Raw genomic sequence first — 51,216 nt, 5'->3', positions numbered from 1 at the left:
CCCCGCCCGCTGGGGGGGGGGGGGCGCGGGGCCCCGTGCCCTGCCCACAATCCCCCCCCCCCCCCCCCCCCCCCCCCCCCCCCCCCGGGCCCCGCGTTTCTGTATAGATACCCCTGCAGCGATGAGGCCATCAAGGGCACTGCATCTACTTGCCGGGCACCAGGGTCAGGCGCTTGCTGCCATACACCCGCTCATAGTTCTGCCCCTGCAACGGCACGCTCTGGTATTGCCCGCGGAACCAGGCATCCAGTCCGTTGGCGAACTGCGGGCTGGCCGGGTTGCCGGACTGGCCGCTGCTGCTCAGCACCTGCAACGGCTCGACCTGGCCGAAATCCACCACCATGCGCTGTGCCGGTGCGAGTCTGGTCTTGAAGTCCTGGCCCCAGGCGAACGGCGAGGCGCTCAAGGTGCTGTGGTCGCCACCACTGGCCTGGGCGCGGCGATCGTGCTTGTCGCCGATACCGAACAGATTGGCCACCGGCCACTGGTACTGGTGCAGCCGCCCCCATTGCCAGCTGCGCCGATCCGCCCCCATTTCCTTCTCGCCCGCACTGATGGCTGCCGCCAGGCTGCGGGCAAGGATGGTCGGCTTGTCTTCCACCGCCGGCGTCGTACGGTCGTCCCAGAACGGGCTGTCGTCACGCCCCAGCAGGTGGTCGGCCTGGGCCGAATAGGACAGCCGCGCATTGGCGACGAACGCCTGCCACGCCGGGCTGGATTCCGGACCCAGTTCGTCGAGGAAGGTCAGGCGCGTGCTTTCCTGCAGGAACAGCTCGTAGATCGCCGCGTCCGCCGAGGTCTGGCTCAGGCGGCCGTCGAAGGCCATCAGCCGGGTGTAGGCTTCGCGGGCCTTGGCCTTCTGCTCGATCGGCAGGGCGTCGATGGCTTTCTTCAGGGCCTGGGCCATGCCCGGGGCCTCGAACATCGCCTTGAGCTTGGCGGCGAACAGGGTGGTCTGGTCATTCTGCATCGCGATCAGGCTGCGCGCGTCGTGCTTGCCATTCCCGGCCAGTTGCGCCAGGCGTTCGGCGCGTTCCGGGTAGGACCAGCTGTTGGACAACTGCATGCCGTAGCCACGCGGCGCGCTGCGCTGGGCGGCGTTGCCCAGCCAGCCTTGCGCCGGGTCCTGGTCGTAGGGGTGGAGCATGGCGTCGGCGAAACCGTCCCAGTCGTAGCGGCTTTCCCAGCCCGGCGACGGCACCAGGCCCTGGCCTTCGCGGCGGTTCGGGTAGCGTCCGGTCAGTTGCCAGCCGACGTTGCTGGCATCGGCGAAGACCATGTTCAGCGGTACCGCGCCGATTTCCCGGGCGGCATCGAAGGCGCGCTCGACGTTGCGTGCCCGCGACAGGTCGAAGAACGCATCCAGGCTCTTGTCGCCCTTGAGGTCAGGCATCTTCAGCGCCAGGCCGAGACCGCCCTGGACGCCGGTGAGCAGGGCGCCGTGGCCGGTTTCGTAGATCACTTCGCGCTGGGCGCCACGGCCCTTGATGAAATAGGTTTCGTTGCGCACCCGCGCGTTCTGCCAGCGGCCGTCCACCTCGTACTGCACCTGGCTGCCCTGGCGGCGCAGTTTCTCCAGGTACAGGTCCTGGTTGTCGCCCATGGCGGTGCTGCCGCTCCAGGCCAGGGCGCCGTTGAATCCGGAGAGGATCATCGGCAGGCCAGGCAGGCTGAAGCCGGCGGCCTGGTACTTGCTGGTGCGGATCTGCACCGGGCTGAGCGCCCACGCGCCCTGGTTGTCGCTGGCCAGCAGGCTCTTGCCGCTGCGGCTGCGTTGCGGGGCGATGGCCCAGCTGGCCGAATTGGCGCTGCCCAGCACATTGAACGCCGCCAGCTGTTCGCTGACCGCCGCCACCGGCGCCAGGCCGGCGAGCTGGTTGAGCGCGACGCCCTTGAGCTTGGCCGCCTCGGCCTCGTTCAGGGGTTCGTCCGGGTAGTTCGGCAGCAGCCAGGCGAGCTTGTCGGCACCGACTTTCTGCGCCAGGGTCAGGGCGGCGATCTCTTCTTGCAGGTTGACCGACTGGCTGAAGCTGTACAGGGCGAAGACCAGCGCCGAGTCCTCGGCCTTCCAGTATTCCGGACGGTAGCCGGCCACCGGCGACGGCAGCTTTTCGCGGTAACGGAACAGGTAGGCGTTGACCCCGCGGGCGTACACCTCGAAGAAGCGCTTCAGGCGCGGCGACGCGTCCGCGTAGAGCTGGTTGGCGCTCTGCCGCAGGTTGCTGGCGCGCATGAACCGGTCGATTTCCAGGGCGTCGGCGCCGGCCATCTCGGACAGGCGACCCTGGGCCAGCAGGCGCATGCCGAGCATCTGCCCGATACGGTCCGAGGCATGCACGTAGCCGAGGGTGAACAGGGCGTCATGGAAGGAGCTGCTTTCGATCAGCGGCAGGCCCTGGGCGCTGCGCCGTACCGAAACGTTCTGCGCCAGGCCCTTGAGCGGCTGCACCCCGACGGTGGGCGGCACGCTGTCGGCAAGGTTGCCGGTCTGGCAACCGGCCAGGCCGAGCGCGGCCGCGGCGACGCCGAGGCGAAGACGGGAAAGGGAAAAGGCTGGCGAGGCCATGGCAAGGCTCCTGCAAGGGGGTGTCGGCGAAAGGCGCTACGTTAGTGAGCGCTCGCGCGGGGTGCAAGCAGGGGCGGGCGCTTTATTTTCAAAGCGCCGCGCCGGCCGTCGGGCTTATTTCTGCGGCGGGTTGATGCTGTCGACCAGGGCGTAGGCGCGCTGGGTCGCCGGACGCGCCTGAATTCGCTCGAACCAGGCCTTCACGTGGGGGAAGTCGTTCAGGTCCTGCTGCTGGAAGGTGTGCGGCACGATCCATGGATAGATGGCCATGTCGGCGATGCTGTAGGCCTCGCCGGCGACGAACGGTCGGTCGGCCAGGCGCTTGTTCAGCACCCCGTAAAGGCGCGCGGTCTCGTCGACGTAGCGCTTGATCGCGTAGGGCACCTTTTCCGGGGCGAAACGCACGAAGTGGTGGTTCTGCCCGGCCATCGGGCCGAGGCCACCCATCTGCCAGAACAGCCATTGCAGGGCTTCCTGGCGGCCACGCAGGTCCTGTGGAATGAACTGGCCGGTCTTCTCGGCGAGGTAGAGCAGGATCGCGCCGGACTCGAACAGCGACAGCGGCTGGCCGTCGGCCGTGTCGTTGTCGACGATGGCCGGGATGCGGTTGTTGGGGGCGATCTTCAGGAAGTCGGCGGCGAACTGTTCGCCCTTGCCGATATTGATGGGGTGGATCCGGTAGGGAAGGCCGGTCTCCTCAAGGAACAGCGTGATCTTGTGGCCGTTGGGGGTGGTCCAGTAATACAGATCGATCATGAGGCGCTCCGTCAGGAGACGGCAGCGGGGGAGGCGCTGCCGTCGGTCTGCCGCGCTGGCGCGCAGCGGTCGGCGTAATGGATATCACAAAGCCAGACCGCTGTTACAGGGCGACACACTCAGGCGCCGTGGCACTTCTTGAATTTCTTCTCGCTGCCGCAGGGGCAAGGATCGTTGCGGCCGACGTCCTTCAGGGCGTTGCGCACCGGCTCCTGGTGACCGTGGTTGCAGTGCGGGCCATGCACGTGGCCGTGGTCATGGTCGTGGTGATGATGGTCGTGGTCGTGGTTGCAGTCAGGACCGTGGACGTGGGGTTGCTGGGTCATTGCGGGTTACTCCGGGACAAAATCGCCGGGGATTATCTCACCACTGCGCGACAAGTGCAGGTCGTGGGTGAAGATAATCCGCGGTTCAGTTCGCTACGTAGCTCGAACAGCACTTCTTGAATTTCTGTCCGCTGGCGCAGGGGCAGGCATCGTTGCGCCCGGCCTTGAGGCCGACGGTGGGGTCGATGAAGTACCAGCGACCCTGGTTCTGCACGAAGGCCGAGCGCTCGCGGTGGCTGTGCTCGCCGTCGAGGTCGTGCCAGCGCGCGGTGAAGGTGACGAAGGCATGCTCGGGCTGGCCGCCGAACACCTCCGCCGACTCCACCTCCAGGCCTAGCCAGGTGCTCTGCGCGCTCCAGGCGGCGATGCCCTGGCGGTCGAGTCCGGCCTGTTGCACTGGCAGGGTGGTGGCCACCAGGTAGTCCACCAGGCCCAGCACGTAGGCGCTGTAGCGCGAACGCATCAGGGCCTGGGCATCCGGGGCCGGCTGGCCGGCGTGATAATGCCCGCAGCAGGCGTCCAGCAGGTTGCCGCTGCCGCAGGGACAAACCGAAACACTCATCGCGTCACCACCAGTACTTGCCGAAGTTTTGCGGATTGGCCCAGAACTTGGCGTTGAGCCAGTCCGGGACCTGCTTGTAGTCGCGCAGATCGTAGGTGTACAGGCCGAGCACCTGGTCCTCGCGCTGGAAGCGTTCGTTGGCCTGCAGGGCCAGGGCATAGAAGTCGGTGTCGCCCCAGCCGCTGGCGGCCAGGTCGGCGAGCACGGCAATCCGGCTGGCATTCAGGTTGCGGATGCCGCCGATCAGCTCCAGGCCGTTGCGCTTGGGCAGATGCTCCAGGCAGTCCACCAGCAGGGCAAGGTCGTAGCGCTTGCCGGCCAGGTCCGCCGGTAGCGGGCCAGGGGCGGCGACGTCGATGCTGGCCTGCGGATGCGCCGTGGCGAAGGCGTCGAGGGCGGGGAAACGCGTGCCTACCAGCAGCAGGCGCTGCGGGGCATGGTGTTCGAGCAGCGCCGCCAGGGCCTGTTGCGGCGTGCGCGAAGAAAAGCTTTCGGTCATCGAAGTTCCTCATCTGATCCCGCCAAGACTAGCGGGCAACAACGCCAAGGCAAAGAGGCGTCATGGCTTATTGCTGGCGGAGATGGATTCAGCCGTCTTTACTGCCAATGATCGGTTTCGTACCGAATTCCCCCCATGGAGAAGCAACAGATGAGCATAGTTCGCACAGCTTTACCTCTGGTTCTGCTGACCAGCGTATTGACTGGTTGTGCAGGTTTGCAAAAAACCGACTGGCCGAAGTGTGCAGCCGTCGGGGGCGTCGGCGGTGCCGCGCTGGGCGCGATCGAGAGCAGCAGTTGGGCCGGTTGGGGCGCATTGATCGGTGGTGGCCTGGCGGCTGGTTACTGCTGGGCCCACGGCGATGGCGACGAAGACGGCGATGGCGTGCCGGACAGCCGCGACAAGTGCCCTGGCACCCCGCGTGGCGTGCAGGTCGATGCCAACGGGTGCCCGCCTGAACCGGTAGCGCCACCGGTGGTGGAAGAAGTGGTGGTCGTGAAGGAAGAAACCATTGTCATCCGTGACGTGCACTTTGCTTTCGACTCCGACAAGCTCACCGCCAACGACAAGCAGCGTCTGAACGTGATTGCCGAACGCCTGCGCAAGGAATCGGCGAGCGCCCGCCTGACCGTGACCGGCCACACCGACAGCGTTGGCTCGGACACCTACAACCAGCGTCTGTCCGACAAGCGTGCGCACTCGGTGGTCCGTTACCTGGTCGAGAGTGGTGTGCCGCAAGCCAGCTTCGTTTCGGTCAGCGGCGCAGGCGAAAGCCAGCCCGTAGCCGACAACAAGACGGCAGACGGCCGTGCGCAGAACCGTCGTACCGAGATCAAGATCCAGCGTTGAAAACCTTGCGGCCCGTGGCTTGTGAAGTGCCACGGGCCGGTCTTTACTCCTGTGGGACTGGTATCAGCCGGTAACACAGGAGCATTTCCCCATGACCGTACTTACCAAGGTCGCGCTGCCCGTGCTGTTGGCGGCTGGCCTGCTCTCAGGATGTGCAACCCACAGCGACGGCGGTGCGCCGCTCAACCAGCACAACTGGCCGATCTGCAGCCTGCTCGGCGGGCTGGTCGGTGGCGGCCTCGGCGCCATCGAAAGCTCGGCCTGGGCGGGTGGCGGCGCGGCAGCCGGTGCCATTGCCGGTGGGTTGATCTGTTTTGCCCAGGATGGCGACGAGGACGGTGATGGGGTATTCGACCGCCGCGACCGCTGCCCGGATACGCCGAAGGGTACGCCGGTGGAGCACAACGGCTGCCCGACACCGCAGTATCCGCCGGCCCAGCCCGTGGCCGAGCCGCAGGCGACGCCTGCAGAAGTCATCACCCTCAGTGACCAGGGCAACGTACTGTTCGCCTTCGACTCCGCCGAGCTGACCGCCGCCGCGCAGCAACAGTTGCAGGGCTTGCTGGAGCGCCTGAACAATCCGCAGGTGCGCACCATCCGCGTGGTCGGGCATACCGACAGCAAGGGCACCGATGCCTATAACCAGGGGCTGTCCGAGCGTCGTGCGGCGAGTGTCGCCAAGTACCTGATCAACGCTGGCGTCTCGCCGCAGAAGGTCAGCAGCGAAGGTCGCGGTGAAATGGAGCCGGTGGCCGACAACGAAACCGACGAAGGGCGTGCGCAGAATCGCCGGGTCGAGCTGCACCTCAATTGATCGACGGGGCGTCAGCGGCTATGGTGGCGGTCTGTCTCCTGGCGGGCTGCCACGGCTGACGCGAACCATTGAAGAGGTGATGCCATGAAAGGCTTGCTGGGAATCTTCAAGGCCCTGACCGTGGTGTTCTGGTGGGTGGTGCTGGTCAATCTGCTGATACCCGCGGAACGACCCTTCCACCAGCTGATCAACCTGGCCGGGGCGGCGTTGCTGGGGCTGCATGTGCTCGAAGTGCTGTTCTACAACGGTCGCCTGCGCGAGCGCAGCCATCGCTGGTTCGACCGCCTGCAGATCCTGCTGGTGGGCATCTTCCATATTCTTTCCATCCCCGCACCCCGCAAGGAAGTACCGCATGCGTAAGCTGATGCTGTTGACCGCGTTGTTCAGCCCGCTGGTGCTGGCCGATTCCCTGAGCGTGGCACCCCATTCGGTGCTGCGCCTGGCGAACAAGGCCAGTGTCGTTCACCTGCAGCAGATCGACGTGGCGGACTCCGCCACCCTGGTGTTGCCCGCCAGCCTGGTGGAATTACGGGTCGATCAGTTGACGCTGGGACGTGATGCGCGGATTTCCGTGGTGTCGGCCGATGATCCGCTGCGCATCGAGGTGGCCCGGGCGCAACTGGCCGAGGGCAGCCTGATCACCGCTACCGGGGCGGCGGGCAACTATCAACGTGCGGCCCGACCGGGGCGCAGCCTGGACCTGCGCTTGCGCGCCCTGCAGGCACCGCTGCTGGCCATCGATGCCCGCGGTGGTGCGGGTGCACCTGGGTATGCCGGCCTGGATGGTGGCAACGGCGAGGCCGGTGGCTGCACCTGGGGCTCGGCCAGCCGCGGTGCCAATGGCGACGATGGCGGCAACGGGCATGACGGTGCGGCGGGCGGCCGCGTGCACCTGGCATTGCCGGCGGATTATCCGGCGGAGCAGATCAAGGTTCGTCTCGACGGCGGCGCGCCGGGTGTCGCGGGCGCGCCAGGCAAGGCGGGGCAGGGCGGTGCGAGCAAGGGCTGCCTGGTGTATCGCACCGAGGCCGGGGCGAATGGCCGGCCCGGGGTGGCCGGGCAGCCGGGGATGGCGGGGGCGGCTGGAGAGTTGAACGTTCAGCGCCTCTGATCTTCTCTATCCATCAAGGGGCTCATCGCCGGCGATGAGCCCCTTTAATCAAAACGACAACCTTGAAGCCGCCACCAGCACCACGGTAATCCCCAGCAGCAGGTTGATCCCCACCATCTTGCGGATTCGCCCCAGTGCCGCAGCTCCTGCCGCCCAGTCACCCGCCTCCACCGCTTTGCGCAACTCCGGCAGCAACAGGCTCTGGATCCGCATGAACAGCGCGAACATCGCGATCCCCCCACCGATCATCACCTGCACATGGCGCGGTGCCGTATCCAGTGTGCCGAAGTGCATGTGCAACATGCCGACACCACTTACTGCCAGGACCAGGATCGAGATCCACACCCAGCTGAAGAAACGCGGAAACACCTCCACCCACAACTGCAGGCGGGCCGGGCCTTCGAGCACCGTGGCGGCCGCCGGGCGCAGGACCATCCAGGCGAAGAACATGCCGCCGACCCAGACCAGGGCGGCCAGGACATGCAGGCTATAAGGAAGGGCAAAGGCGGTCATCGGGCACTCCAGTCAGCGCAAAGGGCAATTGGCGGGTATGATAGCCGGCTCACCGAAAACACTGAAAATATATCCAGCCCTCCACGGGCGCCCGAGACCATGATCAGCAACGAACTCAAGTCCCAGATTCAGGGCGCCTACTCGCGTTTTCTCGAAGCCAAGAGCCTCAAGCCACGCTATGGCCAGCGCCTGATGATCGCCGAAGTCGCCAAGGTGCTGGGCGACATCGACGTCGATGACGAAGGCCGGCGCAGCGGCGACCCGGCCGTGGTGGCGGTGGAGGCCGGCACCGGTACCGGCAAGACCGTGGCCTACAGCCTGGCCTCGATCCCCGCAGCCAAGGCTGCGGGCAAGCGCCTGGTGATCGCCACCGCCACCGTCGCCCTGCAGGAACAGATCGTGTTCAAGGACCTGCCGGACCTGATGCGCAACAGCGGCCTGAACTTCAGCTTCGCCCTGGCCAAGGGGCGCGGCCGCTACCTGTGCCTGTCCAAGCTCGACCTGCTGCTGCAGGAAGGCCATGCACAGAGCGCCACCGCGCAGCTGTTCGAGGAAGAAGGCTTCAGGATCGAGGTGGACGAGGCCAGCCAGAAGCTGTTCAACAGCATGATCGAGAAGCTCGCCGGCAACCGTTGGGACGGCGACCGCGACAGCTGGCCCACCGCCCTGGAAGACCAGGACTGGGCGCGGGTGACCACCGACCACAGCCAGTGCACCGGCCGCCATTGCCCGAACTTCGGCCAGTGCACCTTCTACAAGGCCCGCGAAGGCATGGGCAAGGTCGACGTGATCGTCACCAACCACGACATGGTCCTCGCCGACCTGGCCCTGGGCGGCGGCGCCGTGCTGCCGGACCCGCGCGACACCATGTACGTGTTCGACGAAGGCCACCACCTGCCGGACAAGGCCATCGGCCACTTCGCCCACTACAGCCGCCTGCGCTCCACCGCTGACTGGCTGGAGCAGACCGCCAAGAACCTCACCAAGCTGCTGGCCCAGCACCCGTTGCCGGGCGACCTGGGCAAGTACATCGAGCAGGTGCCGGAGTTGGCCCGCGAGATCAAGAACCACCAGCAGTTCATGTTCGCCGCCTGCGAGCAGGTGGCCGACTTCCGTCCCGGCGAGGACGCCGAAGGTCGCGAGCGCCCGCGCTACCGCTTCGTTGGCGGGGTGGTGCCGGAGCACATCCGCGAGATCGGCATCGAACTGAAGAAAGGCTTCGCCCGTCTCAACGACCTGTTCACCCGCCTGGCCGACCTGCTCAAGGAAGGCATGGATGGCGAGGTCAACATCGGCATCGCCAGCCACCAGGCCGAGGAGTGGTACCCGCTGTTCGGCACCCTGCTGACCCGCGCCCAGGGCAACTGGGAGCTGTGGACCGCCTTCACCGCCGAAGACCCGGAAGACAGCCCGCCCATGGCGCGCTGGCTGACCCTGGCCGAGAGCGGGGCGCTGTTCGACATCGAGGTCAACGCCAGCCCGATCCTTGCCGCCGAGATGCTCCGGCGCAACCTGTGGAACGTCGCCCACGGCGCTCTGGTGACCTCGGCGACCCTGACCGCGCTGGGCACCTTCGACCGTTTCCGCATGCGCTCCGGCCTGCCCAAGGCAGCGGTCACCGCCGTGGTGCCGAGCCCGTTCCACCATACCGATGCCGGCGTGCTGCGGGTGCCCGACCTGCGCGCCGACCCCCGGGACGCCGCCGCCCACACCGCGGCGATCATCCGCGACCTGCCGGAGCTGGTGGAAGGCTCGCGAGGCTCGCTGGTGCTGTTTTCCTCGCGCAAGCAGATGCAGGACGTGTTCGACGGCCTTGACCGCGACTGGCGCAAGCAGGTGTTCATCCAGGGCAACCTGTCCAAGCAGGAGACCCTCAACAAGCACAAGGCGCGGGTCGATGGTGGCGATTCCAGCGTGCTGTTCGGCCTCGCCAGCTTCGCCGAAGGTGTCGACCTGCCAGGGGCCTACTGCGAGCACGTGGTGATCGCCAAGATCCCCTTCGCCGTGCCGGATGACCCGGTGGAAGCGGCGCTGGCCGAGTGGATCGAGGCCCGTGGCGGCAACCCGTTCATGGAGATCGCCGTGCCGGATGCCTCGCTCAAGCTGATCCAGGCCTGCGGGCGCTTGCTGCGTACCGAGGAAGACCGCGGCATCATCACCCTGCTGGACCGCCGGGTGGTCACCCAGCGCTATGGCAAGGCTATCCTCAACGCGTTGCCGCCTTTCCGTCGGGAGATTTCCTGAGGCCCGATCGCTGGCAAGCCAGCTCCTCCAGGTACCGCAATCCCTGTGGGAGCTGGCCCGCCAGCGATGAGGCCCTCGACAACACAAAAAATCTTTTGCCCCGAATGCTGTCAATTCACCGGAATCAAGGTCTTAACCAGACCCTCAAGGAGAATCACACCCCCATGCTGCGCCGTACCCTTCCCGCCGCCCTCGCCCTGTTGATCAGCCAACCCCTGCTGGCCGGGCAACAGACGCTGTTCAACTTCGTGCGCCCGACCTCGGTGGTCAGCGTGGCGACCGGGGATGCCAGCCTGCCGCAGTACAACGCGGAGCAGACGGCCGAAGGCGAGGTGCTGCGCCGCGTGGTATTCAACCCGGCGCAGCGTCCCAACCTGCGGATGAGCCCGCAGGCCGGCGTGTGGGACTGGTCGGCGCAGAGGGCCCTGACCCTGCGCTTGCAGAGCGGTATGGACTGGGCCCTGACGGTCAACGTCAGCATCGAGAGCGCCGACGGCAAGACCCTCACCAGCCGCATCGACCTGCCCGCAGGCCCGGCGCAGACCGTGGTCATCCCGCTGCAGGCCAGTTCGCCGCTCAGCCAGGGCATGCGCGCCGGCCCGCCGATGCCCTGGACCTTTGAAGGCCAGCGCGTGCTGCTCACCAGCAGCAGCGGCGAGCTGGACCTGAGCCAGGTCACCGCCGTGACGCTGTCGATGAACCAGCCGAACGTGGCCCAGAGCGTGCTGGTCGAGAAGATCAACCTGCAGGACGATGACAATCTGCAGAAAGCCGCCTACACCGGGCTGATCGACGGCTACGGCCAGTCTGCCCGCGGCCGCTGGCCGGAAAAGGTCGGCAATGACGAACAACTGAAAAGCGCCGCCGCCAGGGAGCAGCAACAGCTCAAGAGCTGGCTGGCCGAGCGCCAGAAACAACCCCTGGATCGCTTCGGCGGCTGGACCGGCGGACAGACCTTCGATGCCAAGGGCTTCTTCCGCACGGTCAAGCGCGATGGCCGCTGGTACCTGGTGACGCCGGAAGGCCATCCTTTCTATTCCCTGGGCGTCAACGCGGTGAACGACGAACCCGGCCGCACCTACGTGGCCGGGCGCGAAAGCATGTTCAGCGAGCTGCCTGCCGCGGATTCGCCACTGGCGGCGTTCTATGGCGAGGGCAACAACAACGACGGCAACGCGTCGTCCAAGGGGCGTGGTTTCAACCAGGGCCGCTGGTTCGACTTCTATGCCGCCAACCTCGAACGCAGTTACGGCAAACCCTGTGTGAAATCCGCCGCAGAGCCGTGCCCGACGCCCACTATCGATGCCGGCCGCTGGCAGACCCACACCCTCGACCGCCTGCAGGCCTGGGGTTTCAACACCCTTGGCAACTGGAGTGAGCCGAGCCTGGAGAAAGCGCAGCGAGTGCCCTACACCCTGCCGCTGGCCATCGTCGGCGACTACGCCAGCATCAGCACCGGCATGGACTGGTGGGGCGCCATGCCCGACCCGTTCGATCCGCGCTTCGCCATGGCTACCGAGCGCGCCGTGGCCATCGCCGCTCGCGATCACCGTGACGACCCATGGCTGATTGGCTACTTCGCCGACAACGAGCTGGCCTGGGCCGCCCCTGGTGACGATCCCAAGTCGCGCTACGGCCTGGCCTACGGCACCCTGCGCCTGACCACCGACGTCCCGGCCAAGCGCGCCTTCCTCAAGCAGTTGCGCGACAAGTACCGCAACCAGGAAGGCCTGTCCAAGGCCTGGGGCATCCAGCTGAGCGCCTGGGAACTGATGGAAGACCCGGGCTTCGAGCCGCCGTTGCCGAGCCCCGAGCACCCCGAGATCGAGGAAGACTTCAAGCACTTCCAGCGCTCCTTCGCCGATGCCTACTTCAAGACCATCTCCGATGCGCTGAAATGGCACGCGCCGAACCACCTGTTGCTGGGCGGTCGCTTCGCCGTCACCACGCCGGAAGCGGTGGCGGCCTGCGCCCAGTACTGCGACGTGCTGAGCTTCAACTTCTATACGCCCAAACCCCAGGACGGCTACGACTTCGCCCAGTTGCGGGCGCTGGACAAGCCGATCCTGGTGTCCGAGTTCCACTTCGGCTCCCGCGACCGCGGGCCGTTCTGGCCGGGGCCGATGGAAGTTGCCCGCGAGGAAGATCGCGGTCCGGCCTACGGCGCATTCCTCAAGGCAGCCTTGGCTGAACCTGCCATCGTCGGCGCGCACTGGTTCCAGTTCTTCGACCAGCCGGCCAGCGGGCGCGTGCTCGATGGCGAGAATGGCCACTTCGGCCTGGTGGGCATCACCGACGTGCCGTACCAAGGCTTCATCGATCAGGTACGCAAGGCCAACCTGCAGGTGGAGAAGGAGATCGTCGGCACGGCGCACAAGCCGGAAGGCGAGGCGGCAAAGTGATTCGCTGAGCCGACGCGGCGCCTTGCAGGCGCTGGCTTGCCTTGATGAATAGTGGGCATTGTCCGACCCGCGTCTGTTCCCAAATCCCTCGCGGGCTGAAACAATGCCCGCCACTTTTCAGACAGGTTGTGCAGGAGTCGCCGGGTGCAGATTCAGGGTCATTTCGAGCTCAAGTTCGAAGCGGTGCGCGAGGCCTTCGCGGCCCTCTTCGATGATCCCCAGGAGCGCGGCGCGGCATTGTGCATCCAGGTTGGCGGCGAGACGGTGCTGGACCTCTGGGCCGGTACTGCCGACAAGGACGGCCAGGAGGCCTGGCACAGCGATACCATCGCCAACCTGTTCTCCTGCACCAAGCCGTTCGCCGCCGTCACCGCCCTGCAACTGGTGGGCGAGGGCAAGCTGCAACTGGACGCCCCGGTGGCCCGCTACTGGCCCGAGTTCGCCCAGGCCGGCAAGGAGGCAGTGACCCTCCGCCAGTTGCTGTGCCACCAGGCCGGCCTGCCGGCGATCCGCGAACTGCTGCCCGCTGAAGCGCTTTACGACTGGCAGGCCATGGTCGATGCGCTGGCCGCCGAGGCGCCGTGGTGGACGCCGGGCACGGCCCATGGCTACGCGGCGATCACCTACGGCTGGCTGGTCGGCGAACTGATTCGCCGTGTCGATGGCCGCGGCCCGGGCGAGTCCATCGTCGCCCGCACGGCCAGGCCGCTGGGCCTGGATTTCCACATCGGCCTGGACGACGCCGAGTTCCACCGCGTCGCCCATATCGCCCGCGGCAAGGGCAATCTCGGCGATGCCGCGGCGCAGCGCCTGCTCAAGGTCACCATGACCGAGCCCCAGGCCCTGTCGACCCGCGCCTTCACCAACCCGCCGGCGATCCTCACCAGCACCAACAAACCGGAGTGGCGGCGCATGCAGCAGCCCGCGGCGAATGGTCACGGCAATGCCCGCAGCCTCGCTGGCTTCTATGCCGGCCTGCTCGACGGCAGCCTGCTGGAGTCGGACCTGCTCGACGAACTGACCCGCGAACACAGCCTGGGCGAAGACAAGACCCTGCTCACCCAGACCCGTTTCGGCCTCGGCTGCATGCTCGACCAGCCGCAGGTGGCCAACGCCACCTTCGGCCTCGGCGCCCGTGCCTTCGGCCATCCGGGGGCGGGGGGCTCGGTCGGTTTCGCCGACCCGGAACATGACGTCGCTTTCGGTTTCGTCACCAACACCCTGGGCCCCTACATCCTCATGGACCCCCGTGCGCAAAAACTGGTGCGGGTCCTGGCGACCTGCCTTTGATCGGCTGGCCCTGTACTCAGGGCCGCCGTTGGCTATTCTGCAACCACTTCATTTGTATTTTTCTTTCATTTTCATGGTGTATCGCTGATGTCTTCACACAAAACCTTAGCTCTCGCCCTGTGCCTGGCCATCACCGGCTGCGCCCAGCATCCCCAGAACGACAGCGCCGACGGCGGTAGCAGCTGGTGGCCGTTCGGCTCGGACAAGGTGGCCGACAAGGAAGTGAAGGACGCCGTCAACGAGAAAGTCGCCAAGGCCGAGGCCAAGGCGGAAGCCAAGTCCGAGGGCGGTAGCTGGTGGTGGCCATTCGGCGGTAGCGACGACAAGGCCGCCGAGAAGAGCGCCGCCGTGCCGAAGATCGACACCAAGGCCACCCAGGCCTGGCTGGACAGCTACGAGCCGAAGCTGCGCGAAGCGATCAAGGACAGCAAGCTGGAACTGGAGCGCCGCGAAGACGTGCTGGTGGTGACCCTGCCGGTGGACAGTGGCTACAACCCGGACCGCCCGGCGATGCTCCTGCCGATCTCCCTTGCGCCTATCACCCGGGTCGCCAAGCTCGTCGAGACCGACACCAAGACCGCCGTGCTGATCCTCGGCCATGCCGACAGCAGCGGCGCCGCTGCCGCCAACCAGAAACTCAGCCTGGAGCGCGCGGCATCGGTCTCGGCAATCTTCCGTCTCAGCGGCCTGCAGCGTGACCGCCTGAACCTGCGTGGCATGGGCTCGGTGGCACCGCGCGCGGCCAACGACAGTGCGCAAGGCCGTTCGCTGAACCGCCGGGTGGAAATGATCCTGACCCCGCAGGCCACCATGGTTGCGCTGGTCGCCAAGTACCGCCAGCCAACCCCGAGCCCGGCCGAACTGGTTGCCGTGCAGGACGCCAAGCCGGCCGCTGCTGCCGCCAAGCCTGCGGCCAAAGCGGCAGCCAAGGCTCCGGCCAAGGCGGCTGCGGCGAAGAAAGCAGCCCCGGCGAAAACCGCTGCGGCCCCGAAAAAAGCGGCTCCAGCCAAACCGGCTGCGAAAAAAGCCGAGCCCGCGGCGAAGAAGGTCGCGGCCAACAACAGCCCTGCGAAGACCAACTGATCCTCTCAAGGAACGCTGTAGATGACTCAATCCCTGGCTGATATGCGCCGTGACTACACCCGCGATGGCCTGGCCGAGGCGCAGGCCCCGGCCGAGCCCTTTGCCCTGTTCCACCAGTGGTTCGCCGACGCGGTGAAAACCGAACAGGCGCCGGTGGAGGCCAACGCCATGACCCTGGCCACCGTCGACGAGCAGGGCCGGCCGCATTGCCGCGTCCTGCTGCTCAAGGGCCTGGACGAACACGGCTTCACCTTCTTCACCAACTACGAGAGCGCCAAGGGCCAGCACCTGAAGGTCAATCCGTTCGCGGCGATGACCTTCTTCTGGCCGGCGCTGGAGCGCCAGGTGCGCATCGAGGGCAAGGTGGTGAAAGTGTCGCCGGAGGAATCCGATGCCTATTACCAGGTGCGTCCACTGGGCAGCCGCCTGGGCGCCTGGGCGTCACCGCAGAGCCGGGTGATCGCCGATCGCGGCGAACTGGAAGACCTGCTCAAGGCCACCGAACAGCGTTTCAGCGACAGCCAGCCGCATTGCCCGGAACACTGGGGTGGCTATCGCCTGCTGCCGGAGCGCATCGAATTCTGGCAGGGTCGTGCGAGCCGCCTGCATGACCGTCTCAACTATCGCCTGGAAGCAGGCGCCTGGGTGCGCGAGCGCCTGGCGCCTTAAGCGTTGTATCCGGCGGCCTCGCGTTCCAGCCAGGCCGCCAGCTCTTTCCGTTTGACCTTCTGCGCCCTGGCGGCGTCCAACCTCTGCAGCATGAACGCACGCTTGTCCTGGTCCTTGCCGGCAAAGGACAAGGCCAGGTCGCGGTCGGTCCAGCGACGGATCCGCACATACAGCCAACCGTGGAAATACAGGCCGGCCACGGTGGTGATGGCGATGATGAAGTAATCCATGTCTATTCTTGTTTCCCAAGTCTTCTGAAGGTTCAGGGCCTGCTGCCTGTACTGAAGCTGAATGGAAGCAATTTTTCCCTGGGCGCATCGTGACAGTCGTCAATGCGCGCAGTCTAATGAGCACCTGTCTTTAAGGAGATGATCCTATGCGTAAATCTGTACTGCTGGTCGCATCGTTCACCACGATGTCGTTGCTGCTGGGCGGTTGTGCCTCCAACCTGTCCGGTGATTCCTATTCCCGGGACGAGGCGCGTCGCGTGCAGACCGTGCGCATGGGCACCATCGAATCCCTGCGTCCGGTGAAGATCGAAGGCACCAAGACCCCGATCGGCGGTGGCGCTGGTGCGGTCGTCGGTGGTGTCGCCGGTAGCGCCATCGGTGGCGGTCGCGGCAGTATCGTCGCGGCGGTGATCGGTGCGGTCGCTGGTGGCCTGGCGGGATCCGCCGCCGAAGAAGGCCTGACCCGTACCCAGGGCGTGGAAATCACCGTGCGTGAAGACGACGGCAGCATGCGCGCCTACGTGCAGCAGGTTCAGGAAAACGAGATTTTCCGGGTCGGTGAGCGCGTGCGCATCATGACCGTCAACGGCACCAGCCGCGTCAGCCACTGAACGCTGGCGGCAACAACGAAAAACCCCGAGCCGGCTTGCGCCGCTCGGGGTTTTTTCTTGCCAGCGATCAGTTGGCGGGCTGTTTCGGACTGGACGCTGCGGTGATGGCGTAGCCGACGATCGCCGCGATGATCGAGCCGGTGAGGATACCCATGCGGTCCATGCCGGCATAGTCGCTGACCCCGGGCTCGAAGGCCAGGGAGCCGACGAACAGGCTCATGGTGAAGCCAATGCCGCAAAGGATTGCCACGCCGAGGATCTGCCCCCAGTTGGCCCCGACGGGCAGGGCGGCGAGACCGAGCTTGATGGCGATCCAGGTCAGGCCGAACACCCCGATGGTCTTGCCCGCCAGCAGGCCTATGGCAATGCCCATGGGCACGGCATGGGTGAAGCTCTCCAGGGTGACCCCGGCCAGGGACACGCCGGCGTTGGCGAAGGCGAACAGCGGCAGGATGCCGTAGGCCACCCAGGGATGCAGCGCGTGTTCCAGACTCAACAGCGGCGAGGTCTCGGCGTTGCGCGTGCGCAGTGGAATGCACAGGGCCAGGGTGACGCCGGCAAGGGTGGCGTGGACACCGCTCTTCAGCACGCAGACCCAGAGGATCAGGCCGATCACCAGGTACGGTCCGAGCCTGACCACCCCCAGCCGGTTCATCGCCACCAGCGCCGTCAGGCACGCTGCCGCCAGCATCAGCGAGAGGGTGGAGAGGGCGCCGGAGTAGAACAGGGCGATGATGATGATGGCGCCGAGGTCGTCGATGATCGCCAGGGTCATCAGGAACAGCTTCAGCGATACCGGCACGCGCTTGCCGAGCAAGGCCAGCACGCCGAGGGCGAAGGCGATGTCGGTGGCGGTGGGGATGGCCCAGCCGGCAATGGCGGCGGGGTTGTCGCGGTTGAGGAACCAGTAGATCAGCGCCGGCACCAGCATGCCGCCGATGGCCGCCGCGCCGGGCAGGACCACCTGGGACGGCTTGGACAGGTGGCCTTCCACCAGCTCGCGCTTGACCTCCAGGCCGATGAGCAGGAAGAACAGGGCCATCAGGCCGTCGTTGATCCACAGCAGCAGCGGCTTGGCGATGCTCAGGGCCCCGATCTGCACGGCCACGGGCACTTCGAGCAGGCCGTTGTACAGCCACGACAGGGGTGAGTTGTTGACGATCAGGGCCAGGACCGCGGCGGCGATCAGCAGCAGGCCGCTGGCGGCTTCCAGTTGGAAGAATCGGGTGAAAGTGCTACGCAGAGGCAAGGTCGCTCCTCCATCGAATGGCAAAAAGGCTGACCACCCTAACGGGTTGTGTTATTCAATAAAATAAAAATTATATTCTTTTTTGTTATAAGCTATTTCAGTGTTTTCATGGCTATCGTGCTTTTCTGGCAAGCGCGTAGGAATTTGCTTGTATGGACGGTAGCTGCTTCTACAGTCTTTCGCTCCTGACGCCCGAGAACCGCCAATGAATCACCATCGCACCTGGGTCCGTGAAGCCATCCGCATCATCGAGGCCGATTTCCAGCGCAGCGCCGATACCCACCTGATTCCCCTGCCGATGGCCGGTTTCCCCGACGTCGACCTGTATTTCAAGGACGAGTCCAGCCATCCCACCGGCAGCCTCAAGCATCGCCTGGCCCGTTCCCTGTTCCTGTATGCGTTGTGCAACGGCTGGCTGCGGCCCGGCGCGCCGGTGATCGAGGCGTCCAGCGGTTCGACGGCGATTTCCGAGGCCTACTTCGCACGTCTGCTTGGCCTGCCCTTCATCGCGGTGATGCCGGCGACCACGTCGCGGGAAAAGATCGCCCAGATCGAGTTCTATGGCGGCCGGCCACACCTGGTGCAGGACCCGACGCAGATCTACGCCGAGTCCGAGCGCCTGGCGCGGGAGAGCGGCGGGCATTTCATGGACCAGTTCACCTACGCCGAACGCGCCACCGACTGGCGGGCGAACAACAACATCGCCGAGTCGATCTTCAGCCAGATGCACTTCGAGCGGCATGCCGAGCCGGCGTGGTTGATTTCCAGCCCGGGCACCGGCGGTACCACCGCGACCCTCGGACGTTACGTGCGCTATCGCCGGCATCCCACCCGGGTGCTGTGTGCCGATGCGGAGCGTTCGGTGTTCTTCGATTGCTATCGCACGGGGGATCGCTCGCTGCGTCTGGACTGCGGGTCGCGAATCGAAGGGATCGGGCGGCCGCGGGTCGAGGCGTCATTTTTGCCGGCGGTGATCGATGCCATGGTCAAGGTGCCTGACGCACTGTCCCTGGCGGCCATGCACTATCTGGCGCGGCGCCTGGGGCGGCGGGTCGGGGGATCGAGCGGGACCAACCTGGTCGGGGCGTTGCAGGCGGCGTTGCATATGCAATCGGCGGGGGAGTCCGGGTCGATCGTGGCGATTCTTTGTGACAGTGGGGAGCGCTATGCGACGACTTACTACGATGAGGAATGGCTGGGACAGCAGGGGCATGCGCTGGAGCCCCTGATCGAGGTGGTGGCGGGGTGCGTGGAGCAGGGCCGGGCGTTGCCGGAGACGGTGTTGCGCGAGGGAGTCTGAAGTCATGTGGTGTTGCTGACGGCCTCATCGCTGGCAAGCCCGCTCCCACAGGGTTCGCGGCGCACACAGAACCTGTGGGAGCCGGCTTGCCGGCGATGAGGCCCTGAAGCCCTACTCGGAAATCCCGAGCATGCTCTTGGCCACTGCTTCGGCGATGCGAATGCCATCGACCCCGGCCGAGAGAATTCCCCCGGCATAGCCCGCGCCTTCACCCGCCGGGAACAGTCCCTTCAGGTTCAGGCTTTGCAGCGTTTCATCACGGGTGATGCGCAGCGGCGACGAGGTGCGGGTCTCGATCCCGGTCAGAATCGCGTCGTGCAGGTTGTAGCCCTTGATCTGCCGGTCGAACGCCGGGATCGCTTCACGCAGGGCCTCGATGGCGAAGTCCGGCAGGCTCGGGGCCAGGTCGCCGAGGTTGATGCCCGGCTTGTAGGACGGCTCGACGCTACCCAGGGCGGTGGACGGACGTCCTGCAACGAAATCGCCTACCAACTGCGCCGGTGCCTGGTAGTTGCTGCCACCCAGGACATAGGCGAGCTCCTCCAGCCGCTCCTGCAACTCGATGCCGGCCAGCGGGCCGCCCGGGTAATCCTGCTCGGGGGTGATGCCGACCACGATGCCGGAGTTGGCGTTGCGCTCGTTGCGCGAGTACTGGCTCATGCCGTTGGTGACCACCCGGCCCGGTTCGCTGGTGGCGGCGACCACGGTACCGCCCGGGCACATGCAGAAGCTGTACACCGAACGGCCGTTCTTGGCGTGGTGCACCAGCTTGTAGTCGGCGGCGCCGAGTTTCGGGTGGCCGGCGTACTTGCCCAGGCGCGCCTTGTCGATCAGCGACTGCGGGTGCTCGATGCGGAAACCGATGGAGAACGGCTTGGCCTCCATGAACACGCCTTTGCCGTGGAGCATGCGGAAGGTGTCGCGGGCGCTGTGGCCGAGGGCCAGGACCACGTGACGCGAATGCAGCTCCTCGCCGTTGTGCAGGACCACGCCGTTGAGCTGGCCGTCCTCCATCAGCAGGTCGGTGACCTTGTGCTCGAAGCGCACTTCACCGCCCAGGGCGATGATTTCCTCGCGGATGTTCTCGACCATGCCGGTCAGGCGGAAGGTGCCGATATGCGGCTTGCTGACGTAGAGGATCTCGTCCGGCGCGCCGGCCTTGACGAACTCGTGCAGGACCTTGCGCCCGTAGTGCTTCGGGTCCTTGATCTGGCTGTACAGCTTGCCATCGGAGAAGGTCCCGGCGCCGCCTTCGCCGAACTGCACGTTGGACTCGGGATTGAGCACGCTCTTGCGCCACAGGCCCCAGGTGTCCTTGGTGCGCTGGCGTACTTCCTTGCCCCGTTCGAGGACGATCGGACGCAGGCCCGCCTGGGCCAGGATCAGGCCGGCGAAGATGCCGCAGGGGCCGAAGCCGACCACGATCGGCCGCTCGGCCAGGCCGCCTGCGGGCGCCACGCCCACCGGCTTGTAGCTGACATCCGGGGCGACGCCGACATTGTGGTCGTCGGCGAACCTGCGCAACACGGCGGCTTCGTCACGGACGGTGAGGTCGATGGCGTAGATGAACAGCAGTTCGGTGTTCTTCTTCCGCGCGTCGTAGCTGCGCTTGAAGATGGAGAAGTCGAGCAGCTCGGCGTCGTCGATACCCAGGCGTTGCACGATGGCCTCGCGCAGGGCCTCGTCGGGATGATCCAGCGGCAGCTTCAGTTCGGTGATTCGTAGCATGACAGGGTCCAGTATCCCGGCCATGGAAGGGCCGGCGGCTTTACACAAACCGCCAAGTATAAAGCTTTCGCCGGCCGGGCAGGCAGATTGAATATGCGCCGGTGGTCAGTCGTTGCGCGAGCCGCCGTAGTAACCGCAGCCCTGCAGGGTCTGGCCATCGATGCGCAGTTGCGCGGTCAGGTGGCTGACGCCGCCGGTGGCCACGTCGACGCAGCGTTGCGGGGCCAGCCACAGCTCGACCTTCTGGCCGTTGGCCTCGCTGCTGACGCTGATGCCCCCGCCGGGCATCTGCTCTTCCAGGTAGGGCAGGGCCAGTGGTGGCTGTTCGGGACGGTTGAGGACCATGCCCTGGCCGCTGACGTTCAGGTTCCAGAACGGCTCCTGGCCGAACGCGCGCAGGGTCAGGCGCTTGAAGTTGGGGTCGGTGCAGGCGCTGGACGAGTGTTCGACGCGATACAGCTGGTGCACGTTGAACTGGCCGTCGGCGCCTTTGTCCGCATTGGCGGACAGGGTTCCGCGCAGGTCGGCGAACAGCGTGCCGGGGGTGGCGGCGAGGGTGGCGGCTTCCTGGAGCAGGCCGGTGTTGCCAGCGTCGTTGACGACGAAGCGACGACTCTCGGTGCAGGGCTTGAACAGCAACTGGCCATTGGCTGCGCTGAGTTCGCCTTGCAGGCGGGTCATGCCAGCGGTGGAGACGGATTCCGGCTGGTCGGTGAGCAACTGGCAACCGGCGAACAGCGGCAGCAGGGCGGCGGCGAACAGGGAAGGGAGGATGCGCATTCGGGAAAACTCCGGATCTCGGCCAGAAAAGCTTTCAACGGTACGCAGGGTGGGGTGGGATCACAAGTGAAGTTGTGTCAGGGAAGTGTTCATGACCTGTAAGGGCCTATCGCTGGCAAGCCAGCTCCCACAGGGGCGGCGGTGTACGCGGTCACTGTAGGAGATGGCTTGCCAGCGATGAGGCCCGGGAGGTCAGCCGCCCAGGTAGGCGTCGCGCACCTTCGGATCAGTCAGCAGCGCTTCACCAGTCCCCTGCATCACCACCCGGCCGTTTTCCAGCACATAGGCACGGTCGGCGATCTTCAGCGCCTGGTTGGCGTTCTGCTCCACCAGGAACACGGTCACGCCATCGCGGCGCAGCTGTTCGATGATGTCGAAGATCTGCTGGATGATGATCGGCGCCAGGCCCAGGGACGGCTCGTCGAGCAGCAGCAGCTTGGGCTTGCTCATCAGCGCGCGGCCGATGGCGAGCATCTGCTGCTCGCCGCCGGACATGGTGCCGCCACGCTGGCTGTAGCGTTCCTTCAGGCGCGGGAACAGTTGCAGGACCTTGTCCAGCTGCTCCTGGTAATCGCCCTTGTCGGTGAAGAAACCGCCCATCGCCAGGTTTTCCTCGACGGTCAGGCGCGAGAACACACGGCGGCCCTCAGGGACCACGGCGATGCTCTTGCGCATGATGTGCGAGGACGGCTGGCCAACCAGCTCTTCGCCCAGGTAGCGGATGCTGCCGCTGTGGGCCTGCGGCGAACCGCAGAGGGTCATCAGCAGGGTCGACTTGCCGGCACCGTTGGCGCCGATCAGGGTGACGATCTCGCCCTGATTGATTTCCACATTGACCGAGTGCAGCGCCTGGATCTTGCCATAGAAGGTGGAAACGTTTTCGAACTGCAGCATTTACGCTTCCCCCAGGTAGGCTTTGATCACATCAGGGTTGTCACGGATCTGTTCCGGCGTGCCATCGGCCAGCGGCGTGCCCTGGTTGATCACGACGATATGGTCGGAAATGCTCATGACCAGCTTCATGTCGTGTTCGATCAGCAGCACGGTGACGTCATGGGACTCGCGCAGGTAGGCGATCAGTGCCTTGAGATCCTCGGTTTCCTTGGGGTTGAGGCCGGCTGCGGGCTCGTCGAGCATGATGATCCGCGGCTGGGTCATCATGCAGCGGGCGATTTCCAGGCGGCGCTGCTGACCATAGGCCAGGGTCCCGGCGGTACGGTTGGCGAACTCGGTCAGGTTGACCTTGTCCAGCCAGTACAGCGCACGCTCCATCGCTTCCTTCTCGCTGCGGCGGAAGGACGGGGTCTTGAACAGACCGGCGAAGAAGTTGGTGTTGAGGTGACGGTGCTGGGCAATCAACAGGTTTTCCAGCGCGGTCATTTCCTTGAACAGACGCACGTTCTGGAAGGTCCGCACCACGCCCTTGCGGGCGATCTGATGGCCGGCAAGGCCCTGGATCGGCTGGCCATCGAGGAGGATGGTGCCGCCGCTGGGTTTGTAGAAGCCGGTCAGGCAGTTGAACACCGTGGTCTTGCCGGCGCCGTTCGGGCCGATCAGGGCAACCACCTGTTTTTCCTTGACGGTCAGGGCCACGCCGTTGACCGCCAACAAGCCGCCGAAGCGCATGCTCAGGCCGCTGACTTTCAGAATTTCGCGGCTCATCGACGCAGCTCCATGTGTGGACGTTGCATAGGCAGCAGGCCCTGCGGACGCCAGATCATCATCAACACCATCAGGGCGCCGAACATCAGCATGCGGTACTCGCTGAAGTCACGCATCAGCTCGGGCAGCAGGATCATCACGATGGCCGCGAGGATCACGCCCAGCTGGGAGCCCATGCCGCCGAGGACGACGATGGCGAGGATGATCGCCGATTCGATGAAGGTGAAGGATTCCGGGGTCACCAGGCCCTGGCGGGCGGCGAAGAAGCTACCGGCGAAACCGGCGAAGCAGGCACCCAGGGTGAACGCCGAGAGCTTGATCACGGTGGGGTTCAGGCCCAGCGCGCGGCAGGCGATCTCGTCTTCACGCAGCGCTTCCCAGGCACGCCCGATCGGCATGCGCAGCAGGCGGTTGATGACGAACAGGGCCAGCAGGGCGAGGAGCAGGGCGACCAGGTAGAGGAAGATGACCTTGTTGATCGAGTTGTATTCGAGGCCGAAGAACTCGTGGAAGGTCTGCATCCCCTCGGCGGCCTTGCGTTCGAAGGTCAGGCCGAAGAAGGTCGGTTTCTCGATGTTGCTGATGCCGTTCGGACCACCGGTCCATTCGGTCAGGTTGCGCAGGAACAGGCGGATGATCTCGCCGAAGCCGAGGGTCACGATCGCCAGGTAGTCACCACGCAGGCGCAGCACCGGGAAGCCCAGCAGGAAGCCGAAGGTGGCCGCCATCAGGCCGGCGATCGGCAGGCATACCCAGAAGCTCAGGCCGAAGTAGTGCGAGAGCATCGCGTAGCTGTAGGCGCCGACGGCGTAGAAGCCGACGTAACCCAGGTCGAGCAGGCCCGCCAGGCCGACCACGATGTTCAGGCCGAGGCCGAGCAGGACGTAGATCAGGATCAGGGTGGCGATGTCGACCGCGCCGCGCGAGCCGAAGAACGGCCAGACCAGGGCGACCACGATGAGGCCGAGGATGATGTAGCGCTGGGTCTTCGGCAGGGTCAGCCAGTTGCTCACCTTCGGCGGCACCAGCGGACCACGGTCGCGGGAACGCATCACCGCGCTCCACTGCTTGTCGAACAGCACGCGCAGGAACATCAGCACCGAACACAGGGCAATGACGCCGAGGGTGAAGGGGCCCTGGCCGTGCACTTCCAGGTTGATGCCGACGATGCTGAGTTTCAGGCCGAGTACCGGGAAGGCCACGGCCCAGACCAGCAGGGCGCTGAAGAACGCCGCTTTGAGATGTCTGTTCATACTTTCTCAACCTCCGGACGGCCGAGGATGCCGGTCGGACGGAACAACAGGACGAGAACCAGCAGGCCGAACGCAACGACGTCCTTGTACTGGTCACCGAAGATGTCAGCGCCGAAGGCTTCGGCCACACCCAGCACCAGGCCGCCGAGCATGGCGCCCGGGATGCTGCCGATGCCGCCGAGGACTGCCGCGGTGAAGGCCTTCAGGCCCACCAGGAAGCCGGCGTTGGGGTTGATCACGCCGTACTGCATGCTCAGCAGGACCGCGGCCACGGCGGCCAGGGCGGCACCGATGACGAAGGTCAGGGCGATGATGTTGTTGGTGTTGATGCCCAGCAGGTTGGCCATCTTGATGTCTTCGGCGCAGGCACGGCAGGCGCGGCCCAGGCGAGAACGGGAGATGAACAGGGTGAGGCCGGTCATGGCGATCAGGGTGACCACGAAGACCAGGATCTGCATGTAGGAAATCAGGACTTCCTCCGCGCCGCCCGGACCGAAGGAGATGCTCCCCGGGATCAGGTTGGGAATGGACTTGTCCTTGGAGTCCTGGGAAAGCAGCACGGTGTTCTGCAGGAAAATCGACATGCCGATGGCGGAAATCAGCGGGATCAGGCGGTTGCTGTTACGCAGCGGCCGGTAGGCGACCCGTTCGATACTGTAGCCGTAGGCACTGGTAACGACGATCGTCGCGATGAACGCGGCGGTCATCAGCAGCGGCAGTGAGTGGATGCCCATCATGGCCAGCCCGGCAAGGACGATGAAGGCCACGTAGGAACCAATCATGTACACCTCGCCATGGGCGAAGTTGATCATTCCAATGATGCCGTAAACCATTGTGTAGCCAATGGCTATCAAGGCATAGGTGCTGCCAATGGTCAGGCCATTAACCAGCTGTTGGAAGAAGTGATAGATCTCAGGCATTACAGCGCTCCTAAAAACCTGAATATGCATTTCGCTGGCGGGCTGTTGCCCGGCATGGCCTTGTGGTCTGGGGCCACTTCGACGCATGCATCGCCAGGGAACCGCTGGTGACGGTTTTAAGATTTTCAGGTGGACCCGATCCCGGATCGCGGGAAACGGGTCCATGAACCTCGTAAAACAAAGCCCACTGCTCGCACAGTGGGCTTTTCAGTCATGTATCAGATGGTGTTACTGAGGGGAGACTTCGGTTTTCGGCTTGCCGAAGTGCCATTCGTAGACCACGAACTTGAAGTCTTTCAGGTCGCCTTTGGCATCGTAGGACAGTTCGCCGGTAGGAGTCTTGAAGGTACCGCCGTGGATGGCCGCGGCCACCTTGTCGGTGTCTTCGCTCTTCGCGGCCTTGATGCCCTGGGCGATCAGCTCGACCGCAGAGTAGGCAGGGAACACGAACGGACCGCTAGGATCCTTGCCGTCGGCCTTGATGGCGTCGACGATCTTCTTGTTCTCCGGATCGGCGTCGAAGGACTTCGGCAGGGTTACCAGCAGGCCTTCGGAAGCGTCCTGGGCGATCTGCGAGATGGAGTCGTTGCCGACGCCTTCCGGACCCATGAACTTGGCGCTCAGGCCTTTCTCTTTCGCCTGGCGCAGGATCAGGCCCAGCTCAGGGTGGTAGCCGCCGTAGTAGACGAAGTCGACGTTGTTCTGCTTGAGCTTCTGGATGATGGACGAGAAGTCCTTGTCACCGGCGTTCAGGCCTTCGAAGACGGCAACCTTGGTGCCTTTGCCTTCCAGGGTCGACTTGACCGCGGTGGCGATGCCTTCACCGTACTGCTGCTTGTCGTGCAGGACCGCAACGACCTTCGGCTTGACGTGGTCGGCAATGTAGTTGCCGGCGGCCGGGCCCTGGGCGCTGTCCAGGCCGATGGTGCGGAAGATCAGCTTGTAGCCACGGGCGGTGATTTCCGGGCTGGTGGCAGCCGGGGTGATCATGATCACGCCTTCGTCTTCGTAGATGTCGGACGCTGGCTGGGTGGAGCTGGAGCACAGGTGACCGATGACGAACTTGACGCCGTCGTTGACCACCTTGTTGGCGACTGCCACGGCCTGTTTAGGGTCGCAGGCGTCGTCGTATTCCTTGGCTTCGAGCATCTTGCCATCGACACCGCCAGCAGCGTTGATGTCCTTGATGGCTTGCTTGGCACCGATGAACTGCATGTCACCGTATTGGGTCACCGGGCCGGTCTTCGGGCCGGCGATGCCGATCTTGATGGTATCGGCGGCGAAGGAATGGCTGGCGACGCCGGCCAGGACCATCGCGGCGAACAGCTTGGAAACTTTACTCATAGTGCTCCACTCATTCTGTTGTAATTTTTATCGTCCTTGCGCCAGGGCAGAGGACCCGACAGACCCGGTACGGCCACGCCGTATCGCAGCCTGACTTGCCGGTATCGCCCCCGGTGAATGCCCAGGCAACTGTACCGGTACAGTGTAGAGCGCCGCTTCATCGCTTGAAAAGCGGGCCCGCCGAGGCAAAAACCGAGGGTGTCGCGTGGTCGACATAAAGATACAAAAAAGCGTCTTCTGTTCATCCGGAAGTGTCCGGAAACGTTTGGCTTCGTTGATCCCGTCGACCAATTACTTATTTGAAACTGGGTTTTTCTGCAAAAATAGCGGCCTTCATTTGATCCGGATTATTTTTGGTGGAACCCATGACTGATGAACCAAGCACCCTCTATGCCAAATTGCTCGGTGAGACGGCGGTAATCGAGTGGAAGGCCCTGGAGCGTTTTTGGGCCAAGGGTGACCTGATTTGGGTCGACCCGACCCTGGACCTGATCGAAGTCGCACAGGCAATGGCCGAGAATCGCTCGGAAAGCGTGGCCCTGTGGCGTAATGCTGGCACTGTCGGGGCGGTCAGTTCAGAGCAGGCACTTGACCTGCAGAGCCGCGATCCAGAGATATGGGCGGTGGTGGTGTCGCCGTTCATCGTCATCCAGGAACGCAAATCCGTGTAAGCCGGATCTTATTTGGTGCGTAAAAACGCACAGCGGGTCCATTTTGGTGCGTGAGGTCGATCAGGCAGGGTGACGGTTGGTAACAATGCCCCTGAACCACCTGGGGGCGGTAACAGTTACCAGGCATGAAAATGACGCGGCCCCTGCAAAAGCTGGCAAGCCAGATCCTGCAGGGGCCGCGTCGTTCTTTCGTAAAGTGACTTAGTAGTCGACTTTCCCGGTATGGCTATTAAGGGAAATGACCTTGGTCTTGCCAATGCGGTGGCGATAAATCTCGCGCAAGTATTTCACCGCTTTCTTCACGCACTCCCGCGACAAGCGAATGTCGTTGATCGAGACGAACTTGCTCTTGTCGTTGATCAACTCGCGGTACTTCTTCTCATACATCGGCTTGATCGCATACCAGTTGGTATCGAGGATCTTCGCCGGGTTCTCGAACTCGCTGAGCAGATCGTCGATGCGTTCCTCCTCGAATTCCTCCTGGGTGATGAAGTCGAGGATGGCGTTGTCCAGGGTGTCATCGAAACGGTATGGCGCCTTGGCGAAGCAGCGCTTGATGAAAGCCACGATCAACGTCAGGAAGTCGTCCGACAGGCACGGGCTCTTGGCGATCAGGGTGGTCAGCGACAGGTTGGCCGAGGCGCCGATCACCAGGGCGTAGCGCTTCAGGGTGGTGTTGGGGAACAGGCTGTTGAGGTGGGTCTTGAGCCGGTTCAGGTCCATGTAGGACAGCTTGTAGTCCTTGGGCAGCGAGACGATCGACACCACCGACGAGCAGTTCTTGAAGAAATGCAGGTCATGCAGCGCCGCGGCGTCGCAGCCGGAGTTGCGGTATTGCTCCAGCGCCGCGCGGTAGCGCTTGGACTCGATCGGCAGCAGGCTGATGCCCTCGATGGCCTGGGTGTCCTTGTTGAAGTGCGGCAGGTCGATGGAGCGGAAGAACAGGTCGTCGATGTCCAGCCGCGGCGCTTCTTTCTCGAATACCTTGAAGCCTTTTTCCGAACTCTGCCCCGGGGTTTCCGGGACCACCGACTCGGCATAGGCGATCGCCACCGGGCCGGCCAGGCTCATGAACAGGTCGTTGGCGTCCAGGCGGATGGTCTCGCCGATGTCGATGCCGGCGCGGCGGAAGTAGTTCTGGTCGTAGTCGGTGGTCACCGCCTGGGCGGTGAGGATGTTGAAGATCTGCTGGGAGATGTACTGGTTGGCGTGCTTCTCCATGGCGTTGACGTCGATGTTCTGGATGTTGCCGTCATCGCTTTCTTCGGCGTAGCGCATGATGTCGTTGGAGATCAGCATCATCGCGTTCCACGGGCGGATACGCCCCATGACGCTGGCTTCGCTGCTGTCTTCGTTGTCGAAGTTGTAGGAGAAGTCCCATTCCTCGGACAGGTATTTGCACAGCAGGCGTCCGGCGTTGATATGCAGGGCTTCGGACATCTCGCTGCGATGATCGGAAATGTTCGGCAGCACGCAGATGCCACTGGTGAAGATCGGCTCGAACACGAACGAATGCCCCGCCTCGCCGTCCTGTTCGTCGGCCGGCTTGGTGTCGAAGGTCTTGTTCATGTACGAGAACTGCTGGGCCAGGCCGAACTCCGAGGCCATGCCCGAGCCGGTGCCGCCCCCGGCGCTGAAGATATAGAAGTACAGGCGCGACTGGTTGGCCTTGATCCCGCAGGAATCGATCAGGTACGAGTGGATCAGCTTCCAGTCGGCGCTGGAGAAACGGTGGGTTTCCTTGTTGAGGATGATCTTCGCCAGGTACTGGCCGAGGATCGGCGCGTTACCGGCGCCACCGGCATGCACCTCGGACAGGTCCATGATCTTCATCTTGCTGTAGTCGCGCAGGAAGCCGCTCTTCTCGCCCTTGCGCGAGAAACGGATGCGCCCGGCGATGTCCTTGTCCAGGTCGCCGAGCATCACCAGCGGCTCCACCAGGAACACCGGCTTGGCGCTCTTGGCCTGGACCAGGCGCAGGTTGTTGCGGATCCAGCGCGCCGGGTTGTAGCTCGGGTCGTTGCCCGCGCGGTCCTCGTTGTTGAACTCGTTGAGGTAGAAGGTCCGCGCGTTGTAGACCAGTTCGGCGACATCCAGGGCGATGTTCGAGCCGCAGCGGCCCAGGCCGATCAGGCACACCGAGGGGAACTGCTGGTCCAGGCGCAGCTGGGCATCATCCTCGACATGCAGGCTAGGCGGAAACACTAGGTCGCGCAGGCCGTCGAGGTTGTCGAGGATGCGCTGGGTATCGGGTTCGGTGAAATACAGGTATTGCTGGGGACTCAGCGTCGGCTGGCTGTAATAACTGCGGGACCCGTAGGAAGTGGGCGCGGTAGCTGAAAGCAGCTCGGAAATCACGGTGGCAGGAGTATTCTTGGAGGTCATTTTGCGCCATTTGCCTGGTGGGGAGGCCTTGAAACAGTCGATATCATTGAGCCATCCCTGGATAAGTGTCGCGACTGTATCAGCGCGTCTCTGGCACAAGCGATAGGGTTTTCCCTTATAAACCCTAAGGGTTTACCGCCCTGCCTGTTTCTGAATCGTCCAAACCGTCAACTTCTTTAATCTGCCTGGAGCTTTAGATGAGCCATTCACAGCCTTTGTCCCTGGGGTTCGCCGGTATCGGCCTGATGGGATTGCCCATGTGCCACCGACTGCTGGCGGCCGGTCATGAGCTGACCGTGTGGAACCGTTCGCCGGACAAGTGCGCGCCGCTGGTGGCCGCCGGCGCCCGCCAGGTCTCGACTCCGGGCGAGCTGTGCGAGGCGGCCGACGTGGTGATGCTGTGCCTGGCTGATACCGCGGTGGTGCGCGACGTGGTGTTCGGCGAGGCGGGTATCGCCAGCAAGGCCAGGGCCGGTCAGTTGCTGGTGGACTTTTCCAGCCTGGAGCCCACTGCGACCCGGGAGATGGCGGCCCGACTGAAATCGGAAACGGGCATGGGCTGGCTGGACACCCCGGTATCCGGTGGCACCCCCGGCGCCGAGGCGGGCACCCTGGCGATCATGGTCGGTGGCGAGGCGGCGGACCTTGCGCGGGTGCGCCCGGCATTGCTTTCACTCGGCCAGCGGGTCACCCATATGGGCGGGGTGGGTGCGGGGCAGGTGACCAAGGCGTGCAATCAGATGATCGTCGCCTGCAACGCGCTGGTGATCGCCGAAGTGGTCGCGCTGGCCGAGCAGTCCGGGGTCGATGCCAGCCTGATCGCCGAGGCCCTGGCCGGCGGTTTCGCCGACTCGAAGCCGTTGCAGATCCTCGCCCCGCAGATGGCCGAGAGCCGTTTCGAACCGGTGAAGTGGCATGTGCGGACCCTGCTCAAGGACCTCGACACCGCGGTGAAATTCTCCCGCGAGCAAGGCTCGGCGACGCCGGTCAGCGGCCTGGCCGCACAGTTGATGCGCCTGCATGGCAGTCAGGGTTATCTGGAAAAAGATCCAGCGACCCTGATCGATCTGTATCGCAACAAACCATGAGGCTTTCCTCGCGGTGGTTGAGCCGGTTCAGCACACCGCGCAGGTCTTCCAGCGGCACCGGGCGGCTGAGCAGGTAGCCCTGGATCGCATCGCAGCCCAACTGCTGGAGGAAGTCGTACTGCTCCTCGGTCTCCACGCCCTCGGTGATCACCTTCAGGTGCAGGGTGTGGGCCATGACCATGATCGCCTGGACGATATTGTTGTCCGCGCGTGAGTGGGGCACATCCTGGATGAACGAGCGGTCGATCTTCAGGGTGTCGAGGGGCAGGCGCTTGAGGTAGGCGAGGGAGGAATAGCCCGTGCCGAAGTCGTCGATGGACAGCGATACGCCCTGTCCGCGAATACCCCTCAGCAGCTCGATCGTGCTGTGGATGTTCGCCATCAGCGCGTTCTCTGTGACTTCCAGCTCAAGGCGCCAGGCCGCCAGGCCGGCATCGCGCAGGGCATCCTCGACTTCCTGGGCCAGTTCGTCGCGGCCCAGGGTCAGCGCCGAGCAGTTCACCGTCACCTTCAGGTCGCCGAAGCCGTGCTCGCTCAGTTCCGCCAGGTCGTGGCAGGCGCGGCGCAGCACCCACAGGTCGAGGTCGGCGATCAGGCCGTTGGTCTCGGCGATGCCGATAAACCTGTCCGGGCTGAGCAGGCCGTGCTGCGGATGCTGCCAGCGGATCAGGGCTTCGAGCTTGGCGACCTTGCCGCTGACCAGGTCGTAGATCGGCTGGTAATGCAGGCGCAGGCCCAGGTCCTGATGGAGGGCGACGCGCAGTTCCTCTTCCAGCTGCAGTTCGAGGGTGGCGCGGGCCTTGAGATTATCGCTGAAGAAGTTGGCCTTGTTGCGTCCGCTGCCCTTGGACTGGTACAGCGCCAGGTCGGCGTGCTTGAGCAGTTCGTCGCAGGTGCTGCCGTCGTTGGGGAACAGGCTGATGCCGATGCTGGTGGTCATGACCATGCGCCGCCCGGCCAGGTCGATCGGTTCGCGGACCTTGTTGAGGATGCGCTGGGCCAGGCCGCGGGCCTCTTCCGCGTGCTTGAGATAGAACAGGATGCAGAATTCGTCGCCTCCCAGTCGCGCCACCACGTCCTGGGCGCGGGTGGCGGTGCTGATCAGGTGGGCGATGGACTTGAGCAACTGGTCGCCGGCATCGTGGCCGAGGCTGTCGTTGATGCGCTTGAAGTGGTCGATGTCGAGGAACATCACCCCGAGCATGCCGCCGGCCTTCGCCCGCTCGGCCAGGCGCTCGGCGAAGATCTGGTTGAAGCCGCGGCGGTTGACCAGGTTGGTCAGGGCATCGTAGTGCGCCGCCTGTTGCAGCGAGACCCGGGCCTGGTCGAGCTGGCTGAGCAGGGTGTTGACCCGGCGCAGGTCCTGTTCCTTGCTTTGCAGCTTCTTGTCCGACAGCGCCGCGCTGATGCAACTGCCGCTGATCAGCAGGGTGATCACGGCGATGGTCAGGCTCAGTTGCAGGCTGTTGTCGGTGACCGGCAGCAGCGGCGTGGCGCCGCCGGGCAGGGTCAGGGTGAGGGCGCACATGCCGGTGTAGTGGGTGGCGATGATGCCGGCGGCCATGGTCGCTGCGGCACTGTACTTCAATAGTTGCGGCCGGCTGCTGCGACCCTGGCGCAGGTAGCGTGCCATCAGCATCGGCACGAGTGCCGCGACCAGCGCCACCAGGATCGATGCCACCACCAGGGTGGCGTCGTAGTGCTGCAGCGCGCGGGTGCGCATGGCGGCCATGCCGGTGTAGTGCATGACGCCGACCCCTGCCGCCACGCACAGTGCCGCCAGGCAGTAATGGCGGATGGACGGCAGCGACTGGCCGAGAAAGCTCATGGCCAACAGCGCGGCGAACAGCATGATCATCAGCGACACGCCGGTGAGGAACATGTCGTAGTGCACTTCCAGCGGTATCTCGAAGGCCAGCATGCCGATGTAGTGCATGGCCCATACGCTGCAGGCCAGGCAGCAGGCGCCGAGGACCTTCCAGCGTCGCCGCGCGCTGGCCTGTTCGGCGTCGCCGATGCGCTCGATGATGTCGAGGGTGGCGAAGCTGCCCGCGCAGATCACCAGGTAGGCGAGCAGGATCAGGTAGGGATTGTGGTGAGCCACGAGAGCGAGATGGCTCGCCGGGTGTTCGGCCAGCAGCCTGTGGAGCCATTCCATAGCGCGCCTCTCAGTTCAGTCGAGTTTGCACTCGTCCCCCAAACCGCCTGGAGACTCTTTTGGCTTTGAGTATAGAAAGACCGAGTGATGGCATCTGACTTAGTGGCAGATTGATTTCAATGATTGGACCAAGCCGTTATCGCCAGCGGTTCTAACAGTGCAAATGGTTACAATTGCCTGCCATCAACGCCATGGATGATGGAAGACAGTGCCGGGATTGCCCTCTAGATTTTCAGCGGCGTGCAGCGCACACCAATAAAAACGACGAGGGATCGAACGATGCACAGCCCCACCCAAGCGGCCAATGCCTGGCGCATTCTGTTCCTGCTGTTCCTGGCCAACCTGTTCAACTTCTTCGATCGCACCATTCCCGCAATCGTCATCGAGCCGATCCGCCTGGAGTGGCACCTGAGCGACATGCAGATCGGCCTGATCGGTACGGCGTTCACCCTGGTCTACGCCATCGCCGGCCTGCCGCTGGGGCGCCTGGCCGATACCGGTTCGCGGCGCAAGGTGATGGGCTGGGGCCTGACGGTGTGGAGCGGGCTGACCGCGGTCAACGGCATGGTCGGCAGTTTCTGGAGTTTCCTCCTGGTGCGCATGGGCGTGGGGATTGGCGAGGCCAGCTATGCGCCGGCGGCCAACTCCTTGATCGGCGACCTGTTTCCCGCCGAGCGCCGGGCCCGGGCCATGGGCATCTTCATGCTCGGCTTGCCCCTGGGACTGTTGCTGGCGTTCTTTACCATCGGTGCGATGGTCCAGTATTTCGGCAGCTGGCGTGCGCCGTTCTTCATCGCCGCGGTGCCGGGGCTGCTGCTGGCGGTGTTCATGTTCTTCATCCGCGAGCCGGCGCGTGGCGCGGCGGAGGTCGTGGCCTCGTCGCAGGTTCCGCTGGACCGGCCGTTGCGGCGGGTGCTGAGTATTCCTACCTTTGGCTGGCTGGTGCTGGCGGGGCTGGCCTACAACTTCGCCACCTACGCCTGCAACTCGTTCATGGTGCCGATGCTGCAACGCTTCTTCCAGTTGCCGTTGCAGCAGGCGGCCGTGGCCACCGGGGTGATCGTCGGGGTCACCGGGCTGATCGGCCTGACCCTGGGCGGCTGGGTCGCCGACAAGATCCACCAGCGCCTGCCGGGCGGGCGCCTGCTGTTCGGCGCGTTCAGCATGCTGGTGGCGACCGTGGGCACGGGCCTGGCGCTGTATCTGGGGCGGGTCGAGATCGGCGTGTTCGTCGCTCTGTTCGGGATTGGCTGGTTGTTCGCCTACAACTTCTACACCTGCGTCTACACCGCGATCCAGGACGTGGTGCAGCCGCGCCTGCGGGCGACGGCCATGGCCCTGTTCTTCGCCGGCTTGTATCTGCTGGGTGGTGGCCTGGGGCCGGTGGTGGTCGGGACGCTTTCCGATCATTACGCCCAGGTGGCGATGCTGGAGGCGGGCAGTGCCGAGATGACCGAGGTGTTCAAGGCCGTGGGGCTGCATAACGCGATGGGGCTGATACCGGTAGCCCTGCTGGCGACCCTGGTGTTTCTGCTGCTGGCGGCGCGGACCTTTGCGCGGGATGCGCAGAAGATGAAGGACGGGATGGTGGAGGAGGGCGTTGCTCAGGTTGGCAAGACAGCCGAAGCATCATAGGAGGGCGCGGGCCCTGAGGGAGCTGGCAAGCCAGCTCTCATGGAAAACCACATAACTCATTGATTCATTGGGAACTTGTGGGAGCGGGTTCACCGGGACGCCGGACCGCCGCGATTACGGTGGTGGCATCACCGGTGCAATCGCGGGTGAACCCGCTCCCACAAGGTCCGCGTCGCTCTTTAGACCTGTTCTCTACGCGACAGCGCAGCCTAAACGTCGGGGATCAGCCGGCTACCAGCACCCGAATCGCTTCCAGGCGCAGTGCCGCCTTGTCCAGCATCGCCAGCCCATCCTCGCGCAGCTTGCGCAGCGCCACGATCTCGCTGTCACGCACCGTCGGGTTGACCGCCTGCAGCGCTGTCAGGCGCGCCAGTTCTTCATCGGTCTCCGCCGCCAGGCGCCGTTGTGCCTCGGCCACGCGTTCGTCGTGACGTGGCAGGACCTTGGCTTCGCCCGCGTTGATCTTCGGCGCCAGCACATCGCGCTGGGCCTGGATGAACTTGTTGGCGCTGGCCTTGGGCACGCTTTCCAGCTGGTCGGTGAGGGTCTCGAAGGACACCCGCGCGGCCAGGTCGTTGCCGTTGGCGTCGAGCAGGCAGCGCAGTGCGGCCGGCGGCAGGTAGCGGCCCAGTTGTAGCGAACGCGGCGCAACCACTTCGCTGACATACAGCAGCTCCAGCAGCACGGTACCCGGCTTGAGCGCCTTGTTCTTGATCAGCGCCACCGCGGTGTTGCCCATCGAGCCACTCAGCACCAGGTCCATGCCGCCCTGCACCATCGGGTGCTCCCAGGTCAGGAACTGCATGTCCTCGCGGGACAGCGCCTGGTCGCGGTCGTAGGTGATGGTCACGCCTTCGTCGTCGCCCAGCGGGAAGCTGGCGTCGAGCATCTTCTCGCTCGGCTTGAGGATAAGGGCGTTTTCCGAATGGTCCTCGCTGTCGATGCCGAAGGCGTCGAACAGGGTTTCCATGTAGATCGGCAGGGCGAACTGGTCGTCCTGTTCGAGGATCGCCTCGACCAGCGCCTGGCCTTCCCCGGCTCCGCCGGAGTTGAGCTCCAGCAGGCGGTCACGGCCACTGTGCAGCTCGCTTTCGAGACGCTCGCGCTCGGCGCGTGCCTCGTCGATCAGGGCTTGCCACTGGCTGTCGTCGGTGTCTTCCAGCAGCGGCAGCAGGCGTGGGCCGAACTGGTGTTGCAGGGCGTTGCCGGTCGGGCAGGTAGCGAGGAAGGCGTTCAGGGCTTGGTCATACCACTGGAACAGGCGTTCCTGCGGGCTGTTCTGCAGGTGCGGCACGTGCAGTTCGATGGTGTGCTTCTGGCCGATCCGGTCCAGGCGACCGATACGCTGTTCAAGCAGGTCCGGGTGCGCCGGCAGATCGAACAGCACCAGGTGATGGGCGAACTGGAAGTTGCGGCCTTCGCTACCGATTTCAGAGCAGATCAGCACCTGGGCGCCGAACTCTTCATCAGCGAAATAGGCCGCCGCGCGGTCGCGTTCGAGGATGCTCATGCCTTCGTGGAACACCGTGGCCGGGATGCCGGAGCGGACGCGCAGGGCGTCTTCCAGGTCCATGGCCGTCTCGGCATGGGCACAGATCACCAGCACCTTGACCCGCTTGAGCATCTTCAGGGTGTCGATCAGCCAGTCGACCCGCGGGTCGAAGCGCCACCAGCGGTTTTCCTCGTCGGCGTCGCCCTGGGCCTGGAAGCTGACTTCCGGGTACAGCTCGGCGCGTTCGCCGACCGGCAGTTCCATGTATTGGTCAGGGCAGGGCAGCGGGTAGGCGTGCAGCTGACGCTGCGGGAAGCCCTGGACCGCGGCGCGGGTGTTGCGGAACAGCACGCGGCCGGTGCCGTGGCGGTCGAGCAGTTCGCGGATCAGGCGGGCACTGGCCTGGCTGTCGCCGTCGTTGACCGCCGCCAGCAGCGCTTCGCCTTCGGCACCGAGGAAGCCCTGGATGGTGGCGTGGGCCTTGGGCGACAGGCGGCCGTTGTCCAGCAGCTCCTGCACCGCTTCGGCCACCGGGCGATAGTGCTCGCTTTCGGCGCGGAAGGCGGCCAGGTCGTGGAAACGGTTCGGGTCGAGCAGGCGCAGGCGCGCGAAGTGGCTGTCCTGGCCCAGCTGTTCCGGGGTCGCGGTGAGCAACAGGACACCGGGGATGACTTCGGCGAGCTGTTCCACCAGCGCATATTCCGGGCTGACCTGGTCTTCGTGCCAGACCAGGTGGTGCGCCTCGTCAACCACCAGCAGGTCCCAGCCGGCCGCGAACAGCGCGTCCTGGGCCTTGTCGTCCTCGGTCAGCCATTCCAGGGCGACCAGCGCCAGCTGGGCATCTTCGAACGGATTGCTGGCGTCGCTTTCGATGAAGCGTTCGGCGTCGAACAGAGCCACCTGCAGGTTGAAGCGGCGGCGCATTTCGACCAGCCACTGGTGCTGGAGGTTTTCCGGGACCAGGATCAGCACGCGGCTGGCGCGGCCGGACAGCAGCTGGCGATGGATCACCAGGCCGGCCTCGATGGTCTTGCCCAGGCCCACTTCGTCCGCCAGCAGAACCCGCGGTGCGATACGGTCGGCCACTTCACGGGCGATGTGCAACTGGTGCGCGATCGGCTGCGCACGCACGCCACCCAGGCCCCACAGCGACGACTGCAGTTGGCGGCTGGTGTGTTCCAGGGTGTTGTAGCGCAGCGAGAACCACGACAACGGGTCGATCTGCCCGGCGAACAGGCGGTCGCTGGCCAGGCGGAACTGGATGAAGTTGGACAGCTGGGTTTCCGGCAGGGTACGCGCCTGGTTCTGCGCGTCGAGGCCGTGGTAGACCAGCAGGCCGCCGTCCACCGTCTCGACTTCGCGGACGGTCAGTTTCCAGCCTTCGAAATGGGTGATCTGGTCACCCGGCGAGAAGCGCACCCGGGTCAGCGGGGCGTTGCGCAGGGAATACTGGCGGGTGTCGCCAGTGGCTGGATAGAGCACGGTCAACAAGCGGCCATCCTGTGCCAGAACGGTACCCAGACCCAGCTCGGCTTCGCTGTCGCTGATCCAGCGTTGTCCCGGTTGATACTGCTGCGCCATACTGCCTGACTCCCGCCATGAAAAAGCTGGCTATCTTAACGGATAGCGGCATCCAGGCCAAAGATTACGGCCACCCGGCGAATGACCGGGCGTCGGTATCCGTCTGTCGATTCCCCGCAGCATCCTGCAATATTGCGCCGGTGTGCCGGTCCAAGCCTCAAGCATAGAGAGATCGAGCCGATAGAATGGGTGACAGGAGACCGAATCCCATGCTGCCACCGCTGATCCCGCTGAGCGCCGCCCCCATCACGCAGCAAATGGACCCGGTCAAGCCGACTCCGGATATCAAGCCCGTGGTCCCGGCCCAGCCGTCTTCCAATGAAAACGCCATCGACCTCAAGCACCGCGACCCGGAGCAGGCCGCCTTGCTGCTGCGCGAAGAACAGCGGCGCCGCCAGGGCCAGGGGCATGGCCAGCACGCCGACGAGCAGTTGGAAGACCCATACCAGCCCTTGCCCGGTGATGACCTCAATGCCGACAACACCGTGCCGGTCGCGCCCTTGATGGGCGGCGAGAACCGCCAGGGGTTGCTGGTGGACATCGAAGTCTAGTCATTCCTGGCGCTTGGCTTCATCATCAAGCCTTCGCTGTCCGCTGCCGAGTCCACCATGAGCCAAGACGACAACCTGATCGATTTCGGTGCCGAGCGCGCCCGTCGCATCCACGATCTCAACGACAAACGCCTGAACGAAGTGCGCAAGGCCTTCGAGCAGGCCATGCCCATCGGCACGGCGAAGAAGTCGAAGAAAAAGCCCAAGGGCAAACCCGGCAAGCGCTGAAAAACTTGATGCAGGTCAAGCCTGCACCCGCCTCCGGTGCCCGCTCAGGGCGCCATTGACTTCGGTCAATTTTCCCTCCCGGCACATTCGCTACTGTTCACTCATCGGACAGGCACAGGCAAATGGAGGCCGACATGTTCTTCGATAATGTGGTTGTCGCTGGCGTCGTCACGGTCGGATTGATGTTTGTTTTCTTCGCCGGTTTCGGACTTTTCATCTGGAAGGACTCGCAGAAGCGCAAAGACCGCTGATCCTTCCCGATACAACGAGCACGCAAGGCATTTAGGGCGACTTCGGTCGCCCATTTTTTTTGTCCGTGTTTTTTGGCCCCGGGGTCTGGTGCAAGCCGCAGGCTCCTGATCTTGAGGGCGCGACAAAACTATCTATCGTTAAGTCCATCACTCCCCTCAGGCCGTTCCCCGTGCCCATCACCCTGCAGGCCCTGTTCGCGCCCGACAAGCTTGCCCTGCAGTTCGCCATCAAGACCCTGCTCGGTGGCGGGTTGGCCCTGTGGCTGGCCTTGCGCTGGGGGCTGGAGCAACCGGCCTGGGCGCTGATGACTGCCTTTATCGTCGCCCAGCCGCTGTCCGGCATGGTCCTGCAGAAAGGCCTGGCGCGCCTGCTCGGTACCCTGGTCGGCACCGTGATGTCGGTGCTGTTCATCGCCGCCTTCGTCCAGACGCCCTGGCTGTTCCTGCTCTGCCTGGCCCTGTGGCTGGCGCTGTGCACTGCCTGCTCCACCCTGCTGCGCAGCGCCTGGGCCTACGCCTTCGTGCTGGCCGGCTACACCGTGGCGATCATCGCCTTGCCGGCGATCAACCATCCCTTGCAGGTCTTCGACCAGGCCGTGGCCCGTTGCACCGAGATCAGCCTCGGCATCGTCTGCGCCACCCTCAGCAGCGCCTTGCTGTGGCCGCTGCGGGTCGAGCAACAGTTGGCGGGACAGGCGCGCCAGGCCTGGCAGAGCGGTCTGCAGGCCGCCAGCGCGACCCTCGCGGGTGATGAAGAAGCGCGCAAGAGCCTGGTGGATATCCTCGCCCGCATCGTCGCCGTGGACGCGCAGCGCGAGCACGCCTGGTTCGAAGGCCCCCTCGGTCGCGAGCGCGCCCGGGCGGTGCGCGGGCTGAGCCACAAGCTGCTGATCCTGTTGCGCATCGCCCGATCGGTGCGCCGTCAGTGGCGGCAACTGGACGAGCACGAAGCTCGGCATCTGCAACCCTGGCTCGATGAGGTTCGTGAAGCCCTGGCCAGCCCGGATACCGAGCGCCTGGCGCGATTGCGCGAGCGGGTCTGGCAAGCCGCGCTGGACCTGCGCGACAGTTCCGCCGAGCACTACTGCCTGGCGCGCATGACCCTGCTGCTGGATAACGCCGGCCATGCCACTCGCGCCTTGCACGCGGTAGAGGAGGGCAAGGCCCCCGCCGACCTGCCCGACAGCCTGGCGGTGCACCGCGACCTGGCGCTGGGCCTGCTGTTCGGTTCGCGCAGTGCCCTGGCCTTTCTGGCCATGGCGGCGTTCTGGCTGGCCACGGCCTGGAGCGCGGCGCCGGGCGGGCTGGTGCTGACCTGCGTGGTCTGCAGCCTGTTCGCCAGCCGCGAGAATGGCGCGCAGATCGGCCTGAGCTTCCTGCGCGGGATCTTCCTTGCGTTGCCGCTGGCCTTCGTCGTCGGGCAGATCCTGTTGCCGCAGTGGAGTGGTTTTGCGCTGTTGTGCCTGGGGCTCGGCGTGCCGCTGTTCTTCGGCGCGCTGGGCATGGCCAACCCGCAGATCGGCGCCACTGCAACTTCCTATTGCCTGCATTTCATCGTGCTGGTGGCGCCGCTGAATGCCATGGTGTTCAGCGTGGAAACCTTCCTCAACAGTGCCCAGGCCATGGTCATGGGCGTCGGCGCTGCGGTACTGGCGTTCAAGCTGTTGGTCCTGCGGCACCCGGCCTGGCAGGGTCGGCGCCTGCGCGCCGCGACCCAGGCTGACCTGGTACGCCTGACCCGGCGCGACCTGCGCGATGCGGAAACCTGGTTCGGTGGGCGCATGGCCGATCGCCTGCTGCAACTGGCACGGCATGCCAGCAGCTTGCCGGCGGAGCAGCGTGGGCGCTGGGACGATGGCCTGCACGGCCTGGACATTGGTGACGAACTGCTGCACTTGCGCATGTGCCTGGCGGTGGCACAGGTGCCACTGGAGCCGGCCCGGCGCGACTTCCTGCAGCAGGTGCAGGACGTGCTGGCGAAAGGTCCGGGCCCGGGCCGTGAACATCAACTGGATGCTGCCAGCGAACGTTTCATCGCCACCTTGCGGGAACAGCCGGCCAACGATGCCTTGCGCCTGGCGATCGGCGCCGTCCTGCAACTGCAAAAGAGCTGGGGCCGCTGGTGCCGACGCCAGGAGGACCTGCATGGGCTTGCGTGAATGGGCGCTGGGCGGCGTGCTGCTCAGCCCGTTTCTGCTCTACGTGTTGCTGGCGCTGCTGCTCACCGGGCTGCTGCGCCTGCTGTTGCGCATGACCCCGCTGGGTCGCTGGATCTGGCATGAAGCGCTGTTCGACTGTGCCCTGTTCGTCTGCGTGCTGACCTTGGTCACGCTGTACCTGGGATCTTATTGAGGAGCTTGTCCATGCGGAGCGTCGTGCGCATCGCCCTGACCCTGTGCCTGGTGGCGCTGGCGATTTTTGCCGGTTGGCGCTTGTGGCAGTACTACATGCTCACCCCCTGGACCCGCGACGCGCGGATCCGCGCCGACGTGGTGATCATTGCCCCGGACGTGTCCGGCTGGGTACGCGAGCTGAAGGTCAGGGACAATCAGGAGGTCAAGGCCGGCGACCTGCTGATGGCCATCGACCGCGACCGTTTCGAAGCGGCGCTGGACAAGGCCAATGCGGTCGCCGAAACCCGCCAGCAGCAACTGCGCCTGCGCGAGCACGAAGCCTCGCGGCGCGCGGCATTGGGACCACAGGCGATCAGCGAGGAACTGCGGGAGAACGCCCAGATCGGTGCCGCCGTGGCGCGCGGTGAACTGCGCCAGGCCCAGGCCGATGCCAGGCTGGCGGCCATCAACCTGGCGCGCAGCGAGGTCAAGGCGCCACGCAGCGGGCATATCACCAACCTGCGCCTGGCCGAAGGCAATTTCGTCAATTCCGGGCAAGCGGTGATGGCCCTGGTGGACGATTCGACCTTCTACGTCCAGGCCTATTTCGAGGAAACCAAGCTGCCGCGGATCAAGGTCGGCGCGCGGGTGAAGGTCTGGCTGATGAGTGCCGGCGAGCCGATGAAGGGACGGGTGCAGAGCATCAGCCGAGGCATCACCGATCGCAACGCCACGCCGGACAGCCAGTTGCTCGCCGAGGTCGAGCCGACCTTCAACTGGGTGCGCCTGGCCCAGCGCATCCCGGTACGGATAAGCCTCGACGAGATACCACAGGGGGTGAACCTGAGCGCCGGCATGACTGCCAGCGTCCAGGTCGAGGAACAGCCCTGATCAGGGCTGCTGGCGGGTAGCAGCCAGGACGATCTCGCGGATGCACACATACTGCGGCTGCTGGTAGGCATAGGCGATGGCATTGGCGACGTCCTCGGCCGCCAGGACCTGGCCACCCATGTCTTGCTCCCTCCATTGCTGGTAACCCTGCTTGATGCCCTCGTCGGTGGTATGGCCGAGCAGTTCGGTTTCCACCGCGCCGGGGGCGATGGTCACCACCCGCACGTCGTGCGGCGACAGCTCTTCGCGCAGGTTCTCGGAAATCCCGTGTACGGCGAACTTGGTGCCGACATAGGCCACATGGTTGGGGAAGGTCTTGCGCCCGGCCACCGAGCTGACGTTGATCAGGGTGCCGTGGCGACGTTCGATCATGCCGCCCACCAGCAGGTGGATGCCGTTGAGCAGGCCCTTCACGTTGATGTCGAGCATGCGCTCCCATTGTTCCGGGTCTTGCTCGTGCATATGGCCGAGCAGCATGACCCCTGCGTTGTTGATCAGCGCGTCGGCCGGCCCATGGGCGGCCTCGGCTTCGGCCACGGCGGCGGCGAAGGATTGGCGGTCGCGAATGTCCACCGCACGGCACAGGGTATTGGGCAGGTTCAGCGCCTGCATGCGCTCCAGGCGTCGGGCCAGCAGCAGGAGCGGGTGCCCGGCGGCAGCGAACAGACGGGCGCAGGCTTCGCCGATACCGGAACTGGCACCGGTGATGATGATCAGGGGCTTGAGCATGATGACCTCCAAGGCATAATCGATTTGAATGACTAAATTCTATTGAGCACGGAAAGCCTTGAGAAACGGCTTATTCCGCTAGCTGGCATCGGAAAAGACTATGGATATACGACACCTGAGGGCGTTCATCGCCGTCTTCGAGGAACGCAACATCACCGCTGCGGCCCAGCGCCTGCATGTGGCGCAGCCGTCGCTGTCGGTGACCATCCGGCAACTGGAAGAAGAACTGGGAGTGGAACTGTTCCTGCGCCAGGCCCGTGGCGTGGAGGTCAGCGAGCAGGCGCGGGTCCTGTATCCGCAGGCGCAGCGCATGGTGGCCGAGGCCGAGGCCTTGAGCGGGCAGTTCAGGGAGAGCCGGCGGCAGGTGGCGCTGCAACTGGGGATCGAGGCGGATATCGCCGCCGTGCAGGTGGAGTCCTTTATTCGCATGGCCAGTACGGCGTTGCCGCAGTTGCAGCTGACCTTGCTCGATGGCTGCGCAGGAGATGCGCGGCTGGGTGTGGAGACGCTGTGCTGCGAGGACGAGCTGTTCCTGCCGCTGTGGGAAGAGCCCTTTGTCCTGGCCTTGCCGGCGGTGGGTTCGGTGCAGCGCTGGATTACCTGCCCGCAGGATGCATCCCACCAGCGTCTGCTCGGTTTCTATGGTGACGCGACCCAGGACACTGCCGGGCAGGCGGCCACCTTGCAGCAGGCGGTCTACCTGGTGGCGGCCGGGCTGGGCCAGGCCCTGCTGCCGCAGTCGCTGGTGGAACACCATCCCGGCGTGCAATGGCGCCCGTGCCTGGGTGCCGCGCTGAATCGTCGGGTGGGTTTGTGCTACGCGGCCCAGGCCCTGCAACTGCCGGCGCTGGCGCAGTTGCAGGCGGCGCTGGGCGAGCCGGCGGCTCAGAGGAACATGCCGCCGGACACCTCGACGCGCTGACCGGTGACCCAGCCGGCGCCCTCGCTGGCGAGCATGGCGATGGCGGCACCAATGTCGTCCGGCAGGCCGACCCGGCCCAGGGCGGTATTGCTGGCGATGAAGGCATTGACCCCTTCGTTGTCGCGCACCACGCCGCCGCCGAAGTCGGTCTCGATCGCGCCGGGGGCGAGGATGTTCACCCGGATGCCGCGGGCACCCAGCTCCTTGGCCTGGTAGCGGGTGAGTACCTCCATGGCGCCTTTCATCGCCGCGTAGGCGGCATAGCCGGGCAGGGCGAAGCGGGTCAGGCCGGTGGAGATGTTGATCACCCGGCCGCCGTCGGCGATCAACGGCAGCAGGCGCTGGGTGAGGAAGAACGGGCCCTTGAGCTGGATGTTCAGCAACTGGTCGAACTGCGCCTCGCTGGTTTCGGCAAATGGCACGTTGATGCCGATGCCGGCGTTGTTCACCAGCACATCCAGGTGTTCGCGGCCGAACTCGCGCTTCAGGGTTTCCTGCAAGGCTGTGGCGAAGGCGTCGAAGCTGGCGCTGTCGCCCACGTCGAGTTGCAGCATGGCGGCACGCGCGCCGGATTGCTCAAGGGTGGTGGCCAGGGTGTGGGCCTCGCCGGCCTTGCTGTGGTAGGTGCCGATGATGTCGAAGCCCTGCTGCGCCAGGTGCAGGGCGGCGTTCTTGCCCAGGCCGCGGCTGGCGCCGGTGATGAGTGCGATCTTGCGGGACATGCGCTGTACCTCTGCGAGTGACGTTGACGTTGACGTTGAGGAAAGTCTATTGGTCGTCCTGTGGCTGATAAATCCGCTGGTTTCGGAAATACTGTTCGTATGAAACGAACAATAAGGCGTCTGCCACATGCTCAAGCCCGAACTGCTGCGCACCTTTATCCGGGTCAACGAACTGGCCAGCTTCACCCTCGCCGCCGAGCAGCTGGGGCTGCCGCGCTCGACCGTTTCCGAGCAGATCCGCAGCCTGGAAAACCAGCTCGGCGCACGCTTGTTCAATCGCTCGACGCGACGGGTGCAGGCAACCCAGGACGGCCTGCAACTGTATGAGCGTAGTAAGGAGCTGCTTTCGCGCCTGGAGGAAATCGAGGGTCTGTTCCGCGCCGACCCCGGCGCCGTCAGCGGCTGCCTGCGGGTCGACCTGCCTACGCGCATGGCCCGGCGCATCATCCTGCCGCGCCTGCCGGAGTTCCTCGCGCTCTATCCCGGGCTCAGCCTTGAGGTCAGTTGCACCGACCGCCAGGTCGACCTGCTGCGCGAGGGTTTCGATTGCGTCCTGCGCATCGGCACGCTCAGCGACCTGGCAGTGGTGGCGCGGCCACTGGGGCAACTGGCGATGGTCAACTGCGCCAGTCCCGCCTACCTCGAACGCCATGGCACGCCCGCCACGCTGGCAGACCTGGCTGATCACCATCTGGTGCACTACGTGCAGACCCTCGGCAACCGCAGCAGCGGTTTCGAGTACCAGGACGAAGGCCTGACCCGCTTCGTGGAAATGGGCGGGGCGATCACCGCGAACAATACCGATGCCTACGAAAGCGCGGCCCTGGCCGGCCTGGGCATCATCCAGGTGCCCTGTATCGGCGTGCGCGACTACCTGGCTTCGGGGCGCTTGCGCGCTTTTCTTCCCGAGTACCTGCCGCAGGCCATGCCGATTTCCCTGCTCTACGCCCGCCAGCGCTACCTGCCGCCGCGGGTGCGATTGTTCATGGACTGGTTGACGCAGCTGCTGGCGGCGCAGCTCGATCCAGCGGCAGGCAGAGGCTGAACAAGGTCCCGGCCTCGGCGGTGGAGCGCACTTCCATGCGCCCGCCATGGGCCAGGGCGATCTGCTTGGCGATATACAGCCCAAGGCCAAGACCGACCTGCGGGGCATCCGAGGACGAATGGGAAAACGGCTCGAACATCTGCGCCATGATCGGTGCGGCGATGGGCTCGCCGGTGTTGTGTACGCTGAGGACGAACTGGTCGTCTGCGATTCGCGCGTGGATGCGGATCGGCCCGTGTTCATCGCCATGCTGAAGGGCATTGGCGATCAGGTTGGAGAGTACCTGGCAGATCCGCTCGCGGTCGCAGTTCATCCCGGACAGGTCGGCGATATCCAGTTCGATTACCCGCTGCGGATGGACTCGCTGCAGCTCGGCGGCTACATGCCGCAAGGCTTCGTCGAGGTCCGGACAGGGCTGGATGTTCAGGATGATGCCTTCGCCGAGCCGGCCGCGGGCGAAGTCCAGCACATCGCGCACCAGTTGGGTGGCGCGGTTACCGGAGGTGAGGATGTGTTCGGCAATGGTCCGCGAGCGCTGGTCGGGCAGGCGCTTGGCCAGCAGCTCGGCGCCGGCGGTAATGGCGAACAGCGGGTTGCGCAGGTCATGGCCGAGCACGGCGATGAATTTTTCCCGCAGGTCGGCAATTTCCCGCTCTTCCTTCAGGGCGATCTCGGTGCGTTGGGCACTTTCCTCGCTTTCGATCTGGATCGACAGTAGCCGCGCGAAGGCTTCCATCATCGGCTGGATGGCGCTGCCCTTGAGTGCGCGGGGCAGAGGATCGAGGGCGCAGATGGTGCCGAAGAAGCTGCCATCGCTGCGCAACACCGGGACCGCGATATAGCTTTCGAATCCGTACAGACGCGGGGTGGGATGATCGCGGTAGTCGTCGTCCTCGCTGGCCTTGTCGATGATGATGGTGCGTTGTGCGGCGCGGATCTCGTTGCACAGGGTGGTGGAAGCTTCCAGCTCGCCGCCGACGGTCACGCCGAAACCTAAGGTGTCGAGCACCGCGAGGGCCGTCCAGCGCGTTTCGGTCACCCGTGCCACGGCAGCGAAACGCAGGCCGGTGGTTTCGCTGATGACCTGGAGGATGGCCGGAATGACGCTGATCCGGCCGATGGTAGCGCTGTCTGAAAGGAGTGCATTTTTCATCAAGAATCGGACACCGAAACACGGGCGTGGATTGCTAGTGTAGCGACCCTCGGTGGCTTGGCAGAAAATTCGGCACCAGCGGTAGGCAATTTCCAGTACTCTTGGCGGCATCGAGCATTCCCGTCAGAGGACTGCCCATTCTCTTGCGTGCCAATCCCTTTCGACCTGCATCCAGTCGGGTGTTATCAGCGAGGTTTGACATGCACATCACTTCCCAGGACATCTGCGCCGCCGCCGACCAGCTCAAGGGCTTCGTCGGTTTCCATCGCAAGCTCGGCAAACACATCGTGCGCTTCAGCGAAGACTCGTTCGGCATGGACGTGGCCGACGACAGCATCACCCCCAGCAGCGAATTCGTCTGGCAGGCCGGCGACGACCAGGTCATGACCCTCAGCCGTGAACTGATCGACGTGCTGCTGGAGCAGAACGTCGACGACCGCCTGAATATCAGCGAGCCCCTGCGGGTCTATCAGCGCCGACGTGACCTGCCGGAAATCATGGCACAGCGCCGGCGTCTGGCTTGACCGAGCCGATGCTGCGCAGCAATGCCTCGAAGGCGTCCCGCTCCAGTGGCCGGCTCAGGTAGAAGCCCTGGACTTCGTGGCATTGCTCCATGCCGAGGGCGCGCAGTTGCTGTTCGGTCTCCACGCCTTCGGCGGTCACCGTCAGGCCCATGGCCTTGCCCAGGTTGATGATCGCCTGGACCACCGCGCGGTCATTGCTGTCGCTGCTCAGGCCCGCGACGAAGCGCTTGTCGATCTTGATGCTGTCGAACGGATAGGTGCGCAGGTAGCCCAGCGAGGAATAGCCGGTACCGAAATCGTCCATGTTCAGGCGCACGCCGAGCTCCTTCAATGCGTTCATGGTGCCCAGCGCGCCTTCTATGTCGTTGAGCATCACGTTTTCGGTGATCTCCAGTTCCAGGCGCTGCGCCGGGAAGCCGGTTTCCACGAGGATCCGCCGCACGTCAGCAACCACGTCGCTGCGGGAAAACTGCGCCGGTGACAGGTTGACCGAGACCAGCAGGGGCGCGGGCCAGCTGCGGGCGATCTCGCAGGCGCTGCGCAGGACCCAGAGCCCGAGGGGGACGATCAGCTCGGTCTGCTCGGCCAGGGGGATGAAGGTGTCCGGGCCGAGCAGGCCTTCCACCGGGTGCTGCCAGCGCACCAGGGTTTCCACCGAGACGATTTCCAGGGTCTTCAGGCGGTAGCGCGGCTGGAAGTGCAGGACGAACTCGTGGTTCTTCACCGCCCGGCGCAGGTCGTTCTCCAGTTGCCGGCGGTACTGGATCTGCTGGTTCATTTCCGCCGAGAAGTAGCGCCAGGTGTTCTTGCCCTCGGCCTTGGCCTGGTACAGGGCGATGTCGGCGCAGCGGATCAGCTCGCCGGGGTCCAGACCCTGCAGGCGGGTCTGGGAGATACCGACGCTGGCGCCGATGTGCAGTTGTTGCTCCTCGTACAGGATGGGCTGTTGCAGGTGGTCGATGAGGCGGGCGCAGAAACGGTCGATCTCGTTGCGGTTGTCCATGTTGGCGATGACCAGGATGAACTCGTCGCCCCCCAGGCGGGCTACCAGGTCGCCGTCCCGGGTGGTGTCGCGCAGGCGCGCGGCCACTTCCAGCAGCACTGCGTCGCCGGCGGCGTGGCCGAGGGAGTCGTTGATCGGCTTGAAGCTGTCGAGGTCGAGCAGGATCAAGGTCAGCGGCGCCGCGTCGGGGCCCTTGAGCAGCGCCTGTTCGAGAAAGCGCGCGAGCTTGTTGCGGTTGGCCAGGCCGGTCAGGGCATCGTGCATCGACAGGTGCTGGATGCGCGCATGGGCGGCGACTTCGTCGGTGATGTCGCTGGCCGTGCCGCGAAAGCCGACGCGCTTGCCCTGGTGGTGGATCGGTCGGGCCGAGACCCGGCAGAAACGCAGCAGTTCGTGGCGGTCGCGGTAGGCGCAACGCAGGTGCGAGGCCTGCTGGTCGGTGGGATCGTCGAGATTGTCGAGCCAGGCGCCGAGGGGCGTGGTGTCGCAGGTCAGCAACAGGTTCAGCGGCTGGCCGAGCCATTCCCGGGTCGGGTAGCCGGTGACATCGACGAAGCGCTGGGACAGATAGGTGAGGCGTTGTTGCCGGTCGGTTTCCCAGATCCAGTCGGAGGCGGCCTCGGCGACGGCACGGAAACGCTGCTCGCTGGCTTCCAGGGCCTGGTTGCTGGTCTGCAGGTCGTTCAGGTTGTCATCAATCTGCCGCGAGGTGCGCAGGGCGTAGCGGAAGAACCAGGCCATCAGCAGGCCGAGCACCAGCATGGCGCCCAGCAGCGGTGGGAGCATGGCCCAGAGCAGGCGGTCACCGGGCCGTGGTGGGGTCCATTGCAGGGCGTAGTCCAGATCGTCGAGGCGCAGGCTCGGTGTGCTGCCGTAGGTGTTGTCCTTGACGATGTGCACGCCGCTCAGGCCGGCGTCATCGCCCAACTGGTCCAGCTTGGGCTGGGTCAGTTGATCGATGAACAGCATCACCGAGGTGGTCTGCGGGTCGATGCGAAGGACCTCTTCATCCGGGCGGATCGCCGCCGCCGTGAGTACGGCTGGCCAGCCATTGAACAGGACGTAGCGGCTCAGTTGCCCGCGTTCGGCGGCCAGGGAACGGGCCTGGGCGATGATGGGAGGCAGCGGGGTATCGAGGTAGGCGCCGACCGGGGCATCGCTGGGCTGGCCCTTGAACAGACCGTACTTGGTGCGCTGGTCGTCGATGACGAACACGCCTTCGTAGCCGCTGGCGGTGTACAGCGAATCGCCAATGTTCTTCTCTATATAGGCCCAGCGTTTGTCCACTTCGCCACTCAGATGTTGGTAGGCGGCGTCCCATACCGCATAGCTGGAGAGAAACTGGCGCGAGGCGGCAAGACGCTGTTGCAGGGCCTTGTCGGCGTAGAACGCACTTTTGTCGCTTTCCGCGTGATTGAGCTGCTGGGCGATATTGAACAAGGCGCTCAGGGCGATCACGCAGGCGAGGCTGAACAGCAGCGCGATGCCGACGATCAGTTTGCGTGCGTGTAGCCTGGGACGTGGTGCGGGAGAAGGGGCGCTGGCGTTCCTGTCCATGACATGCCGATCCTGTGGGAAAGCAGTGCGCGGGCGGGGAGCCGCGCGGGTAGGCTTCACTCAGGATAGGCGACTCTCGCGATTGCGCTGTCGGCGTCGGCAAAACCGACCTGGTCGCGGCCATTGTTCTTGGCGGTGTACAGGGCGCGGTCGGCTTCGTTGAGCCAGGAGACCGGGTCGTCGAAGTCGCTGCGGCAGGTGGCCAGGCCGATGCTCAGGCTGATGCGCAGCTCCGGCAAGGATTCATCGCGGTAGGCGGCGACCCGCTCGCGCAGGCGCTCCATGATGCGTGCGGCCTGCTGAAGGCTGGTTTCCGGGAGGATCACGCAGAACTCGTCTCCGCCATAACGGCCGGCCAGGTCGTCTTCGCGCAGGTTGGCCTTGATTTCCTTGCTCAGGTGGCGCAGGACGGCGTCGCCGACCACGTGACCGTAGCTGTCGTTGATGCGCTTGAAGTGGTCGATGTCGATGATCGCGATCACCGCACTGCGGCGTTGTTGCTGGCAGGTCTGGAACTTGAGTTGCAGCAGGTCCTTCCAGGAACCGTGGTTGAGCAGGCCGGTGAGGCTGTCGGTGCGGCTCAGCGCGCTGAGGCTGCGCTTGTGCTCGGCGAGCTGGATCGCCAGGCGGTAGCAGACCCAGCCGAGGGCCAGCGGGTAGAGGGTCAGCATCGGCAGGCAGGCGTAGACCTGCTGGGTGGTGCTGACCAACTGCAGGCCTGGGCCGAAGATGGCCAGGCCGAGAAGGATGCCGCAGGCCTGTGCGAGGAATCCGCGCAGGAACAGGCGTTGGCCGCCGGCCGCGACATTGTTCATGGTCATCATCGACAGGATGGTGATGCTGGGCAGCGGGTTGAATTGCATGGCGGCGGCCCAGAAACCGCCGGTCATGGAGTCGATCAGCAGGCTGCGCTGTTCGGTCTGGTAGGGTGTCTGCGAGCGCAGGCCCAGCAGGTAGGCGACATGGGGCCAGGCCAGGCCGTTGAAGAACATGGCGATCCATACCCAGGTCGGCGGGTCGAGAGGGGCCATGCCGGCGTACACGCCGAGCAGGCCGATACCCATACCGATGGTGCGCGGCGCATGGATCCTCCTGACAAATGAAAGTCCCTTGCCTCGTTTGTTGTCCGTCATGGTGTTCGTTTTTTCCGGGGGGCGCCGTTTATCGCATAAAACCGCGAGCATTGTTGAACAATCGCGCACCGCTCAAGAATGGCCTTGCGAGCCATTTGAAGGGCTGGGCCGTGCGCTGCTTTATATAGAGGGACTTTCGTGCAGGAAGGGTGCCGAAAGCGGGTGCTCGCAAGTTTTTGAAAATTTTCGAAATATTCCCTTGACGGGTGGTTTTGAATCGGTAGAATGCGCCCCCACAGACAGCGAGTCATCGCCGAAGTGGCCGAAGCAAGTGTTTGAAGTTGAACGAGAAATTCTGAAAAACTTCAAAATAAACGCTTGACAGGCTTAGAGGAAAGCGTAGAATGCGCGCCTCGGTTGAAGCGAAACGCTTCGCCAAACGCTCTTTAACAATCGAATCAAG

46 protein-coding genes are annotated in these 51,216 nt (G+C 64.8%); 23 read left to right on the top strand and 23 right to left on the bottom strand.

Annotated features, from left to right (window positions below; all coding sequences use genetic code 11):
* Positions 1-145: 145 nt before the first annotated feature.
* The 5 genes from V0R59_RS26975 to V0R59_RS26955 all read right to left on the bottom strand — a co-directional run bounded on the left by V0R59_RS26975 (position 146) and on the right by V0R59_RS26955 (position 4,709).
* Complete coding sequence (locus tag V0R59_RS26975) at positions 146-2,566, bottom strand: penicillin acylase family protein (RefSeq protein ID WP_330073519.1); 2,421 nt, start codon at positions 2,564-2,566, stop codon at positions 146-148.
* 114 nt (positions 2,567-2,680) lie between these two features.
* Positions 2,681-3,322 (bottom strand): glutathione binding-like protein, encoded by a 642-nt coding sequence (locus tag V0R59_RS26970; RefSeq protein ID WP_330073520.1) that lies wholly within the window; start codon positions 3,320-3,322, stop codon positions 2,681-2,683.
* 119 nt (positions 3,323-3,441) lie between these two features.
* Complete coding sequence (locus V0R59_RS26965) at positions 3,442-3,648, bottom strand: SEC-C metal-binding domain-containing protein (RefSeq protein WP_330073521.1); 207 nt, start codon at positions 3,646-3,648, stop codon at positions 3,442-3,444.
* A gap of 85 nt (positions 3,649-3,733) precedes the next feature.
* A complete protein-coding gene (locus V0R59_RS26960; protein WP_330073522.1) occupies positions 3,734-4,210 on the bottom strand; it encodes a YchJ family protein in 477 nt (158 codons plus the stop codon).
* Between the two features lie 4 nt (positions 4,211-4,214).
* Complete coding sequence (locus tag V0R59_RS26955; RefSeq protein ID WP_330073523.1) at positions 4,215-4,709, bottom strand: DUF6231 family protein; 495 nt, start codon at positions 4,707-4,709, stop codon at positions 4,215-4,217.
* 150 nt (positions 4,710-4,859) lie between these two features.
* On the opposite strand from V0R59_RS26955, the gene V0R59_RS26950 reads away from it, so the two are divergent.
* The 4 genes from V0R59_RS26950 (at position 4,860) to V0R59_RS26935 (ending at position 7,483) form a co-directional block, all read left to right on the top strand.
* Complete coding sequence (locus V0R59_RS26950; RefSeq protein ID WP_330073524.1) at positions 4,860-5,558, top strand: OmpA family protein; 699 nt, start codon at positions 4,860-4,862, stop codon at positions 5,556-5,558.
* Between the two features lie 91 nt (positions 5,559-5,649).
* The gene (locus V0R59_RS26945) at positions 5,650-6,372 is read left to right on the top strand and encodes an OmpA family protein (RefSeq protein WP_330073525.1); all 723 of its coding nucleotides are present in this window, start codon (positions 5,650-5,652) and stop codon (positions 6,370-6,372) included.
* Positions 6,373-6,456: 84 nt separating this feature from the next.
* Complete coding sequence (locus tag V0R59_RS26940; protein ID WP_330073526.1) at positions 6,457-6,732, top strand: DUF1145 domain-containing protein; 276 nt, start codon at positions 6,457-6,459, stop codon at positions 6,730-6,732.
* Positions 6,725-7,483, top strand: coding sequence for a collagen-like triple helix repeat-containing protein (locus V0R59_RS26935; RefSeq protein WP_330073527.1), 759 nt, complete (start codon positions 6,725-6,727; stop codon positions 7,481-7,483). Before V0R59_RS26940 ends, V0R59_RS26935 begins: the two co-directional genes overlap by 8 nt.
* Before the next feature lie 48 nt (positions 7,484-7,531).
* Here V0R59_RS26935 and V0R59_RS26930 read toward each other — a convergent pair whose 3' ends face one another.
* Positions 7,532-7,996 carry a CopD family protein gene (locus V0R59_RS26930; protein ID WP_330073528.1) on the bottom strand — a complete coding sequence of 155 codons (465 nt, stop codon included), beginning with the start codon at positions 7,994-7,996 and terminating at the stop codon, positions 7,532-7,534.
* Positions 7,997-8,095: 99 nt separating this feature from the next.
* Here V0R59_RS26930 and dinG point away from each other — a divergent pair, with 99 nt between their 5' ends.
* The 5 genes from dinG (at position 8,096) to pdxH (ending at position 15,684) form a co-directional block, all read left to right on the top strand.
* Entirely contained in the window at positions 8,096-10,240 is a 2,145-nt protein-coding gene (dinG, locus tag V0R59_RS26925) for an ATP-dependent DNA helicase DinG (RefSeq protein ID WP_330073529.1), read from the top strand.
* A gap of 164 nt (positions 10,241-10,404) precedes the next feature.
* Complete coding sequence (locus tag V0R59_RS26920; protein ID WP_330073530.1) at positions 10,405-12,642, top strand: beta-galactosidase; 2,238 nt, start codon at positions 10,405-10,407, stop codon at positions 12,640-12,642.
* A gap of 144 nt (positions 12,643-12,786) precedes the next feature.
* Positions 12,787-13,932: a serine hydrolase domain-containing protein gene (locus V0R59_RS26915; protein WP_330073531.1), complete on the top strand. Its 1,146-nt coding sequence runs from the start codon at positions 12,787-12,789 to the stop codon at positions 13,930-13,932.
* 87 nt (positions 13,933-14,019) lie between these two features.
* Positions 14,020-15,015: an OmpA family protein gene (locus V0R59_RS26910; RefSeq protein ID WP_330073532.1), complete on the top strand. Its 996-nt coding sequence runs from the start codon at positions 14,020-14,022 to the stop codon at positions 15,013-15,015.
* 21 nt (positions 15,016-15,036) lie between these two features.
* Positions 15,037-15,684 carry a pyridoxamine 5'-phosphate oxidase gene (pdxH, locus tag V0R59_RS26905; protein WP_330073533.1) on the top strand — a complete coding sequence of 216 codons (648 nt, stop codon included), beginning with the start codon at positions 15,037-15,039 and terminating at the stop codon, positions 15,682-15,684.
* Here the strand turns inward: pdxH and V0R59_RS26900 are convergent.
* A complete protein-coding gene (locus V0R59_RS26900; protein WP_330073534.1) occupies positions 15,681-15,914 on the bottom strand; it encodes a hypothetical protein in 234 nt (77 codons plus the stop codon). The two genes, pdxH and V0R59_RS26900, sit on opposite strands and share 4 nt — an antisense overlap.
* A 146-nt stretch (positions 15,915-16,060) precedes the next feature.
* Between V0R59_RS26900 and V0R59_RS26895 the strand changes: the two genes are divergently transcribed.
* Positions 16,061-16,525 (top strand): outer membrane lipoprotein, encoded by a 465-nt coding sequence (locus V0R59_RS26895; RefSeq protein ID WP_009398593.1) that lies wholly within the window; start codon positions 16,061-16,063, stop codon positions 16,523-16,525.
* A 67-nt stretch (positions 16,526-16,592) separates the two neighbouring features.
* Here V0R59_RS26895 and nhaA read toward each other — a convergent pair whose 3' ends face one another.
* On the bottom strand, positions 16,593-17,774 hold the full coding sequence (gene nhaA, locus V0R59_RS26890) for a Na+/H+ antiporter NhaA (RefSeq protein ID WP_330073535.1): 1,182 nt from the start codon (positions 17,772-17,774) through the stop codon (positions 16,593-16,595).
* A 205-nt stretch (positions 17,775-17,979) separates the two neighbouring features.
* Here nhaA and V0R59_RS26885 point away from each other — a divergent pair, with 205 nt between their 5' ends.
* The gene (locus V0R59_RS26885) at positions 17,980-19,074 is read left to right on the top strand and encodes a PLP-dependent cysteine synthase family protein (protein WP_330073536.1); all 1,095 of its coding nucleotides are present in this window, start codon (positions 17,980-17,982) and stop codon (positions 19,072-19,074) included.
* Between the two features lie 111 nt (positions 19,075-19,185).
* Here V0R59_RS26885 and V0R59_RS26880 read toward each other — a convergent pair whose 3' ends face one another.
* The 7 genes from V0R59_RS26880 to V0R59_RS26850 form a co-directional block, all read right to left on the bottom strand.
* Entirely contained in the window at positions 19,186-20,802 is a 1,617-nt protein-coding gene (locus tag V0R59_RS26880; RefSeq protein WP_330073537.1) for an NAD(P)/FAD-dependent oxidoreductase, read from the bottom strand.
* 105 nt (positions 20,803-20,907) lie between these two features.
* Positions 20,908-21,582 (bottom strand): COG3650 family protein, encoded by a 675-nt coding sequence (locus V0R59_RS26875; RefSeq protein ID WP_330073538.1) that lies wholly within the window; start codon positions 21,580-21,582, stop codon positions 20,908-20,910.
* Positions 21,583-21,774: 192 nt separating this feature from the next.
* Positions 21,775-22,476: an ABC transporter ATP-binding protein gene (locus V0R59_RS26870; RefSeq protein ID WP_330073539.1), complete on the bottom strand. Its 702-nt coding sequence runs from the start codon at positions 22,474-22,476 to the stop codon at positions 21,775-21,777.
* Entirely contained in the window at positions 22,477-23,244 is a 768-nt protein-coding gene (gene livG / locus V0R59_RS26865) for a high-affinity branched-chain amino acid ABC transporter ATP-binding protein LivG (protein WP_330073540.1), read from the bottom strand.
* Positions 23,241-24,497 carry a high-affinity branched-chain amino acid ABC transporter permease LivM gene (locus V0R59_RS26860; protein ID WP_330073541.1) on the bottom strand — a complete coding sequence of 419 codons (1,257 nt, stop codon included), beginning with the start codon at positions 24,495-24,497 and terminating at the stop codon, positions 23,241-23,243. The genes livG and V0R59_RS26860 overlap by 4 nt, the downstream gene beginning before the upstream one ends.
* Entirely contained in the window at positions 24,494-25,417 is a 924-nt protein-coding gene (gene livH, locus V0R59_RS26855) for a high-affinity branched-chain amino acid ABC transporter permease LivH (protein ID WP_075804495.1), read from the bottom strand. Before livH ends, V0R59_RS26860 begins: the two co-directional genes overlap by 4 nt.
* Before the next feature lie 228 nt (positions 25,418-25,645).
* Complete coding sequence (locus tag V0R59_RS26850) at positions 25,646-26,761, bottom strand: branched-chain amino acid ABC transporter substrate-binding protein (RefSeq protein ID WP_330073542.1); 1,116 nt, start codon at positions 26,759-26,761, stop codon at positions 25,646-25,648.
* A 365-nt stretch (positions 26,762-27,126) separates the two neighbouring features.
* Here V0R59_RS26850 and V0R59_RS26845 point away from each other — a divergent pair, with 365 nt between their 5' ends.
* Positions 27,127-27,432, top strand: coding sequence for a DUF2288 domain-containing protein (locus tag V0R59_RS26845; protein ID WP_330073543.1), 306 nt, complete (start codon positions 27,127-27,129; stop codon positions 27,430-27,432).
* A gap of 201 nt (positions 27,433-27,633) precedes the next feature.
* Here the strand turns inward: V0R59_RS26845 and V0R59_RS26840 are convergent, their stop codons facing one another.
* On the bottom strand, positions 27,634-29,817 hold the full coding sequence (locus V0R59_RS26840) for a hypothetical protein (protein WP_330073544.1): 2,184 nt from the start codon (positions 29,815-29,817) through the stop codon (positions 27,634-27,636).
* 197 nt (positions 29,818-30,014) lie between these two features.
* Between V0R59_RS26840 and V0R59_RS26835 the strand changes: the two genes are divergently transcribed.
* Entirely contained in the window at positions 30,015-30,905 is an 891-nt protein-coding gene (locus V0R59_RS26835) for an NAD(P)-dependent oxidoreductase (protein ID WP_330073545.1), read from the top strand.
* Here the strand turns inward: V0R59_RS26835 and V0R59_RS26830 are convergent.
* On the bottom strand, positions 30,805-33,063 hold the full coding sequence (locus V0R59_RS26830; RefSeq protein ID WP_330073546.1) for a putative bifunctional diguanylate cyclase/phosphodiesterase: 2,259 nt from the start codon (positions 33,061-33,063) through the stop codon (positions 30,805-30,807). The two genes, V0R59_RS26835 and V0R59_RS26830, sit on opposite strands and share 101 nt — an antisense overlap.
* Positions 33,064-33,342: 279 nt before the next feature.
* On the opposite strand from V0R59_RS26830, the gene V0R59_RS26825 reads away from it, so the two are divergent.
* Complete coding sequence (locus tag V0R59_RS26825) at positions 33,343-34,698, top strand: spinster family MFS transporter (RefSeq protein WP_330073547.1); 1,356 nt, start codon at positions 33,343-33,345, stop codon at positions 34,696-34,698.
* Between the two features lie 223 nt (positions 34,699-34,921).
* Here the strand turns inward: V0R59_RS26825 and rapA are convergent, their stop codons facing one another.
* Complete coding sequence (gene rapA, locus V0R59_RS26820) at positions 34,922-37,771, bottom strand: RNA polymerase-associated protein RapA (protein ID WP_330073548.1); 2,850 nt, start codon at positions 37,769-37,771, stop codon at positions 34,922-34,924.
* Positions 37,772-37,980: 209 nt separating this feature from the next.
* Here rapA and V0R59_RS26815 point away from each other — a divergent pair, with 209 nt between their 5' ends.
* The 6 genes from V0R59_RS26815 (at position 37,981) to V0R59_RS26790 (ending at position 42,025) form a co-directional block, all read left to right on the top strand.
* Positions 37,981-38,322 carry an aspartate-semialdehyde dehydrogenase gene (locus V0R59_RS26815; RefSeq protein ID WP_330073549.1) on the top strand — a complete coding sequence of 114 codons (342 nt, stop codon included), beginning with the start codon at positions 37,981-37,983 and terminating at the stop codon, positions 38,320-38,322.
* 57 nt (positions 38,323-38,379) lie between these two features.
* Positions 38,380-38,550 carry a hypothetical protein gene (locus V0R59_RS26810; protein ID WP_009408356.1) on the top strand — a complete coding sequence of 57 codons (171 nt, stop codon included), beginning with the start codon at positions 38,380-38,382 and terminating at the stop codon, positions 38,548-38,550.
* A 134-nt stretch (positions 38,551-38,684) separates the two neighbouring features.
* Entirely contained in the window at positions 38,685-38,801 is a 117-nt protein-coding gene (gene ccoM, locus V0R59_RS26805) for a cytochrome c oxidase subunit CcoM (RefSeq protein WP_042122864.1), read from the top strand.
* A 170-nt stretch (positions 38,802-38,971) separates the two neighbouring features.
* On the top strand, positions 38,972-40,960 hold the full coding sequence (locus tag V0R59_RS26800; protein ID WP_330073550.1) for an FUSC family protein: 1,989 nt from the start codon (positions 38,972-38,974) through the stop codon (positions 40,958-40,960).
* Entirely contained in the window at positions 40,947-41,153 is a 207-nt protein-coding gene (locus V0R59_RS26795; protein ID WP_330073551.1) for a DUF1656 domain-containing protein, read from the top strand. Before V0R59_RS26800 ends, V0R59_RS26795 begins: the two co-directional genes overlap by 14 nt.
* Positions 41,154-41,164: 11 nt before the next feature.
* Entirely contained in the window at positions 41,165-42,025 is an 861-nt protein-coding gene (locus tag V0R59_RS26790; RefSeq protein WP_330073552.1) for an efflux RND transporter periplasmic adaptor subunit, read from the top strand.
* Here the strand turns inward: V0R59_RS26790 and V0R59_RS26785 are convergent, their stop codons facing one another.
* Positions 42,026-42,754, bottom strand: coding sequence for an SDR family oxidoreductase (locus V0R59_RS26785; protein ID WP_330073553.1), 729 nt, complete (start codon positions 42,752-42,754; stop codon positions 42,026-42,028).
* 100 nt (positions 42,755-42,854) lie between these two features.
* Between V0R59_RS26785 and V0R59_RS26780 the strand changes: the two genes are divergently transcribed.
* Positions 42,855-43,676, top strand: coding sequence for a LysR family transcriptional regulator (locus V0R59_RS26780; RefSeq protein WP_330073554.1), 822 nt, complete (start codon positions 42,855-42,857; stop codon positions 43,674-43,676).
* Here the strand turns inward: V0R59_RS26780 and V0R59_RS26775 are convergent.
* On the bottom strand, positions 43,640-44,398 hold the full coding sequence (locus V0R59_RS26775; RefSeq protein WP_330073555.1) for an SDR family NAD(P)-dependent oxidoreductase: 759 nt from the start codon (positions 44,396-44,398) through the stop codon (positions 43,640-43,642). The genes V0R59_RS26780 and V0R59_RS26775 overlap by 37 nt on opposite strands.
* A gap of 127 nt (positions 44,399-44,525) precedes the next feature.
* On the opposite strand from V0R59_RS26775, the gene V0R59_RS26770 reads away from it, so the two are divergent.
* On the top strand, positions 44,526-45,443 hold the full coding sequence (locus V0R59_RS26770) for a LysR family transcriptional regulator (protein ID WP_330073556.1): 918 nt from the start codon (positions 44,526-44,528) through the stop codon (positions 45,441-45,443).
* Here the strand turns inward: V0R59_RS26770 and V0R59_RS26765 are convergent.
* Positions 45,382-46,596, bottom strand: a complete 1,215-nt coding sequence (locus V0R59_RS26765) for a GAF domain-containing sensor histidine kinase (RefSeq protein WP_330073557.1) — start codon at positions 46,594-46,596, stop codon at positions 45,382-45,384. The genes V0R59_RS26770 and V0R59_RS26765 overlap by 62 nt on opposite strands.
* Before the next feature lie 200 nt (positions 46,597-46,796).
* Here V0R59_RS26765 and V0R59_RS26760 point away from each other — a divergent pair, with 200 nt between their 5' ends.
* Positions 46,797-47,120, top strand: coding sequence for a DUF2025 family protein (locus V0R59_RS26760; RefSeq protein WP_330073558.1), 324 nt, complete (start codon positions 46,797-46,799; stop codon positions 47,118-47,120).
* Here the strand turns inward: V0R59_RS26760 and V0R59_RS26755 are convergent.
* Positions 47,092-49,680: a bifunctional diguanylate cyclase/phosphodiesterase gene (locus V0R59_RS26755; RefSeq protein ID WP_330073559.1), complete on the bottom strand. Its 2,589-nt coding sequence runs from the start codon at positions 49,678-49,680 to the stop codon at positions 47,092-47,094. The two genes, V0R59_RS26760 and V0R59_RS26755, sit on opposite strands and share 29 nt — an antisense overlap.
* A gap of 56 nt (positions 49,681-49,736) precedes the next feature.
* Positions 49,737-50,813: a diguanylate cyclase gene (locus V0R59_RS26750; RefSeq protein WP_330073560.1), complete on the bottom strand. Its 1,077-nt coding sequence runs from the start codon at positions 50,811-50,813 to the stop codon at positions 49,737-49,739.
* Between the last annotated feature and the right edge of the window lie 403 nt (positions 50,814-51,216).

This window comes from Pseudomonas ulcerans (assembly GCF_036324125.1).
Taxonomy (GTDB): Bacteria; Pseudomonadota; Gammaproteobacteria; order Pseudomonadales; family Pseudomonadaceae; genus Aquipseudomonas; species Aquipseudomonas ulcerans.
Note: the sequence above shows the minus strand (reverse complement) of the source record. Positions and strands in the feature narration are given on the sequence as shown.

Coding starts and splice junctions, on each gene's coding strand:
- V0R59_RS26975 (WP_330073519.1), bottom strand. CDS start 2,566: ATGGCCTCGCCAGCCTTTTCCCTTTCCCGTCTTCGCCTCGGCGTCGCC.
- V0R59_RS26970 (WP_330073520.1), bottom strand. CDS start 3,322: ATGATCGATCTGTATTACTGGACCACCCCCAACGGCCACAAGATCACG.
- V0R59_RS26965 (WP_330073521.1), bottom strand. CDS start 3,648: ATGACCCAGCAACCCCACGTCCACGGTCCTGACTGCAACCACGACCAC.
- V0R59_RS26960 (WP_330073522.1), bottom strand. CDS start 4,210: ATGAGTGTTTCGGTTTGTCCCTGCGGCAGCGGCAACCTGCTGGACGCC.
- V0R59_RS26955 (WP_330073523.1), bottom strand. CDS start 4,709: ATGACCGAAAGCTTTTCTTCGCGCACGCCGCAACAGGCCCTGGCGGCG.
- V0R59_RS26950 (WP_330073524.1), top strand. CDS start 4,860: ATGAGCATAGTTCGCACAGCTTTACCTCTGGTTCTGCTGACCAGCGTA.
- V0R59_RS26945 (WP_330073525.1), top strand. CDS start 5,650: ATGACCGTACTTACCAAGGTCGCGCTGCCCGTGCTGTTGGCGGCTGGC.
- V0R59_RS26940 (WP_330073526.1), top strand. CDS start 6,457: ATGAAAGGCTTGCTGGGAATCTTCAAGGCCCTGACCGTGGTGTTCTGG.
- V0R59_RS26935 (WP_330073527.1), top strand. CDS start 6,725: ATGCGTAAGCTGATGCTGTTGACCGCGTTGTTCAGCCCGCTGGTGCTG.
- V0R59_RS26930 (WP_330073528.1), bottom strand. CDS start 7,996: ATGACCGCCTTTGCCCTTCCTTATAGCCTGCATGTCCTGGCCGCCCTG.
- dinG (WP_330073529.1), top strand. CDS start 8,096: ATGATCAGCAACGAACTCAAGTCCCAGATTCAGGGCGCCTACTCGCGT.
- V0R59_RS26920 (WP_330073530.1), top strand. CDS start 10,405: ATGCTGCGCCGTACCCTTCCCGCCGCCCTCGCCCTGTTGATCAGCCAA.
- V0R59_RS26910 (WP_330073532.1), top strand. CDS start 14,020: ATGTCTTCACACAAAACCTTAGCTCTCGCCCTGTGCCTGGCCATCACC.
- pdxH (WP_330073533.1), top strand. CDS start 15,037: ATGACTCAATCCCTGGCTGATATGCGCCGTGACTACACCCGCGATGGC.
- V0R59_RS26900 (WP_330073534.1), bottom strand. CDS start 15,914: ATGGATTACTTCATCATCGCCATCACCACCGTGGCCGGCCTGTATTTC.
- V0R59_RS26895 (WP_009398593.1), top strand. CDS start 16,061: ATGCGTAAATCTGTACTGCTGGTCGCATCGTTCACCACGATGTCGTTG.
- V0R59_RS26885 (WP_330073536.1), top strand. CDS start 17,980: ATGAATCACCATCGCACCTGGGTCCGTGAAGCCATCCGCATCATCGAG.
- V0R59_RS26880 (WP_330073537.1), bottom strand. CDS start 20,802: ATGCTACGAATCACCGAACTGAAGCTGCCGCTGGATCATCCCGACGAG.
- V0R59_RS26875 (WP_330073538.1), bottom strand. CDS start 21,582: ATGCGCATCCTCCCTTCCCTGTTCGCCGCCGCCCTGCTGCCGCTGTTC.
- V0R59_RS26870 (WP_330073539.1), bottom strand. CDS start 22,476: ATGCTGCAGTTCGAAAACGTTTCCACCTTCTATGGCAAGATCCAGGCG.
- livG (WP_330073540.1), bottom strand. CDS start 23,244: ATGAGCCGCGAAATTCTGAAAGTCAGCGGCCTGAGCATGCGCTTCGGC.
- V0R59_RS26860 (WP_330073541.1), bottom strand. CDS start 24,497: ATGAACAGACATCTCAAAGCGGCGTTCTTCAGCGCCCTGCTGGTCTGG.
- livH (WP_075804495.1), bottom strand. CDS start 25,417: ATGCCTGAGATCTATCACTTCTTCCAACAGCTGGTTAATGGCCTGACC.
- V0R59_RS26850 (WP_330073542.1), bottom strand. CDS start 26,761: ATGAGTAAAGTTTCCAAGCTGTTCGCCGCGATGGTCCTGGCCGGCGTC.
- V0R59_RS26845 (WP_330073543.1), top strand. CDS start 27,127: ATGACTGATGAACCAAGCACCCTCTATGCCAAATTGCTCGGTGAGACG.
- V0R59_RS26840 (WP_330073544.1), bottom strand. CDS start 29,817: ATGACCTCCAAGAATACTCCTGCCACCGTGATTTCCGAGCTGCTTTCA.
- V0R59_RS26835 (WP_330073545.1), top strand. CDS start 30,015: ATGAGCCATTCACAGCCTTTGTCCCTGGGGTTCGCCGGTATCGGCCTG.
- V0R59_RS26830 (WP_330073546.1), bottom strand. CDS start 33,063: ATGGAATGGCTCCACAGGCTGCTGGCCGAACACCCGGCGAGCCATCTC.
- V0R59_RS26825 (WP_330073547.1), top strand. CDS start 33,343: ATGCACAGCCCCACCCAAGCGGCCAATGCCTGGCGCATTCTGTTCCTG.
- rapA (WP_330073548.1), bottom strand. CDS start 37,771: ATGGCGCAGCAGTATCAACCGGGACAACGCTGGATCAGCGACAGCGAA.
- V0R59_RS26815 (WP_330073549.1), top strand. CDS start 37,981: ATGCTGCCACCGCTGATCCCGCTGAGCGCCGCCCCCATCACGCAGCAA.
- V0R59_RS26810 (WP_009408356.1), top strand. CDS start 38,380: ATGAGCCAAGACGACAACCTGATCGATTTCGGTGCCGAGCGCGCCCGT.
- ccoM (WP_042122864.1), top strand. CDS start 38,685: ATGTTCTTCGATAATGTGGTTGTCGCTGGCGTCGTCACGGTCGGATTG.
- V0R59_RS26795 (WP_330073551.1), top strand. CDS start 40,947: ATGGGCTTGCGTGAATGGGCGCTGGGCGGCGTGCTGCTCAGCCCGTTT.
- V0R59_RS26790 (WP_330073552.1), top strand. CDS start 41,165: ATGCGGAGCGTCGTGCGCATCGCCCTGACCCTGTGCCTGGTGGCGCTG.
- V0R59_RS26785 (WP_330073553.1), bottom strand. CDS start 42,754: ATGCTCAAGCCCCTGATCATCATCACCGGTGCCAGTTCCGGTATCGGC.
- V0R59_RS26780 (WP_330073554.1), top strand. CDS start 42,855: ATGGATATACGACACCTGAGGGCGTTCATCGCCGTCTTCGAGGAACGC.
- V0R59_RS26775 (WP_330073555.1), bottom strand. CDS start 44,398: ATGTCCCGCAAGATCGCACTCATCACCGGCGCCAGCCGCGGCCTGGGC.
- V0R59_RS26770 (WP_330073556.1), top strand. CDS start 44,526: ATGCTCAAGCCCGAACTGCTGCGCACCTTTATCCGGGTCAACGAACTG.
- V0R59_RS26765 (WP_330073557.1), bottom strand. CDS start 46,596: ATGAAAAATGCACTCCTTTCAGACAGCGCTACCATCGGCCGGATCAGC.
- V0R59_RS26760 (WP_330073558.1), top strand. CDS start 46,797: ATGCACATCACTTCCCAGGACATCTGCGCCGCCGCCGACCAGCTCAAG.
- V0R59_RS26755 (WP_330073559.1), bottom strand. CDS start 49,680: ATGGACAGGAACGCCAGCGCCCCTTCTCCCGCACCACGTCCCAGGCTA.
- V0R59_RS26750 (WP_330073560.1), bottom strand. CDS start 50,813: ATGACGGACAACAAACGAGGCAAGGGACTTTCATTTGTCAGGAGGATC.